56 protein-coding genes, 2 tRNA genes, 1 other RNA gene and 1 pseudogene (2 of these 60 cut by a window edge) are annotated in these 57,671 nt (G+C 34.5%); 17 read left to right on the top strand and 43 right to left on the bottom strand.

Annotated elements, in window-relative coordinates; all coding sequences use genetic code 11:
- From atpA to BM203_RS04885, 10 genes are all read right to left on the bottom strand, one after another.
- On the bottom strand, positions 1–1,237 hold the 5' portion of the coding sequence (atpA, locus tag BM203_RS04930) for a F0F1 ATP synthase subunit alpha (protein ID WP_090093224.1). The gene continues 275 nt to the left of window position 1, outside the view; 1,237 of the gene's 1,512 nt are visible here — the first part of the coding sequence; its start codon is at positions 1,235–1,237; its stop codon lies beyond the left edge, outside the window.
- Between the two features lie 15 nt (positions 1,238–1,252).
- Positions 1,253–1,801, bottom strand: a complete 549-nt coding sequence (atpH, locus tag BM203_RS04925) for an ATP synthase F1 subunit delta (RefSeq protein WP_090093222.1) — start codon at positions 1,799–1,801, stop codon at positions 1,253–1,255.
- The gene (atpF, locus tag BM203_RS04920) at positions 1,801–2,313 is read right to left on the bottom strand and encodes a F0F1 ATP synthase subunit B (protein WP_090093220.1); all 513 of its coding nucleotides are present in this window, start codon (positions 2,311–2,313) and stop codon (positions 1,801–1,803) included. Before atpF ends, atpH begins: the two co-directional genes overlap by 1 nt.
- 47 nt (positions 2,314–2,360) lie before the next feature.
- Positions 2,361–2,585 (bottom strand): F0F1 ATP synthase subunit C, encoded by a 225-nt coding sequence (gene atpE / locus BM203_RS04915; RefSeq protein WP_090093219.1) that lies wholly within the window; start codon positions 2,583–2,585, stop codon positions 2,361–2,363.
- An 18-nt stretch (positions 2,586–2,603) separates the two neighbouring features.
- Positions 2,604–3,317, bottom strand: coding sequence for a F0F1 ATP synthase subunit A (atpB, locus tag BM203_RS04910; RefSeq protein ID WP_090093218.1), 714 nt, complete (start codon positions 3,315–3,317; stop codon positions 2,604–2,606).
- Positions 3,318–3,432: 115 nt separating this feature from the next.
- Positions 3,433–4,062, bottom strand: coding sequence for a uracil phosphoribosyltransferase (upp, locus tag BM203_RS04905; RefSeq protein ID WP_090093217.1), 630 nt, complete (start codon positions 4,060–4,062; stop codon positions 3,433–3,435).
- An 86-nt stretch (positions 4,063–4,148) separates the two neighbouring features.
- On the bottom strand, positions 4,149–5,153 hold the full coding sequence (locus BM203_RS04900; RefSeq protein WP_090093215.1) for an L-threonylcarbamoyladenylate synthase: 1,005 nt from the start codon (positions 5,151–5,153) through the stop codon (positions 4,149–4,151).
- Complete coding sequence (gene prmC / locus BM203_RS04895; RefSeq protein ID WP_090093212.1) at positions 5,153–6,001, bottom strand: peptide chain release factor N(5)-glutamine methyltransferase; 849 nt, start codon at positions 5,999–6,001, stop codon at positions 5,153–5,155. The genes BM203_RS04900 and prmC overlap by 1 nt, the downstream gene beginning before the upstream one ends.
- Entirely contained in the window at positions 5,994–7,082 is a 1,089-nt protein-coding gene (gene prfA, locus BM203_RS04890; protein WP_090093210.1) for a peptide chain release factor 1, read from the bottom strand. Before prfA ends, prmC begins: the two co-directional genes overlap by 8 nt.
- Positions 7,083–7,088: 6 nt before the next feature.
- Positions 7,089–7,697 (bottom strand): thymidine kinase, encoded by a 609-nt coding sequence (locus BM203_RS04885; RefSeq protein ID WP_090093208.1) that lies wholly within the window; start codon positions 7,695–7,697, stop codon positions 7,089–7,091.
- Positions 7,698–7,843: 146 nt separating this feature from the next.
- Here BM203_RS04885 and BM203_RS04880 point away from each other — a divergent pair, with 146 nt between their 5' ends.
- The 3 genes from BM203_RS04880 to BM203_RS04870 all read left to right on the top strand — a co-directional run bounded on the left by BM203_RS04880 (position 7,844) and on the right by BM203_RS04870 (position 10,221).
- On the top strand, positions 7,844–9,196 hold the full coding sequence (locus BM203_RS04880) for a Mur ligase family protein (RefSeq protein WP_090093206.1): 1,353 nt from the start codon (positions 7,844–7,846) through the stop codon (positions 9,194–9,196).
- 484 nt (positions 9,197–9,680) lie between these two features.
- Positions 9,681–9,959 carry a type II toxin-antitoxin system RelB/DinJ family antitoxin gene (locus tag BM203_RS04875; RefSeq protein WP_158593118.1) on the top strand — a complete coding sequence of 93 codons (279 nt, stop codon included), beginning with the start codon at positions 9,681–9,683 and terminating at the stop codon, positions 9,957–9,959.
- A complete protein-coding gene (locus BM203_RS04870) occupies positions 9,946–10,221 on the top strand; it encodes a type II toxin-antitoxin system RelE/ParE family toxin (protein ID WP_090093203.1) in 276 nt (91 codons plus the stop codon). The genes BM203_RS04875 and BM203_RS04870 overlap by 14 nt, the downstream gene beginning before the upstream one ends.
- 509 nt (positions 10,222–10,730) lie before the next feature.
- Here the strand turns inward: BM203_RS04870 and BM203_RS04865 are convergent.
- Positions 10,731–10,802 (bottom strand) — tRNA-Gln (locus tag BM203_RS04865).
- An 8-nt stretch (positions 10,803–10,810) separates the two neighbouring features.
- Positions 10,811–10,882, bottom strand: a tRNA-Glu gene (locus BM203_RS04860).
- Between the two features lie 208 nt (positions 10,883–11,090).
- Here BM203_RS04860 and BM203_RS04855 point away from each other — a divergent pair.
- The 3 genes from BM203_RS04855 (at position 11,091) to BM203_RS04845 (ending at position 13,081) form a co-directional block, all read left to right on the top strand.
- Positions 11,091–11,534, top strand: a complete 444-nt coding sequence (locus tag BM203_RS04855; protein WP_090093201.1) for a LytTR family DNA-binding domain-containing protein — start codon at positions 11,091–11,093, stop codon at positions 11,532–11,534.
- Positions 11,531–11,989 (top strand): DUF3021 domain-containing protein, encoded by a 459-nt coding sequence (locus tag BM203_RS04850; protein WP_090093200.1) that lies wholly within the window; start codon positions 11,531–11,533, stop codon positions 11,987–11,989. Before BM203_RS04855 ends, BM203_RS04850 begins: the two co-directional genes overlap by 4 nt.
- Positions 11,990–12,070: 81 nt before the next feature.
- On the top strand, positions 12,071–13,081 hold the full coding sequence (locus BM203_RS04845) for a serine hydrolase domain-containing protein (RefSeq protein ID WP_090093198.1): 1,011 nt from the start codon (positions 12,071–12,073) through the stop codon (positions 13,079–13,081).
- 31 nt (positions 13,082–13,112) lie between these two features.
- On the opposite strand, the gene BM203_RS08505 is transcribed toward BM203_RS04845, so the two are convergent.
- From BM203_RS08505 to BM203_RS04820, 6 genes and pseudogenes are all read right to left on the bottom strand, one after another.
- Positions 13,113–13,289, bottom strand: a complete 177-nt coding sequence (locus BM203_RS08505; protein WP_165777851.1) for a hypothetical protein — start codon at positions 13,287–13,289, stop codon at positions 13,113–13,115.
- Positions 13,290–13,556: 267 nt separating this feature from the next.
- A complete protein-coding gene (locus BM203_RS04840) occupies positions 13,557–14,090 on the bottom strand; it encodes a GH39 family glycosyl hydrolase (protein WP_090093197.1) in 534 nt (177 codons plus the stop codon).
- Positions 14,091–14,169: 79 nt separating this feature from the next.
- Positions 14,170–14,352: pseudogene (locus BM203_RS04835) on the bottom strand (PTS sugar transporter subunit IIB); the annotation flags it as partial.
- Positions 14,353–14,406: 54 nt separating this feature from the next.
- Complete coding sequence (locus BM203_RS04830) at positions 14,407–15,840, bottom strand: glycoside hydrolase family 1 protein (protein ID WP_090093193.1); 1,434 nt, start codon at positions 15,838–15,840, stop codon at positions 14,407–14,409.
- Positions 15,833–17,116, bottom strand: coding sequence for a PTS sugar transporter subunit IIC (locus BM203_RS04825; protein ID WP_090093191.1), 1,284 nt, complete (start codon positions 17,114–17,116; stop codon positions 15,833–15,835). The genes BM203_RS04830 and BM203_RS04825 overlap by 8 nt, the downstream gene beginning before the upstream one ends.
- A gap of 164 nt (positions 17,117–17,280) precedes the next feature.
- Complete coding sequence (locus BM203_RS04820; protein WP_090093190.1) at positions 17,281–18,291, bottom strand: AraC family transcriptional regulator; 1,011 nt, start codon at positions 18,289–18,291, stop codon at positions 17,281–17,283.
- 178 nt (positions 18,292–18,469) lie between these two features.
- Between BM203_RS04820 and BM203_RS04815 the strand changes: the two genes are divergently transcribed.
- From BM203_RS04815 to pgmB, 3 genes are read left to right on the top strand one after another with little or no spacing between them, the layout of a single operon-like run.
- Entirely contained in the window at positions 18,470–20,173 is a 1,704-nt protein-coding gene (locus BM203_RS04815) for a glycoside hydrolase family 3 protein (protein WP_090093189.1), read from the top strand.
- A gap of 18 nt (positions 20,174–20,191) precedes the next feature.
- The gene (locus tag BM203_RS04810; protein WP_090093256.1) at positions 20,192–23,008 is read left to right on the top strand and encodes an alpha-L-rhamnosidase; all 2,817 of its coding nucleotides are present in this window, start codon (positions 20,192–20,194) and stop codon (positions 23,006–23,008) included.
- Positions 22,989–23,660 (top strand): beta-phosphoglucomutase, encoded by a 672-nt coding sequence (gene pgmB, locus BM203_RS04805; RefSeq protein ID WP_090093187.1) that lies wholly within the window; start codon positions 22,989–22,991, stop codon positions 23,658–23,660. The genes BM203_RS04810 and pgmB overlap by 20 nt, the downstream gene beginning before the upstream one ends.
- A 125-nt stretch (positions 23,661–23,785) precedes the next feature.
- Here pgmB and BM203_RS04800 read toward each other — a convergent pair whose 3' ends face one another.
- The 3 genes from BM203_RS04800 to BM203_RS04790 all read right to left on the bottom strand — a co-directional run bounded on the left by BM203_RS04800 (position 23,786) and on the right by BM203_RS04790 (position 27,170).
- A complete protein-coding gene (locus BM203_RS04800) occupies positions 23,786–24,865 on the bottom strand; it encodes a PTS sugar transporter subunit IIC (RefSeq protein ID WP_090093254.1) in 1,080 nt (359 codons plus the stop codon).
- A 250-nt stretch (positions 24,866–25,115) separates the two neighbouring features.
- Positions 25,116–26,465 carry a glucose-6-phosphate isomerase gene (locus BM203_RS04795; protein ID WP_090093185.1) on the bottom strand — a complete coding sequence of 450 codons (1,350 nt, stop codon included), beginning with the start codon at positions 26,463–26,465 and terminating at the stop codon, positions 25,116–25,118.
- Between the two features lie 108 nt (positions 26,466–26,573).
- Positions 26,574–27,170, bottom strand: a complete 597-nt coding sequence (locus BM203_RS04790) for a VanZ family protein (protein WP_090093184.1) — start codon at positions 27,168–27,170, stop codon at positions 26,574–26,576.
- A gap of 143 nt (positions 27,171–27,313) precedes the next feature.
- Here BM203_RS04790 and BM203_RS04785 point away from each other — a divergent pair, with 143 nt between their 5' ends.
- Complete coding sequence (locus BM203_RS04785) at positions 27,314–29,497, top strand: LTA synthase family protein (protein ID WP_090093182.1); 2,184 nt, start codon at positions 27,314–27,316, stop codon at positions 29,495–29,497.
- A 157-nt stretch (positions 29,498–29,654) separates the two neighbouring features.
- On the opposite strand, the gene BM203_RS04780 is transcribed toward BM203_RS04785, so the two are convergent.
- The 18 genes from BM203_RS04780 to BM203_RS04695 all read right to left on the bottom strand — a co-directional run bounded on the left by BM203_RS04780 (position 29,655) and on the right by BM203_RS04695 (position 45,537).
- A complete protein-coding gene (locus BM203_RS04780; RefSeq protein ID WP_090093180.1) occupies positions 29,655–31,109 on the bottom strand; it encodes a sensor histidine kinase in 1,455 nt (484 codons plus the stop codon).
- 2 nt (positions 31,110–31,111) lie between these two features.
- On the bottom strand, positions 31,112–31,837 hold the full coding sequence (locus BM203_RS04775) for a response regulator transcription factor (RefSeq protein WP_165777852.1): 726 nt from the start codon (positions 31,835–31,837) through the stop codon (positions 31,112–31,114).
- 1 nt (position 31,838) lies between these two features.
- Positions 31,839–32,228 (bottom strand): SdpI family protein, encoded by a 390-nt coding sequence (locus tag BM203_RS04770; protein WP_090093179.1) that lies wholly within the window; start codon positions 32,226–32,228, stop codon positions 31,839–31,841.
- A gap of 26 nt (positions 32,229–32,254) precedes the next feature.
- Complete coding sequence (locus BM203_RS04765; protein ID WP_090093177.1) at positions 32,255–33,223, bottom strand: type I phosphomannose isomerase catalytic subunit; 969 nt, start codon at positions 33,221–33,223, stop codon at positions 32,255–32,257.
- A 207-nt stretch (positions 33,224–33,430) separates the two neighbouring features.
- The gene (locus tag BM203_RS04760; RefSeq protein ID WP_090093175.1) at positions 33,431–34,141 is read right to left on the bottom strand and encodes a hypothetical protein; all 711 of its coding nucleotides are present in this window, start codon (positions 34,139–34,141) and stop codon (positions 33,431–33,433) included.
- A gap of 530 nt (positions 34,142–34,671) precedes the next feature.
- Positions 34,672–35,037, bottom strand: a transfer-messenger RNA (tmRNA) gene (gene ssrA / locus BM203_RS04755).
- 54 nt (positions 35,038–35,091) lie between these two features.
- On the bottom strand, positions 35,092–35,904 hold the full coding sequence (locus tag BM203_RS04750) for a Cof-type HAD-IIB family hydrolase (protein WP_090093174.1): 813 nt from the start codon (positions 35,902–35,904) through the stop codon (positions 35,092–35,094).
- 231 nt (positions 35,905–36,135) lie between these two features.
- Entirely contained in the window at positions 36,136–37,320 is a 1,185-nt protein-coding gene (locus tag BM203_RS04745) for an acetate/propionate family kinase (RefSeq protein WP_090093172.1), read from the bottom strand.
- 46 nt (positions 37,321–37,366) lie between these two features.
- Positions 37,367–38,368, bottom strand: coding sequence for a class I SAM-dependent methyltransferase (locus BM203_RS04740; protein ID WP_090093170.1), 1,002 nt, complete (start codon positions 38,366–38,368; stop codon positions 37,367–37,369).
- Between the two features lie 169 nt (positions 38,369–38,537).
- The gene (locus tag BM203_RS04735) at positions 38,538–39,047 is read right to left on the bottom strand and encodes a ComGF family competence protein (RefSeq protein ID WP_159428289.1); all 510 of its coding nucleotides are present in this window, start codon (positions 39,045–39,047) and stop codon (positions 38,538–38,540) included.
- The gene (locus BM203_RS04730) at positions 39,034–39,309 is read right to left on the bottom strand and encodes a hypothetical protein (RefSeq protein WP_090093167.1); all 276 of its coding nucleotides are present in this window, start codon (positions 39,307–39,309) and stop codon (positions 39,034–39,036) included. Before BM203_RS04730 ends, BM203_RS04735 begins: the two co-directional genes overlap by 14 nt.
- A complete protein-coding gene (locus BM203_RS04725) occupies positions 39,299–39,739 on the bottom strand; it encodes a hypothetical protein (protein WP_090093165.1) in 441 nt (146 codons plus the stop codon). The genes BM203_RS04730 and BM203_RS04725 overlap by 11 nt, the downstream gene beginning before the upstream one ends.
- Positions 39,711–40,061, bottom strand: coding sequence for a competence type IV pilus major pilin ComGC (comGC, locus tag BM203_RS04720; protein ID WP_090093163.1), 351 nt, complete (start codon positions 40,059–40,061; stop codon positions 39,711–39,713). The genes BM203_RS04725 and comGC overlap by 29 nt, the downstream gene beginning before the upstream one ends.
- Positions 40,062–40,072: 11 nt before the next feature.
- Positions 40,073–41,065 carry a type II secretion system F family protein gene (locus BM203_RS04715; RefSeq protein WP_425283616.1) on the bottom strand — a complete coding sequence of 331 codons (993 nt, stop codon included), beginning with the start codon at positions 41,063–41,065 and terminating at the stop codon, positions 40,073–40,075.
- Positions 41,043–42,017, bottom strand: a complete 975-nt coding sequence (comGA, locus tag BM203_RS04710) for a competence type IV pilus ATPase ComGA (protein WP_090093160.1) — start codon at positions 42,015–42,017, stop codon at positions 41,043–41,045. Before comGA ends, BM203_RS04715 begins: the two co-directional genes overlap by 23 nt.
- Positions 42,018–42,203: 186 nt before the next feature.
- Positions 42,204–43,610: a C4-dicarboxylate transporter DcuC gene (gene dcuC, locus BM203_RS04705; RefSeq protein WP_090093159.1), complete on the bottom strand. Its 1,407-nt coding sequence runs from the start codon at positions 43,608–43,610 to the stop codon at positions 42,204–42,206.
- Positions 43,611–43,621: 11 nt separating this feature from the next.
- Entirely contained in the window at positions 43,622–44,542 is a 921-nt protein-coding gene (locus BM203_RS04700; protein WP_090093157.1) for a nucleoside hydrolase, read from the bottom strand.
- A 269-nt stretch (positions 44,543–44,811) separates the two neighbouring features.
- Entirely contained in the window at positions 44,812–45,537 is a 726-nt protein-coding gene (locus BM203_RS04695; protein ID WP_090093156.1) for a YebC/PmpR family DNA-binding transcriptional regulator, read from the bottom strand.
- A 254-nt stretch (positions 45,538–45,791) separates the two neighbouring features.
- On the opposite strand from BM203_RS04695, the gene BM203_RS04690 reads away from it, so the two are divergent.
- The 4 genes from BM203_RS04690 to BM203_RS04675 all read left to right on the top strand — a co-directional run bounded on the left by BM203_RS04690 (position 45,792) and on the right by BM203_RS04675 (position 51,848).
- Positions 45,792–47,393, top strand: a complete 1,602-nt coding sequence (locus BM203_RS04690) for an APC family permease (protein WP_407656037.1) — start codon at positions 45,792–45,794, stop codon at positions 47,391–47,393.
- 107 nt (positions 47,394–47,500) lie between these two features.
- Positions 47,501–48,313, top strand: coding sequence for a Cof-type HAD-IIB family hydrolase (locus BM203_RS04685; RefSeq protein ID WP_090093153.1), 813 nt, complete (start codon positions 47,501–47,503; stop codon positions 48,311–48,313).
- 49 nt (positions 48,314–48,362) lie between these two features.
- Entirely contained in the window at positions 48,363–49,064 is a 702-nt protein-coding gene (locus tag BM203_RS04680; RefSeq protein WP_090093151.1) for an ABC transporter ATP-binding protein, read from the top strand.
- Between the two features lie 12 nt (positions 49,065–49,076).
- Positions 49,077–51,848 carry an ABC transporter permease gene (locus BM203_RS04675; RefSeq protein ID WP_090093149.1) on the top strand — a complete coding sequence of 924 codons (2,772 nt, stop codon included), beginning with the start codon at positions 49,077–49,079 and terminating at the stop codon, positions 51,846–51,848.
- Between the two features lie 201 nt (positions 51,849–52,049).
- Here the strand turns inward: BM203_RS04675 and BM203_RS04670 are convergent, their stop codons facing one another.
- Positions 52,050–52,436, bottom strand: a complete 387-nt coding sequence (locus BM203_RS04670; RefSeq protein WP_090093148.1) for a GrpB family protein — start codon at positions 52,434–52,436, stop codon at positions 52,050–52,052.
- Positions 52,437–52,682: 246 nt separating this feature from the next.
- Here BM203_RS04670 and BM203_RS04665 point away from each other — a divergent pair, with 246 nt between their 5' ends.
- Genes BM203_RS04665 through BM203_RS04655 form a run of 3 tightly spaced genes read left to right on the top strand, consistent with a single transcriptional unit; the run spans position 52,683 to position 54,905 of the window.
- A complete protein-coding gene (locus tag BM203_RS04665; protein ID WP_090093146.1) occupies positions 52,683–53,447 on the top strand; it encodes an ABC transporter ATP-binding protein in 765 nt (254 codons plus the stop codon).
- 1 nt (position 53,448) lies between these two features.
- Entirely contained in the window at positions 53,449–54,183 is a 735-nt protein-coding gene (locus tag BM203_RS04660) for an ABC transporter permease (protein ID WP_090093145.1), read from the top strand.
- Positions 54,183–54,905, top strand: coding sequence for an antibiotic transporter permease (locus BM203_RS04655; protein ID WP_090093143.1), 723 nt, complete (start codon positions 54,183–54,185; stop codon positions 54,903–54,905). The genes BM203_RS04660 and BM203_RS04655 overlap by 1 nt, the downstream gene beginning before the upstream one ends.
- A 94-nt stretch (positions 54,906–54,999) precedes the next feature.
- On the opposite strand, the gene BM203_RS04650 is transcribed toward BM203_RS04655, so the two are convergent.
- The 3 genes from BM203_RS04650 to add form a co-directional block, all read right to left on the bottom strand.
- Positions 55,000–56,907 carry a copper-translocating P-type ATPase gene (locus BM203_RS04650; RefSeq protein ID WP_090093142.1) on the bottom strand — a complete coding sequence of 636 codons (1,908 nt, stop codon included), beginning with the start codon at positions 56,905–56,907 and terminating at the stop codon, positions 55,000–55,002.
- 18 nt (positions 56,908–56,925) lie between these two features.
- Positions 56,926–57,297 (bottom strand): cupredoxin domain-containing protein, encoded by a 372-nt coding sequence (locus tag BM203_RS04645; protein ID WP_090093140.1) that lies wholly within the window; start codon positions 57,295–57,297, stop codon positions 56,926–56,928.
- Positions 57,298–57,427: 130 nt separating this feature from the next.
- Positions 57,428–57,671: the end of an adenosine deaminase gene (add, locus tag BM203_RS04640; protein WP_090093139.1), read on the bottom strand. 782 nt of this gene lie beyond the right edge of the window; 244 of the gene's 1,026 nt are visible here — the last part of the coding sequence; its start codon lies beyond the right edge, outside the window; it ends in the stop codon at positions 57,428–57,430.

Below are 57,671 nucleotides of genomic sequence, written 5' to 3'. Positions count from 1 at the left end.
CACGATTAAGTTTAGCTTGCGTTGCTTGATCTAAGTCACTACCAAATTGAGCAAAACTTTCTAATTCATGAAAAGCAGCTAGATCTGTTCGCAAAGTACCTGCAACTTTTTTCATGGCTTTAATCTGTGCACTACCACCAACACGGGAAACAGAATTACCCGCATCAATCGCTGGTCTAGTTCCTGCAAAGAACAAATCACTTTGTAAGAAAATTTGTCCATCAGTAATTGAAATTACATTAGTTGGAATATATGCTGAAATGTCTCCAGCTTCCGTTTGAATAAATGGTAACGCAGTCATTGAACCGCCACCAAGTTTATCACTCAATTTAGCACTACGCTCTAATAAACGTGAATGAAGATAGAAAACATCACCAGGATATGCTTCACGACCAGGCGGACGACGAAGTAATAAAGAAAGTTCACGGTAAGCCACAGCCTGCTTAGATAAGTCATCAAATACTACCAAAACATCCTTACCATTATACATAAACTCTTCACCCATCGCAGTACCAGCATAAGGTGCAATATAAAGCATTGGTGCTGGTTCACTTGGTCCCGCTTCAACCACAATTGTATAATCCATTGCGCCAAAACGTTTTAATGTTTCAACCTGAGTTCTAACTGTTGATTCTTTTTGACCTATAAAGACATAAATACAAATTACATCTTGACCTTTTTGATTCAAAATTGCATCAACAGCCAAACTAGTTTTACCAGTTTTACGGTCACCAATAATCAACTCACGCTGACCACGACCGATTGGCACCAAGGCGTCAATCGCTTTGATTCCAGTCTGTAACGGCTGATTAACAGACTGGCGCTCCATAACACCTGGTGCTGAATCCTCGATTGGTCGAGTCTTAGTCGTTTTAATATCGCCTAGCCCATCAACTGGTTGACCCAAAGGGTTAACTACGCGACCAATTAATTCATCGCCAACTGGTACACGCATAATTTGCCCAGTTCGCTTAACTTGGTCGCCTTCACGAATATCATCAAAATTACCCAAAATAATGATACCAACATCATTTGATTCAAGGTTTTGAGCAATACCATATGAACCATTATCAAATTCTAACAGTTCATTCGCTAAAACATTGTTTAATCCGTGAGCACGGGCGATACCATCACCTATGTATGTTACAACACCGACTTCATTAACGTCGAGTTTGTCATCATAGTGTTCAAGCTGTTGCTTGATCAAAGAGCTAATCTCTTCTGCTTTAATGCTCAATGGTTTCACCTCTTTTTAATCTTTGTTAATTAACTGCGCACGAATCTTTTTAAGCTTATTTTTAACTGAACCATCAATCACATAATCGCCAACTTTTAAAATTACGCCGCCAATAATGCTTTCATCAACTTGATTTTCAAGTTCAACATTACTAAAACCATATTTTTGGGCATAACTATCACCCAACTGCTTAAGTTGTTGCCTAGTCAATTTGACTGCAGTAATTGCAAGTCCCCTAGTCACCTGCTTATCCTTATTGTACAAATCATTATAGTACATGATAATATCAGGCAACTCTAAAAAATGGTTATATTCCAACAATAATTTCAAAAAAGTACGCACCTCTTGAGATAAGCCTTTGGTAATTATCGCAAGAGAAGCTCTTTTTTCATCACTATTAAAAATTGGATCACTAAAAACTTTTAAGATTTGCGGATAAGTAGAAATAGCTTTTAGCAGTTCTACTAAATCCTCGTGAACAGTATCCTCAGCATGCATGTCCTGCGCATAATCAAACAGTGCAGTACCATATCGTGCAGCAATCTCTTCTTTACTTAAGGCCATTATTTATTCAGCCCCTTAATAAACTGATCGACTAGATCTTTTTGATCAGTCGCTGATAAATTTTTGGCAATTACTTTTTCTGCAATTGCAACTGAAAGATCAGCAACTTGTGAACGCGCTTCATCTAAAGCATCAGCTTTTGCTTGAGCAGCATCAGCTTTTGCCTTTTCATGAATTGAAGTGGCATTTTTGTTAGCATCAGCTACAATCTGGCTACTCGTTTTCTGAGCACTTACTTTTGCTTCAGAAATAATTTGTGTTGCCTCTTGTCTTGAATTTTTCAAGGCAGCTTCGCGCTCATTAGCCAATACTTCAGCCTTTTTACGATTGTCAGCAGCCACATCCAAATCATTGATCACTTTTTGCCGTCTTTTTTCCATCATGTCGGAAACTGGTCCCCAAGCATAATGTTTTACCAAAAGAAGCAAAATTACGAATACAATTAAATACCATAGCGTATTGCCGATATATATATGATTCGCTGAGGCTGCAAATAAAGTTTGAAATGTCATTTACTGCCCTTCTTATCTTTTTAGCCTAAATTCTTTCAAATAAAAAATTAAAGGAAAAGAATTAAAAAGGCAACAACAATCGCTAAAATAGGAACGGCTTCGATCAAACCAACACCAATAAACATCGTTGATCTCAAATTGCCAGCACTTTCAGGTTGACGAGCCATACTTTCAATTGTTTTAGTAATAACCTTACCGTTACCCCAAGAAGCAGCTAAAGCAGCAAGACCAGCTGCAAGTGCTGCAGAAATATATTTAAAAGCTTGTGACATATTTAAACCTCCAAAAAATTATTCTTTTGTAACCTTTTTACCAACGTAAACCATCGATAGCGTTACAAAAACATATGCCTGAATAGAGCCAATGAAGACAGAGAAACCTTGCCAAATCATGGCGAGTGGAGCTGCTAAAACCATCGTAGTAATCCCGAAGCTCGGTGCTAGACGATTACCAATCAATGTTAATAAAACTTCACCTGCATAAATATTACCATACAAACGTAATGATAGCGTTAGGAAGTTAGTTACTTCTTCAATCATATTGATTGGAAATAAGAAACTAACTGGTTCGGCGTAATTACGCCAGTAACCACCGGTACCAAATTTTTGTATGCCAAATGTAAATGATAAAAGCAAGGTCATCATCGCAAATGACATTGTCGTTACAGGATCTGCGGTTGGTGATTTCACAAACATAAAATCACCAACTTTTATTTCCATAAACAAACCCAATTGATTCATAAACCAGATAAAGAGAAACAAAACAAAAGCGTAAAGCGATAAATGCTTTTGGGCATCAGGATCGCTAACGTTATCCTTGACAATGTTATCAGTAAAGTCAAGTAAATATTCAAGAACATTCTGCTTTTTATTTGGTTTCATTTCAACCTTGCGTGAAAGCCAGATACAAACAAATAGGATTACAGCTGCCATCAGTGTTGAACCAATCATTCCCGCAAGATCAAAGTTTAAACCCAAGAAGTTAAATACAAATGGTTGCTCCATTACTTCGTGACCTCCCTTCTGGTGTCCAGTTTATCGAACACTCATACAATATTAACACTTTCAATAAATTTGTGTAACTATGTAAGCGAATTCTATAAATATTTGTTTAAAACTTCTACTTAGTGCCAAATAACCGATCGCCCGCATCCCCTAAACCAGGAAAAATGTAGCCATTGTCCAATAAATCATCATCTTCGGCGGCGGCATAAATGTCGACATCTGGATGTTCAGCTTGAATAGCTTTGACACCATCAGGTGCAGCAACTAACACCGCTAGTTTAATATCCTTAACGCCGCGTTTTTTCAAGGCTGCAATTGCCATATTGGCAGAGCCACCAGTTGCTAGCATAGGATCCACTACTAAGCACTCGCGTTCTGCAACATCATTAGGCATTTTGCAAAAGTATTCATGGGGTTCTAAGGTTTCTTCATCGCGAAACATCCCAATGACACCTACTTTAGCTGACGGAATCATATCTAAGACACCGTTAAGCATCCCAATTCCAGCACGCAAAATTGGTACGATAGTTAATTTTTTCCCGGCGATTTCCTTTTGCGTTGTCTTACCCATTGGGGTTTCAATTTCGACATCTTTCAAAGGTAAGTCGCGGGTGATTTCATAGGTCATAAGGCCACCGATTTCACCAACAATGCGTCTAAATTCGTTTGAACTTGTTTCCTTACGCCTGATAATCGTCAACTTGTGTTGAATTAACGGATGATCTAAAACTGTAAACTTGCCCATATATTCCTCCTATACGTAATTACTCTAAATCCATTGCTATTTTAATCAAAAAAACAAACGCTTTAAAGCTTTTTTCTAAATATTTTTTATTTTACCCGATAATGATGACCAGCAGCAGCTTTTTCTAATCTATTCATGTAAGCCATGGTCGCTTGACTACCATTAAAACCTTGAACATAAATCTGTTTGATTTTTGGTTGATCATCAAAATAACGCAAGCCAGCAAACAAATTATGATCAGCATCACTTAGATTATCACCCAAATTAAACTTATTTACTTGCGGTAAATCAATTTTAGCTAAAACCGGATTTAACGCCATTACTGCTGTTTGATTATCATAAGTAATTGCTTTAAAATCAGCTAAATTATCAACAATAATTACTGGCGCACTAGGAGCATAATGGCGATACTTCATGCCAGGAGCTTTAGGGACATCTTTTTCACTAACTTTGCCACTATTAATTAAAACCTTTTCCTGTAAGACGGACCCCAATTCCTCAGGCGTAATTGCACCTGGGCGCAAAACTATAGGAGTTGCCACAGATAAGTCAATAATAGTTGACTCAAGCCCTACCTTGGTGGGACCACCATCGATAATACCAGCAATTTTTCCGTTAAGATCGTGAAAAACATGCTGCGCGGTAGTTGGACTAGGTTTAGTAGAAGTATTGGCCGATGGGCCGACAATTGGATAACCTAGCTTAGTGATTAACGCATGCGTCAATTTATTATCAGGGCAACGAAATGCTACTGTCTTTAATCCACCAGTTACCGCTTCTGGTAAAGAACCAGGTTTAACTTCTAATAAAATAGTAAGCGGACCTGGCCAAAACTTTTTAAGTAATTTTTTAGCTCGCTTAGGAACAGCCTTGGCATACTTACTCATCATCGTTTCATCGGCTACGGTTACAATCAAGGGATTATCACTTGGACGACCTTTAGCCGCATATACATTTTTAACAGCCTTTTCATCAGTTGCTAAAGCGCCTAACCCATAGACCGTTTCCGTAGGAAACGCAACTAATTCACCAGCTAAAAGTAATTTGGCTGCAGCATCAATTTCTTCGGGTAAGAATATTTTGGTCTCCATTAGTTATTCCACTTTCCCTTCACCATGCGTGGCTTATTTGCTAAATCATTTTTAAATTCAATTGTAAAGTCTGGTAGTTCTTGCGCAAATAGATCTTGTAGTTGCTCTTTTTGATTATAGCCATACTCTAGGAAAAATTCACCGCCATTATTCAAATGTTCACGTACTTGCTGGACAAATTTACGATAAAAGTTAAGACCATCTACACCGCCAAATAGGGCTTCTTCGGGCTCATTTTGTAAAACATTTTGATCCATTTCTGCGCGCTCGGTATCTTTTATGTAGGGCGGATTAGAAATAATTTTGTCAAATTTTTCTAAGCCAATTAAAACATTAGCCTTACGAACTATTGCATCTACCTGATAGGTTAAGAAATTTTCTTCAGAAGTCCTTAAAGCTACATCTGAAACATCAGATGCGTATAAATTAAGATCAGTAAAACCCTTTTTGGCTGCTTCTTTAGCCAGAGCAACCGTAATACAACCAGAACCTGTACCTAAGTCAAGGATCTTATCGTTTGCTTGCAAACTCTGCAAAGCCCATTCCACTAATTCTTCAGTTTCAAAACGCGGAATCAATACTCCACGCTGAACCATAATTTTATAACCTAAAAACCAAGAATAGCCCAAGATATATTGCGGTGAAATCCCTCTGGCTAATTTTTTGATATCTTTTTGAGCTTGTTGGACTTGGTCTAATGAAAGTTCTAGCTCCTGCTTAAGTTGGAATTCACTTGGACTTAAGCCTAATCTTTCTGCCAATAAAAAGGCAATATCTTCTGGCCGCTGATCGGCAGCTGCTTGGGTTGCCCAGGTATTTAAATCATTTAAAGTATTAATTTTAGCCATTTTGGTCGGCCAACTCCTCTAATTGTTTTGTCTGATTATATAAAATCAAAGCATCAATAATTTCATCCATTTCGCCATTCATTACGCGATCCAATTTATTAATTGTCAACCCAATCCGATGATCAGTTACCCGGTTTTGCGGGTAATTATAGGTTCTAATTCGCTCAGAACGGTCACCAGTTCCAACAGCATCTTTTCGTTTAGCATCATATTGATCACGATTTTGGCTTTCATAATAATCATAAACACGTGAAGTCAAAATCTGCAAAGCCTTTTCCCGGTTCTGTTGCTGACTACGCTGATCCTGCATTGCAACAGCAATGCCAGTCGGTAAGTGGGTCATCCGCACGGCACTAGAAGTTTTATTGATGTGCTGACCACCGGCACCACTTGACCGATAAACATCAACTCGTAAATCTTTAGGATCAATTTCAAAGTCAACTTGTTCATATTCCGGCATTACAGCAACGGTAGCCGTAGAAGTGTGCACTCTTCCTTGAGATTCAGTTACTGGAATTCGTTGAACGCGGTGGGCACCATTTTCATATTTAAGCTTAGAATAAACCTTATTACCATTGATCATAATGGCAATGCGTTTATAACCACCAACCTCAGTGGGCTCACTATCAACTACTGAAACTTGCCAATTTTGTTGTTCAGCATATTTTTCGTACATTCTAAGCAAATCTGCTGCAAAAAGTGACGCTTCGTCTCCTCCAGCTGCTCCACGAATTTCCATGATAATGTCCTTATCATCATTGGGATCTTTAGGTAGCATTAACAGCTTAATCTGATCTTCTAAGGCAACGATTTCTTGTTCCAGCTCAGTATTTTCTGCCTTGGCCATTTCGATTAAGTCAGGGTCGCTTTCACTAGCCATCATTTCCTTATTATCAGCTATTTCTTGCTTATCTGCTTTAAACTTTTTATATTTTTCGACTACTTCACGCAAATCAGCTTCTTCTTTTGAAATTTCCATATAGCGCTTAGTATCATTAATAACTTCAGGATCGGCCATCATCTCTTGTAACTCTTCATAATGAGCAATCAGACCTTCAAGCTGTGCCATAATTTTATCCATATTGTTTTAATCCCTCTCTATTCTTGCTTTGGGGTGAAAATAATGAAAACGACAAACTGGGTGATAACTTTCGTCCCCGCCAATTTGGACTTGTTCGCCCTCATAAACAGGCTTTCCATTATGAATACGCAAGTTCATTATAGCTTTATGGCCACAGTAGTGGCAAATTGTTTTAATTTCCTTAATTTTATCTGCAAAAAGTAAAAGATTTTTAGTTCCCTCAAATAAATTATTTTGAAAATCATTTTTTAAACCAAAAGTCATCACCGGAATATTAAGCTCATCAACAATTCGGGCACATTCAATAACGTGATGTCGTTCTAAAAATTGAGCTTCATCAATAAAGACACACGCAATTGGTCCATCCCCTTGGGCTTCGTCTTGAGCATTTAATTCTTGAATATAAGTAAAAAGATTCATCTCGTGACTAATTGGTATAGCATCACGCTGAAGACCAATTCTTGAAACAATTTTACCAACACCATTACGAGTATCAAGAGCGCTTGTTAAAAGTGCAATTTTACGACCTTGCACCTCATAATTATGCGCATCTTTGAGAATTTCAATGGTTTTACCGCTATTCATTGCGCCGTATTGAAAAAATAACTGTGCCATTTTTGCTCCTTTGTTCAAATCAAATTCACCTAACTTATCTAGTATAGATGAAAATCAAAATCTGTGCAGTTAAATTATAACCAAAAACTCGTTTTAGTTTGTCGCCTATGCTATAGTTGATATTGATTTTAAAGCGAGGGATAAACATGAAATTAAAATCTAGAATTGCTAAATTTACCGGAAAATTAAGTTACTGGTTTTTACATAATATCCTTAAAGGTGGGACTAGTTTTCCAGGTAAAATTGCTATGAAAATTGATCCTAAAATTTTAAATACTTTAGCCAATGATTATGAAACTGTAATTGTAACGGGCACGAATGGGAAAACAATGACAACGGCGTTAATTGTTGAATCTTTACGCGAAAAATATGGTGATGTTTTAACTAATCCGTCTGGTTCAAACATGCAGCAAGGAATTGTAACTGCCTTTTTAGCACATAGAGACCAGGCAGCTTCCCGCAAAATTGCCGTGTTAGAGGTTGATGAAGCCAACGTGAAGCTGGTGACTGAATTATTGCATCCAAGTTGCTTTGTTCTGACCAATATTTTTCGTGATCAGATGGATCGTTATGGCGAAATTTATACAACTTATGAAAAGATTCTAGACGGCATCAAACTTGAACCAAAAGCAACCGTAATTGCCAATGGCGATGCCAGTATCTTTTCTTCTGTTGATTTACCTAATCCGAAGATTTTTTATGGATTTAACTTACCTAGCGATCAAGCAGAAAATAATCTCATTGCACCAGTTAACACAGATGGTGTCCTTTGCCCGCAATGCAACCATATCTTGCACTTTCACGATCGAATCTACGCAAATCTTGGCGACTTTTTCTGTCCTAATTGCGACTATCAGCGTCCGCAGTTAACCTATTCAGTTAACCAAATTATTAAGCAAAGCCCCAACCACCTTAAGTTTCAAATGGGAACTAAAGAGTACAGTATCAATATCGGCGGTACCTATAATATTTACAATGCCCTAGCCGCCTACGCCGTTGCCCGTTATTTTGGTCTTAGTGATGACGAAGTCGCCAGTGCCTTTGCCAAAAACAAGCGTGTCTTTGGGCGGCAAGAATTGATTAACTATGCCGATAAAGAAATTGATTTGATCTTAGTTAAAAACCCAGTAGGTCTAGATGAAGTACTCCACTTATTAAATACAGAAAAAGAAGACTATTCATTAGTCACGCTACTGAATGCTAATCACGCTGACGGAATTGATACTTCATGGATTTGGGATGGACAATTTGAAGAATTACACCAGTCCCAAATTAAAAAGGTCATCGTCGGCGGTCAGCGCTGGCATGATATGAGCTTTCGTTTGGAAGTTGCTGGCTTTAATCCAGCTCAGATGACTACCTGCAAAACTGATAATGATGTCATTGCGCAATTAGCCAAATTACCAACTAAGAAAGTTTATATTTTATCAACCTACACGGCCCTACTTTCATTGCGTAAGTCAATGGCCGATAAGAATATTATTCAAGCTGGGATGTAAAAAACGGTAAGCACTGATTGCTTACCGTTTTTGCTTGGGTTCTTGCTATTGGGACTAAGGGCGATGTAATAATTATTACTTAAATTTATTTCTATGATTTAAGCTACTTTAATTGCATGAGCTGGAGCAGATTATCCCTTTGCCATCATCAATACTTTTAAAATTATTGTTATTACTGAACCTATTAATATTATTGTCCAAGCCATACGTTTACTCATTGCTTTATCCTCCATGTATGCTCGCTATTCTCAAAGTTACTAAACCATAATTTCTAAATATTGTAGCAAGATTATTACCATAATGATTATTAATACTACTACCGACAATATTAATATAACACCCATTAATTACGGATTCATCTCCGAATCTGCACCGATTTTTAAAAATCATACCAATCATTTATCCATTTTTATTTATTATGCTTTATTAAAGAATGAAACAAGGATATAATATCCCTAGAATAAAAGAAAGAGGGGAAATGTCAATGTCAATTAAAACGAGTAAAAAAACTAACTTGAATGTTAAAATTGATACCGATCTAAAAAATGAAGCGGATTTAGTTTTTAAAGATATGGGCTTAACTTTAAGCTCTGCAATTACAATGTTCTTAAAGCGTTCCGTTGATGATCGCCAATTACCCTTTCAGCCACGTGTGACTAGCGAATTAGACCAAGCTTTGGATGAAATCAAATCAGGTAATATTGAATCGTTTGATTCTGTTAAAGATTGGGAAGAAGATTTGCGTAAATATGTACAAGATTAAGCAATCACGTAAATTCAAAAAATCCGCCAAGCAAGCAGTCAAACAGGGGAAAGATCTTAACAAACTATTTGCTGCTGTAGAAGCTATCATTACAAACAACATTGGTCCCAAGTATCATGACCACGAACTTAAAGGCAAATGGCAAGGAATTCGTGAGTTACATATCGAACCGGATTGGTTATTAACTTATCAAATCAAAAATAACGAACTAATCCTTTATTTAGTCGATACAGGCTCACATAGACAATTATTTGATAAATAAAAAAGCTTAAGTAACTTTTTATGGCTACCTAAGCTTTTTTATATTTGTAAATATTTAATTCAGGTCTATCTACATCATATTTAATCTTCCAAGTTTCAATAAAATCAGCAAATTGGCATAAGGCATATCGTTTCAAAGCGCTATAGCAAGGGGCACTATATTTAACTTTGTTAGCAACTTGCCAGTCTTTAAGTTCATCTATATACAGTATTTAAAATCGTCCTAAATAGCTGGCTTTAACTATCTGAGCAATAATCTATTGCTTGATAAATAGCCTTGTATTTGTTTTGCATATCTAAAATTTTCTATTACCACGAACTGCTAAAATCAGTGCGATGAAAGCCAGCCTTAGACGTCTATGCCTACTATATTGATGAGGATAAGAGAAAAAGCGATAAAGAGATTAAAAAAGCTAGATGATTTATTTCATCTAGCTTTTTTAGTTCAAATAATATGATGGACAAAGCAGTTTTAAGACCTTCTTAAAGCCTGCTGTTAAGCCATTTATATTGGGATATCCGGGCTCGAACCGAAACATGCAGGAACCAGAAACCTGTGCCTTACCATTTGGCTATATCCCAGTGTTAAATCACCCGTACGAGAATCGAACTCGTAACTCCACCTTGAGAGGGTGGCGTCTTAACCATTTGACCAACGGGCAAAATCAACAGTAATTATTATGCTTGAAGCCAGGGGTAAAGTCAAGTGCTTTTTATCGCAAAAAAGTATTTTTTTAATTAATTTGGCAGGTAATTGCTTTTTTTATAGTCGATCTACCATTTATCCTAAAAAAATGACCATTCATCTTTAAATTGTTGTTTAACATATTTACTTTTGCTATCTTAAAAAAACAGAAAGGAGATGCATTTATGCTTGTTAATCAAAAAATTGACCCTCAGGCAGTTGATCTATCAGTGACTGTTAATACACCTCAAATTGATAATAACAGTACTACTTTACAAGATAATTTGTCTTATTTTGTCAATGAACAAAATCTGATTGGTTATCAAAATGGACGCCAAAAGGTAATCGCCCTATATGATGTAATTTCTATTCATACACAAGATAAGAAAGTTATTTGTGAGACTAATCAAGGAAATTATCGCTTAAAAAAGCGACTATATGAAATCAAGTCAATTCTACCTCAACGAGTCTTCATTCAAGTTTCAAGTTCTGAAATCGTAAATTTTAGTTGTATTCAAGAATTTGCCCTTACGCGAAATGGCATTTATCAAATTATTTTTAAAAATGGCCATACAACCTATAGTTCACGCCGTTACATGCAAAAAATTAAAAAGGAGTTTTTATCATGAACCTTTGCAAAAAAATTTTAAAATTAGCTCTTTGGTCCGCTCCAATTGGAGTCAATATTGGCATATTCTCATACCTTATTTTTAGTCCCTCTTTCAATCCCTTCTCATCACTATCAAACTTCGAACGCTTTTTTCAGCATTCTGTTTCGGTAAATTTGGTAGACTTAGTTATTTGGGCACTAATTGGAATTATTTTTGGTTGTAGCAGTCTTATTTATCGGATTGAAACTTGGAGTATTACTAAGCAAACCTTGGTCCATTTCTGTATTACTTATTTTTTGCTTATCATCCTGAGTATTTTAGTTAATGAACACGAGTGGAACTGGTACTACCTACTTGATTTTACGATTAATTTTTGTATTATTTATTTAATTGTTTGGTCCGTAAGTCTAATTAGAGCAAAGATGTTTGTTAAATCGTTAAATCGAAAATTGCACCAAAAAAATCAAAATTAAACCGTAGAATAATTTTGGCTATTGAGATACAAAATTGGATATAATAGACTGAGTATGCAAATTTAATTAAGGACAAATTTTATGATTGATTATTCAGCTACCCAAAATTTAATTGAATCAATGGTTTCAGACCGTGTAGTCCCTGGCGTTAATTACGCTTTTATTAACAATGAGCAAATTTTTACATCAACAATTGGTTTTGCAAGCATTTATCCCACCGTAACGCAACTCAGTCCATTTGCAGAATATGATTTAGCAAGTTTAACTAAAGTATTAATTACAGAAAATATCTTATTAAAACTTTATCAAAAAAATGAACTAAATTTTTCCGAACCACTGCACCAATTTATTCCTGAATTTACCGATGAGCGGGTGCGACTTTTTCACTTAATGACACATACAAGTGGCATTCGGGGATGGATAAAAAACCGCGATGAACTTAGCCATGATGAACTTTTAGACGCAATTATTCACCTTCCGATAACCAATGAATTTGAACATAAAATGCGTTATGCTGATACTAATTTTATTCTTCTAGGCCTAGTCATTAAAAAAATTTACAATCTTCCTGTACAAAAAGTTGGTCAGCAAGAAATTATAAATTCAATGGGGCTAAAAGAAACAGGCTTTAAGCCTGATAAAAACTTGTGTGTTCCTACTGCTTTAGTCAAAGATAAAATTCTTCAAGGCATCCCCCATGATCCTAAAGCTCGTCAACTTGGGCAAGATTGTGGCTCCGCTGGGCTGTTTTCAACTTTAAACGACTTAGTGAAAATTTGTAAAGGCTACCTTGGAATCGATCGTGATATCCTCCCCTTTAGTCAAGATACTGTTAGTTTACTATTTGATAATAAGAACCCCAGCGGTGTTGCGCCACGTTCATGGGGATGGGATTTACGCTTTGACCCGCAAGATAATTATCCAATTATTTTACATACTGGTTATACTGGAACCTTAATTGTTCTTGATCGTATTAAAAAATCTGGCTTAATTCTTTTAACTAACCGAATTCATCCCACAGGACATAATCAAATTTTTTTAGCAATGCGAGAAAAAATTATTCAAAATTTTTTAATTGAAAATGATCATTAAAAAAGCAACTTCAAAATGAAGTTGCTTTTAATTAACATTTTTTATTCTTTGTCCAAAAATGGTAAACCAAATCAACAACAGCCTGGGCAAACATTCCCCCAGCCATCCAGTACATCGCCATCATCATTTTATCAGTAAAAGTAAAGTAAGCAGTAATGCCATAGACAATTACCCATAAAATTTTAAAAAATAAATTTTCACACATCATTTGAATAATGCTCCCTTCAATTTACCTTAATTATACCGTTTTTATTAATAAATCGGGGGGCATTTTTAGTTATTTATTCAAAATTTTACGCTACTATAATTTTTTATTACTTAGAATGTTATTATTTCAAAATGTTTACATACGTAAGCATAATTAAACTTTTTTATCAAAACATAAAACAATTTATCAGAATTATTATAATTTACCTGTTATGTAATTTAATTAACCATTTTAACAATATATTAAAATTATTTTGGAGTGATCTTTCTACGAAAAATAATTAGGAATTGTTATAAATATACACGAATTAGGGAGTAAATTTAATATAATTTGCCCATTTTCAACTAAAATCTTTTCTTTTTGTAATTTAGAATTTTCCCTCAAGAAATCTATTTCTGGTTGTTTAAGGTAGTCTGGTTTACCCATTTCAATCCATTTTTTCATTGGGTTAGCATGGCTATCATCGATTTTTTCTAAAATTCCAGCAAAATTTTTTTTGCTTTCAAGTCCTATCTGCACTTTTTCTGTTTTAATTTCTTCACTTGGAACATTGTGATTATATGCAAGTAATTGCAAATCTACATCATTTCGTACAGCTAAAAGCTCTGCAGTTCCCTGATCATTGCCTTGCACACCCAATCGCTTAAAACCTAGCTTATGTAAAATTTCAAAAATACGATAAACAGGCTTTTCAACTCCATCAACAGTTTGCAAACCATAACCACCATGGAATTGACCCAATTTTTGCGATTGCTCTTCAAAAATATCAGTAAAGGTAAAAAATGAATAACCTTCTACCATGCTATCATTATGCTTAAATCACAGTTTTTCGAAATAAAAAAGACAGCCTAATAGACATGACTTTTTTAATACTTAACTATTATTCACCTATTATTTGGTATGCTTGCGCAAGAACTTTATATCCATCCATTAAGCCATACGCTTGCATATCAATCACAGCTAAACCAATATTTTTTCCTTTTACTTTTTGCTTAAATTCATTTTCCATATAACGAACTTGCGGTCCAAGCAAAATGCAATTAATATTGCCTTGCGCAATTTTGTTATCTACTTCAGCTGCTGGAACAGCACAGCATAATGGCTTTTTTAGCCATTTTTAAATCTCTTCTTTATCTTCATCAATGTTTAACTTCACAACATTTTGGGCATTAGTTGCAATTACCTTTTGGTAAAAATAATAGCTATCTTTCGGGTAACGTGCCAAATCATTTTCAGTATAATTATCGCGGTCAACGAAAACTAAACCGTAGCGCTTATCCATGCCATCATTCACACTTAATAAATCTAAAAATGACCACGGATTAAAGGAAATAACGTTGACGCCATCTTTAATTGCTTCGCGTAATTCATAAATATGACCATTTAAATATTTAATTCGCTTGGTATCGTGAACCTTACCCTCTTCTAATTCTTCCCGTTCTGGCCAACCACATTCAGTAATAATAATTGGAATATTAGGATAACGGTCGTTAACTTTTTGCAGAGCAAAACGTAATCCAACTGGATCATACGAAAAGTCCCATTCAGAATTCATCAGGCGATCATCTTTTACTTTTTCAACATTCGAAATGACCCCATCAAGCATTTTAGGACTTTGTTCTTGGCTTAGCTTAAAGACTGAAGTTGAATACCAATTCAATCCTAAAAAGTTAGCCTTACCATTTTGTAAAATCTGCTCATCGCCAACCTGCACGTCAAGCTCAATATTACTATCCATCAAATAGCGTTTGTAATATGATGGCAACTCGCCCCGTAGTGCTACATCCATATCAATAAAAGAAATCATATCTTCCATGGATTTACTTTTTAATGCGTTGGTAGACGTATGATCATAAGGAAAATTAGTCATATAAGAAACCGCAGGACCAATTTTGCTTTCAGGATATAATTTATGACATAACGCATAAACTCTAGCTTGAGCCAAAAACATGTAATAATTGGAATTTTCTCCTTTTTGCCGAAGCTGATGCTTATCTGAATCCGTTATGCCATTCATAGCTGGCACATTAGCAATAAGAGATTGCTCATTAATTGTAAGCCAGTACTTAACACGGTCACCAAATAATTCTAGAACTGTTTTGGCATAACAATAATAATCAAAAATTGCCCGTCTATTTGACCAACCCCCATATTCCTTAATTATGCCAACTGGACAATCAAAATGAAATAAAGTCACTATCGGTTCAATATTATTTTCAACTAAAAGGTTAATTAATTTATTATAAAAAGCAATTCCCTTTTGATTAGGCTCTTGATCATTGCCATTGGGAAAAATCCGTGCCCATGAAATGGAAAACCGATAGCTCTTAAGACCGAGTTTTGCCATTAATGCCACATCTTCTTCAACGTGATGATAATGATCCACACCGGGTGAAGTATTCAAATACCTGCTTTTTTGTGAACGAAGATCGGCAACTGTTAGTCCCTTGCCATCCTCATTAGCAGCTCCTTCTACTTGAAAGGCAGATGTGCTAGCACCCCACAAAAAATCTTGTGGAAAATCTTCTTTTAAATGAAACTGATTAGTCATTCTTGCTATTTTCCTCCTCTAAAGCCTGCTTGTCGGCTACTCTAAAGAATGGGAGATAAATGACAAACATTAAGGCAAAATTGATTAGCCAAACGACAGCACCTTGCCAGCCCATAATCATTGCGTCCGCAATTAACTTAGGCATTGTCCAAGGCATTCCCATTCCAAGACTAGGATTATAGTTTGTAATAAAGCCTATTTTAACAGCTAATAACGCTACTCCACTAGAAACAAAGCTTGATAAAATAAATGGAATAAACATTAATGGGTTTAAAACAATTGGCATTCCAAAAATGATTGGTTCGTTAATATTAAAGATGTTTGGTAAAGCTGAAACTTTGAAAAACTCTTTATACCGCTTAGATTTACCAAAGATTAAGGCAATTAATACTAAACTTAAAGTAGCGCCAGCTGCATCATTATTTGAAAAGGCAAACACAACTAAGTTACTCAAAAATGGAATTGTCTTTCCTACTTGATAAGCGGGGGTGCTACTAACCATCATTGAGATCACAATCGGAATAATGACAGATTGAATAGCTGCTGGATGAATACCAAAAGTAAACAGTACATTTGATAAAACCATAATTAAAATTAGAGTAATTGGCGAACCGCCGACATGCATTAAAGGTGCCGTGATTAATTTATTAATAAAATCAAAAACGTTTCCAAAAGATGAATAATCAAAAATTGCTCTAATAATAAATACAATAGTAAATATAATAATTCCAATAATTAATGGTTCAATTGACGAACTAACCATACTTGGGACTGAATCAGGTAATTTTATAGTTAGTTTTTTATTTCTATACAGCTTAACGTATAACACGCCAATAAATATTGATAATAAAATTGCTACAATAATTCCTTGGCTACCCAAGTAAGTAATTTGAAAAGCATTGATTGGTTTCTTCCCCGGCAATGTTTGTGGCATTAAGATAAAGAAACTTGCTAAACTAAATAACCCTCCAACTGTACCATTTGCTTCACATTTTTGTGCATAGCTATATGCTATAGTAAAAGCAATAAACATTGCCAGAATATTCATAGTACCATTAACAATTGATGTCATTGACGGTGTAATACCTACTTTAGCAAACCAGTCTGCCACTGACTTAATAGGAAAACTAGCAAAAATTGAAAAAACAGATGCTCCAATTGTTACTGGTAAAGTCATGATCATACCCGAAGAAATACTTTGTAAGACTTTATTCTGTCCTAATTTATTTGAAAATGGAACTAGATATTTTTCTAGCCATGCTTGAAAAGTTTTCATTCCTATACTCCTTATTCATTAATATCTTTCATTTTTAATTAAAGTATATTAGTCGAAATATAGAAATGCCATATTCAAAAAACAGAGAAACTATATCCATTTCCCAGTTTTTAATGAATAACAAAAAATAAAAATGACCGGTAGTCACATTACTAGTCATATTTTTAACTATTTTTTTGACGGTATTCAGCTGGTGAAATTCCAAAATACTTTTTGAAAATTTTATAAAAATACGAAGGATTTTCGTAACCTACCCTAGTAGCAATCCTTTCAATTGGCGCTGTCGTATAAGTTAGATATTCAGCTGCAACATTTATTCGTTGTAAATGCACTAATTGGATAAAGGTCTTACCAGTATGCTTTTTTAGATAGTCAGATAAATAATTGGGATTAAAGCCAAAGTGGGTGGCCATCTTTTGCAATGTAATGTTATTGTAGTGTTTTTCAATATATAAAAGAAGTGATAGTAAGTTATTGTTTTTCTTGCGAAAATCCTTCACCTTAATTTCAGCGTTAGCTGCCTGCCTAATTAATAGCGAAAATAACATTAACATTTCCAACCGAATCAACTGATCGGACTGGATATCAGGGTGATAGTATTCTGAAATAATATCATAGATTAAATTAGTAATTTTAACATCATGGCTAACTTCAAACAGACTATAACGACCCTCACCATATTCCTCATTGGATAAAAGTGAAAATAAGATATTAGAAATGTTAGAGCCATTTTCGCGATGATTTAAATAGTCAAGTTCGTTTAAAGAAAAAGCTGAACTTCGTAATGCAATATTAACAACCACTCCTCTTTTGCTAATTGGCTTAACTTTATGAATAGTTCTGTTTCCCATAAAAATCAAGTTATTTTGTTTAACTTTAATTTCGGAATGCCCTAAAACCACCACACAGTCTTCAATTAGTGGAATCATTATTTCCACATAATCATGAATATGATATGGAATAAAAGAATTAGTCGGTTGTACTGCAATCGAAATAGAACTGCTGTTAAGTGTTAAATCATCCGAATAGGTATCAAAGAAACGGTAGATTGGTTCGTTCTCGATTTGTCCAACTTTTTTTGTCAGATTACCGTTTTTTTCAACCGTAGAAAGAACATCTGACCAATTTCGGGATGAATTATTTTTTCGTAATAGGCGCAATACTTCTTCTTTCAAAATGCTTACTCTTTCTTTCGTTGGTAGTGTACAGTTTATTTAAACTTTAATCTCTGTTTCAAAATAAAATCTGTGAAATCAACACAATATTTATGATTTTTGGCAATAGCAGAACTGCTAACACTAGATTAGAATAAATCTTAAATCAATTTATATTTATAGCACATGGAGGAAAAAGATGATAGACCTATCTAAAAAGCCCTATAACTTGTCTGCTACACAAATTAACTTTGTTAAGCAAAAAGTGGCAAGTATGTCAACCGAAGCCAAAATCGGTCAACTTTTCTTTGTCATTGGTGAAGATGAAGACAACACAGACTTAGCTGCATTTGTAAAAAAATATCAACCTGGCGGAATTATGTACCGTCCTGATGATGCTAAAAAATTACAGCATGAAATAGCAACTTCACAAAAAGCAAGTGACATTCCACTTTTAATTGCAGCTAATCTTGAAGCCGGCGGTAATGGACTTGTAAATGGTGGTACATGGTTTGGCCGCCCATTGCAGATTGCGGCAACCGATGATACTAAAAACGCTTATAACTTAGGCGAAGTTTCTGGTTACGAAGCAAAGCAGGTTGGGGGCAACATGTCATTTGCTCCAATTGTTGATCTTGACCAAAACTTCCGTAATCCAATTATGAACGTTCGCACATATGGTAGTAATAAAGAACGAGTAATTAGAATGTCAGATGCTCAAATTGCCGGACTAAATGCTAACCACGTTATTCCTGTTGCTAAACACTTCCCTGGTGATGGTGTCGATGAACGTGACCAGCACTTGTTAAGTTCGATTAATTCACTTTCCGCTGACGATTGGATGCAGTCTTACGGAGAAATTTATCACCACTTAATTGATAATGGTTTACCAAGTATCATGATTGCTCATATTATGCAACCAGCTTGGGAACGCCGACTTGAGCCAGGAATTGAAGATAAAGACTTAAGACCAGCATCAACTTCTAAGCTTTTAATTAACGGCTTACTTCGGAAAGTTTTGAACTTCAACGGCTTAACGATTACTGATGCAACGCCAATGATTGGTTATAATGCAATAATGAAACGTTCAGAAGCTTTACCAGCAACAATCAATGCTGGTATTGACATGATTCTCTTTAACAAAGACATTGACGAAGATTATCAATTTATTACCGCTGCCGTTACTGATGGCACTATTCCGATGGCCCGCATTGATGAAGCAGTAACAAGAATAATTGCAACTAAGGTTGCCCAAGGCGTAATGAATACTGCGGGCGAGCTTTGTGAACCTGCAACAAGTAATTTCGACTTAAAATTAGCAGAACATGAAAAGCTCGCGGCTAAGGTTGCTAAAGAATCAATCACTCTGGTTAAGGACCGTGACCAATTATTGCCACTAACGCCAAAGAAATACCCCCGAGTTCGTCTTGTCGTTTTAGGTGATACTGATGATGGTGGCTTTAAAGAAGGCGGTAAAGTAACTACTAAATTTAAAGAAAAACTTGAAGAAAAAGGATTCCAAGTCACTGTTTTTGATCGAAAACGCCTAGATTTCCAAGAAGTTTTTGAAGGTGGCGTTCAATTTGAAAAAGATCGCTTTGACCTTGCCTTTTATGTAGCTAACATTGAAACGGCAAGTAACCAGACTACCACTAGACTAGATTGGATTCACTTGATGGCTGCTGATGCACCATGGTTCATGAAGGATATCCCAACTGTCTTTGTTTCTACTTGCAACCCATACCACCTCTTTGATATTCCGATGGTTTCAACTTACATTAATACTTATACAGGCAATGAAGTTACGATTGATGCCTTACTGAAAAAAATGATGGGTCAAGAAGAATTTCTTGGTAAAAATCCAGTAGATCCTTTCTGTGGTCGCTTCGATACCCGTCTATAGAAAGAGAGCAGAATAATGATTGAAATTAATCAGATTACAATTAATCATATGACTGAGCCCATTGGCTATGACTTAGATAATCATTTACGGGTTGCCTTTAATCTTACAAATTCCGCCGCTATACAGGACACAAAAAAAAGAATCGTAGTTAAAGCAGATAAAGAAATTTACGATTCAAACTGGCAAGTTTACAAAAATAACTTTTTTGATTTTGCGCTTAACTTGCAGCCGAGAACCCGTTACGAATTAACCATTTATGTTAAAAACGCTACCGATGAAAGTAGTAAGAGTAGTTTTTTTGAAACCGGTAAAATGGCTGAGCCGTTTACCGCTAGTTGGATTGGCAATAATGATAAAGATATTCAAAACACCTTGCTTGCCAAAAAATTCACACTGATAAAGCCGGTAAAAAGCGCTCGTCTCTACATGACCGGTTTGGGCGTATATGAAGCCTATTTAAATAATGAAAAGGTCGGCAATGAATTACTAGCCCCGGGCACTACCGCATACGATCAATTAATCCAAGTTCAAACTTATGACGTAACTAAACCACTTCAAAAGTCAGCTAATCAAGAATTACTAATTTCACTTGGTGATGGTTGGTATAAAGGTAACTTTGGTTTTGACGGCGGACAAGACAATATCTATGGTAATCGCCAAATGGCGATTGCCGAACTACATGTTCAATACACTGATAATTCAACGGAAATTATTTTAAGTGATGCTTCCTGGAAAACTACTTCAGGTAAAATCACTAAGTCGGCTATCTATTACGGTGAAGATTATGATGATACTCATGTAATAACTAACTGGCAGCCAGTAACCGTGCTCGATCACTCTAAGAAAATTCTACACGATCGTTTAAGTTTGCCTCTTACAATCAATGAGTATCTTCCCGTGAAAGAAATAATTAAGACACCAGCTGGTGAAACGGTCTTAGATTTCGGCCAAAATCATGCCGGATGGCCAGAATTCTTTAACCGTGAAAATACTGGTACTACCCTTAAATTGGAAGTTGGTGAAATTCTGCAAAATGGTAATTTTTACCGTGATAATTTAAGGGAAGCCCGAGCAGCATTCTATTATACTTCCAATGGTGAACAAAAATGGGTGCGTCCCCACTTCACTTATTATGGCTACCGCTATGTCAAAGTTACTGGCAATACTAAACCACTAACTAAGGCAGATTTTAGATCAGCAGTAATCTATTCAAATATGAAAACTACCGGTGCCATTAAGACAGATAATCCAAAAGTTAACCGCCTGTTAGCTAACGTAATGTGGAGTCAAAAAAGTAATTTCTTTGACGTGCCAACAGATTGTCCGCAACGTGATGAACGTCTTGGGTGGTCTGGTGATGCAGACATTTTTTCAAGTACAGCCGTTTTAAATATGGATACTTATGCCTTTTTCAAAAAATATGCTAAAGACATGTTAATTGAACAAAAACAGCACACTGGAATGCTTACCATGTATGCCCCAGCAATGGGTAATGACAGTGGCGGGGCCGCTATTTGGGGTGATGCTGCGACTGTCATTCCATGGACAGTTTATGAGGCATACGGTGATCCCGCAATCTTAAGGCAAAATTATCCTAGTATGAAGGCTTGGGTTGACTGGATTAGCCAATCTACCTCAACCCCAAATCTTTGGACAGGTTGCTTCCAATTTGGTGATTGGCTATCACTTGATGGTGAAAATCCAGCAATGCCTACTGGTAAAACTGATGAAGACTTCATTGCCTCCATTTACTATTACTACTCAAGCTCAATCGTTGCTGCCAGCGCAAAAGTCTTAGGTCAGCAAGAAGATGCTCACCAATATGCTGAACAAGCTAAAGCTATTAAACAAGCTATTAGAGCTGAATATATCACGCAAAATGGCCGCCTAGCAATTGACACCCAAACGGCTTATGCATTGGCACTACGCTTTGGGCTAATTCCCGAAGAGCAGAAAAAGCGTGTCGTAAAAGATTTAGTAACGCGCCTTGGTAAAGATAATAATCATCTAAAGACTGGTTTTGTTGGTACCCCGTTGATTTGTCAAGTATTGTCAGAAAACGGTGAGCATAAACTAGCCATGCAAATTTTTCTAAACGAAGATTTCCCAAGTTGGCTTTATGCCGTTAACCTTGGCGCTACTACCATCTGGGAACGTTGGAACTCCGTTTTGCCTGATGGTTCAATGAATCCTGAAGGAATGAATTCATTAAATCATTACTCAATCGGCGCAATCATGCAGTGGGTTTATCAACAAGTTCTTGGGCTCCATCAACAAGAAAATGGCTACCAAAAAGTTGAATTTGCACCACAATTTGATTATCGGCTTAAGCAGGTTCAAGGTCATTATGAAAGTTCATATGGTGATCTCCAAATTGAATATCAACTTGAAAAAGACGAAAAACATACAATTGAAATTAACTTGACTATTCCATTTGGACAAACAGTAACGGTGAAACTGCCTCGAACTAACGGACAAGTGCAAGTAAACGGTGTCAATAAAGAATTGCCACTAACTCTTAATGGCGGAAAATACACTATTAGCTACCAACCAGTAACTAGTTACATTGAATATTACAATTTGGCAATGCCAGTTAAGCAAATTATGACTGACCCAGAATTAGTGAAAAATTTAGCACCAATCAATAACGTATTTAATTTTTTGCAAGATTCTAAGAATCTGGAGACTTTTGGTGGTAGTTCTTTAACCGAGCTGAACGTAATGCTCCCATTTATCAATATTTCAGATAATGATTTTACAAAAATCAAAGAAATCATGGTACAAACACCATTAGCAAGTGAAAGGAAGTTCTTAAATGAAAGGCATACTGTTTGATCTTGACGGCGTAATTGCCGATACAGCCGTTTATCACTTTCAGGCATGGCGCAAATTAATTAAAAATCACTTTAACCGCGAATTGCCTGCTGCCTTGGAAAAGCAAACCAAAGGAGTTAGTCGCAATGATTCTTTAACCGCGATTTTAAACTATCTGGATATTAAAGTTAGTGCTGCGGATTTTCAAGAAATGACTAACGAAAAAAATAAAATCTTTCGCGAATTACTTGCCAGCTTAACACCGCAAAATATTCTGCCAGGGATATCTGATTTAATCACCCAATTTAAAGAACATGATGTCAAGCTTTCATTAGCCTCAGCCAGTCTTAATGGGCCTTATATTTTAGAAAAACTGCAATTAAATTCCGCTTTTGATGCAATTGCGGATCCCAGCAAAGTAATGGCAGGAAAACCGGCCCCAGATATTTTCCTAGCTGCTGCATCTGCTATCAATGTCGAGCTCCAAGATTGTGTGGGAATTGAAGACTCAATTGCTGGTATTAAAGCAATAAATAGTGCAAGTGCATTTTCTGTTGGCGTTGGTGCCAAAAATGAGCTGGGAGAAGCAAAACTGCTATTTCCAAATACTTCTTATTTAAATTATCAGCAAATCGTTCAAGCTTGGCAAAACTTTAACCAAAATTCAAACTGAACCTACAACTTTTAACTTAAAACTTGAATTTTTCAATTACTTTATAATTAAATAACAAAAATACTCCTAAGTTACAAGTATAGTAACTTAAGAGTATTTTTTGTATAGGTTTGTATTTATTAATTCTATTCACCCAAATAGGCAAATACGACTTTTTCATCATAAAGATGAAATACTTTTTCAAAAACGAACCGACAAATAATCGCTACAAGTGCCGGTATAATAAGCCAACAAATCATTACCATGACTGCATTTATACTGGCTTTACCCGCATTCATTGAGGCAAGCGGACCGACCAGACCAACCAAGCCAAAACCCGCTGATGCTGGAGTACCATTAATTTGAAATAGAGCAACGGGAATAGCAGAAATAATTGCAGTAATTAACGTTGGTACTAAAATAATTGGGTGTCTAAATAAATTGGGCATCATCATCTTCATTGCTCCTAGCGCAACCGCTATAGTAATACCTGACTTATTAGTACGCCAAGAATGAACTACTAAAACGATAGTTGTTGCAGCTACCCCCATAGCAGCAGCTCCTGCCGACATCCCATTGAGCTGAATTGCCATTCCAATTGCTACAGTTGAAATAGGAGAAATAATTAAAACTGAAAACATACAAGCAATCAAAATGCACATTAAAAGTGGTTGTAAATTTGTAAAGGAATTAATGACCGAACCAAGCCAAGTGGTGATTTTACTGACATAAGGCAAGATTAATAAGCCAAGCCAGCTTACACCACCGCCAATCAAAATTGGGGCAGCAACAATTTTTACAGAACCCATTCGCTCACCCACAAGTAACAGCAGGGCTACCGCTAGGCTAGCAGTAATCATTGTATTAATTAAATCACCTGTGCCAGCAGTAATTAGAGCTCCTGAAGCTTTGGTAGCAGGATTAACAATTTGCGGTACAAATTTAGTTACACCAGAACCAACATAGGCTGCTCCAGCAACAATAGCAACATCTAAAGGAGCCAGTTTAAACTGAATCGCAATTAAAGCACCAATTAAAAGTGGTGTTGCACATTGAAAAATCAACAATGCCTGATTAATTCCTATCGTAATTGTATTTTGCCCAAATAATTTTAAAATAGCGTTAACCACTGCATTAGGAATTAAACCAACAATAATTCCAGTTGCCGTTCCAGCTAAGACATTATTAAAAAAAGTTTTAGCAGATAAATTATTATTTTTGCTCATACTATTCATCTGAGTACTCCTTCGCATATAAATTATCTATCAAATTCACATCAACTGACAAACAAAGTTACTTTTAATTTTTCTCATTTTATTACTCCTTTAAAATTATTATTTAGTATTTTATCATGATAAATTAAAAAGTCTATAATATTATTAAAAAATATTTAATTAAATTTATAATAATATCATATAAATACCCTCCAAGTTTTCAACTTGGAGGGTATCACTTTATATAAAATATTTGATTAAATTACTTTTCTGCGTTAAAACGTACAGTTAAATCATCATGTAATTCTTCATAACCTGGCTTGTTTAATAAGCCAAACATGTTTCGCTTGTATGCTTCAACCCCAGGTTGACTGAATGGATTAATACCATTTAAATAACCTGAAATTGCAATCGCTAATTCAAAGAAGTAAATAAGGTAGCCTAATGTGTGTTCAGTTTGATCAGTAATATTAACCGTCATAACCGGTACACCACCATCAGTATGAGCCAAGACCACACCTTCATATGCTCGTTCATTAACATAATTCAAACTCTTACCAGCTAAAAAGTTTAATTGATCTAAATTATTCTCGTCTGAAGGAATCGCAACGTCATTAGTCGGATTTTCGACCCTAATTACCGTTTCAAATAAATTGCGCAATCCTTCTTGAATGTATTGGCCAAGTGAATGCAAATCAGTAGTAAAGTTGGCACTTGCTGGCCAAATTCCTTTATTATCTTTACCTTCCGATTCACCCATTAATTGCTTACACCACTCGCTAAACATTCTTAAACTGGGTTCATAATTCTCAACAATTTCTGTGGTATAACCTTTACGATATAAAATATTACGTAAAGCCGCATATTGGTAAGGACTATCCTTAGTCAAATCGGTATCTTGATAAGCACTTTTTGCATCAGCTGCGCCTTGCATTAATTGATCAATATCAGCACCTGAAACTGCAATTGGCAATAATCCAACAGCTGATAAAACACTAAAACGACCACCAATGTCATCTGGAACAACAAATTCCTCATAGCCTTCAGCATCAGCTTCTGTTTTTAATGCCCCTTTAGCACGATCAGTTGTAGCAAAAATTCGTTTAGTTGCTTCTTCTTTACCATACTTAGCAATTAACTTTTCTTTAAAAATTCTAAAGGCAACTGCAGGTTCAGTAGTAGTACCTGACTTAGAGATTACATTAATACTAAAGTCTTTGTCACCAAGCCAAGCAATTAAATCGTGTAAATATGAGCCTGAAAGTGAATTACCACAAAAAACCACAGTTGGGTATTTTTCTTTACCCTTACCATAAAAAGCGCTATTTAAAAATTCAATCGCTGCTTGAGCGCCAAGGTATGAGCCACCAATACCTATACAAATTAAAACTTCAGAGTTGTTTTGAATTCTTTGCGCCGCTTGCTTAATTCGATCAAATTCATCTTTATCGTAGTCAACTGGTAAATTAACCCAACCTAAAAAGTCGCTTCCTGCACCAGTGCCTTCTTGTAATTGCTTGTTAGCTGCATCGACCATCGCCTGCATTTCATTTAGTTCGTTGTCATGAACAAAAGGTGTTAACTTTGTACTGTCAAATTTAACTATACTCATATTAAATACGCTTCCCTTACTGATTTAAATATCTATTTCACAAGAATATTTTAGCAATCTTATTTTATAAATACCAGTTCTTTTTAATAGTTTTATAGTTTTGATTAATTAGATAAATAACCAGTAAATCAAATACCCAATTGCTGCACCACAACTATTGAAAAATACGTCATCAATATCACTAATACCTGTTCCAAGCAAAAATTGTAAGCTTTCGATAGCAATTGATAGAGTAATTCCTAATAAAAAAATTTGCCTAAAAGTTTGTTTTTTTCTAAATATAATCGGCGCTAAAAATCCAAATGGAATAAAACAAAATATATTTCCCAAAAAATTATAAATAAAATCAATATGACTTTTGGCATATATCAATTTCCATGTTTCGCGTAAAAAGATCAGATTAATATCACTTAGTGGCCGCCTAAGGTTGAATTTTATTTCCCAGGGAAAATAAGTCTTCCGAAATGTTGTTAACATTAATAATAAGATAATATAAAAGGCAAATAACCATATAGCAACTTCAACTTTTATTGATCTCAGATTGCCAAACAACTTGAGCCATAATAAGCGGATGATAACAAAGAGCAAAAAATAAAAAATAGTCTTATCAAGTGCTACCATGGTAAGCTTAATCAGTGCAAAATGATTTATTTTCATTGCAAAATAATGAACTAATGTGCTGTATAACGGTCCTAAAAAAATCATGTCTCAGTCAATTCCTAAAATTATATTTAATTAAATTATACTCAAATTAGAACAAATAATTCTTAAAAAAGAACTTAACAATGCAGAAAAGATTGTCTAAAAGGGGAGAAACTTTTAAAATAACTAATTAAGGAGAATTAAATTTGAAAAAAAAGTATTTAATCAATTTTATCCAAAAGCGTACTGGCTTTTTTTGCTTACTAATAATTTTATATACCCTAAAATATATCTTTGCCATTTATCATGACTTTAATTTGGGGCTTGCTGACCCTTATCAACACGTCATCATGTGGCTCAGTCCTATTGGTACTGCAATTATTTTAATTAATATTGGTTTTTACTTTTCTAAACCGATTATGTCTTATTGCATGATGCTTCTAATGGATTTTGCTAATACTGGCTTGCTTTTTGCCAATATTTTAAATTATCGCCAGTTTTCAGATTTTATTACCGTCAAAACTATCATTAATTCTGGAAAAGTTGCCCCAGGTTTAGGAAAAAGTGCAGTAGCACTACTGGAACCAACAGATTTACTACTCTGGTTAGACTTAATTATAGTTATTCTTTTACTAGTAATGCGTAAAATTAAAATTGACCAAAAGTCTTACGACTTGCTCACACCTTTTACCATTACTAGTTTAGGCGCGTTAATCTTAGTCCTAAATATCTTCTTAGCAGAATCATCACGTCCTCGTCTTCTAAGAACCACTTTTGATCGTTCTTACATTGTTAAATATTTAGGAATTGATACTTTCACCGTTTATGATGGTATTAAAAATGAGCAAACCGAACAAGTTAATCGTAATGCAAATACTTCTGACTTAAATAAAATAATTTCTTTTACTAAGAAAAATCAATTGCCTAAAAGCAATCTATATTTTGGCAAAGAAAAAAATAAAAATGTGATTGTAATTCACCTAGAAAGTTTTCAACAATTCTTAATTGATTTAAAAATTAATGGCAAAGAAGTCACGCCCTTTCTTAATTCAATTTATCATAATCGGCATACACTTAGTTTTAATAATTTTTATCATCAGGTTGGAATTGGTCGAACTAGTGATGCAGAAAACATGTTGGAAACAAGCACTTATGGTATTTCTGATGGTTCTCTATTCACAGCATTAGGCAGTTCAAATACATTCCAAGCTGCACCCCAAATTTTACGGCAAAATGGCCAATATACTTCTGCCGTTTTTCACGGTAATGTTGGCTCATTTTGGAACCGTGATGATGTATACAAAAACATGGGCTACAACTACTTTTTTGATCAAAATTATTTTAGTCATGAAAAAAATGACCATATTGGTTATGGTATTAAAGATAAAGTCATGTTTGCTGAAAGCATAAAGTATCTTGAGCGGATGCAACAGCCCTTTTATACAAAATTCATTACCGTAACCAACCACACGCCTTTTGAAATGGATGATGAAGATTTAGATCCTACTTTCAAAACTGTTCAAACTAGTGATAAATCAATTAATAATTATTTTGAAACTGCCCATTATCTGGACCAAGCTGTACGTGAATTTTTTAATTATCTTAAAAAATCAGGTTTAATCGATAAAACAATGGTGGTAATCTACGGCGATCACTATGGTCTTACCAATTCTGAAAATGAAATTCTTGCCCCGATAATTGGTGAAAGTTCTGATACTTGGAATAACTATAATAACGTGCAAATGCAACGAGTACCGTTTATGATTCATGCAACAAATTTAAAAGGAGGCATACATAACAAAGTGGCTGGTGAAATTGATGTACTACCTACTTTGCTTCATTTATTAGGTATTTCGAATCATGATTACCTTCAATTTGGTAGCGACCTCCTAGCACCAGGTTATAAGCCATGGATTGTATTTCGCAACGGTACAATTATTAGCCAAAAATATATTATTTTAGGTGGTAAAGGAATTAAAGGATCTGTTTATGAGCGAGCAACTGGAAAGCAAATAATTAATTTTACTAATCAAGAAAAATCAGAAATTGCGCTACTAACTAAAAAAAGTAAAAATTCATTGAAATACTCTGATTTACTAAACAACCATAACCTATTGCGCTTTTATACTCCTAATGGGTTTAAGCCAGTTGAAGTTAATAATTTTAACTACCTAACTAATTTTCAACAAATGGAAGGACTACTTGAAATACTAGGAACTAAATCTACTGCCTTAATTACTAAAAAGCATAAAACTACTACTAATTTATATGAAACAGATGCCCCTGAACTTAAAGAGCGACAAGCAGAAATTTCACAGGTGCCAGAATCTGTAAGTGGCAATCATCTAACCGAGAAAAATAGTAAATCAAATAAATACTATAAAAAGTAATTATTACTTAGTACCACTTAAACAAGTTAATCGCACCAAAATAAAAAACTGTTAATTACGTTTTAATATCTTCTGAAACTAAATAGATTCAGAACTTAGGCTTATTTAAACGTCAATTAACAGTTTTTTTCTTCAATTTTTTAAATAATTTTTGCAATCACTTAATTGTAATATATTGTTCATATCCTTTATCAAAAATAGTGACTGTAAAGCATGTCCCCTCGTGCGGCTTAGACTTAACACTTATTTTCCCACCGTGTTGTTTAATCAATGATAAAACAATCGACAAACCAAGTCCTGATTCACCAATTCCTAGACGAGCACGGGAAGGATCAGCTTTAAAGAAACGCTCAAAAATGTACTTCATCTGCTCATCGTTCATTCCAATACCATTATCTTTAACAATTATCTGCGTTGCATGCTGGATACGGTACCCTTTAATCAAAATTTTGCCCTGATGGGTAAATTGAATTGCATTTTGGACTAAATTCATCATTATCTGTCGAAATCTATCTTGATCAGCAAAAATTGGCAAATCCGTAGGGACAATAATTTTGATTTCATCTTTTTCTTTTTTAACATTTTGTTTTAATTCATCAGCAACTTCTTGCAAAAGTGGCTGTACATTAAAGTTTACTTTGGCTAAACTAATTTGATTATTTCTAATTTTTTCAAAATCTAAATTCTCATTAACTAGACGTATCAAGCGTTCAGTTTCACGACGCATGAGCGCAATTGATTTAGAGCGTGATTGTTCAGGAATCGCATTATACTGTAAACCCTCTAAAATACCATTAATCGTCGTAAGCGGTGTTCGCATTTCGTGTGCTGCATCCGCCATAAATTGATCACGCCGTTTTTCTTGACTTTTAATTTCTTCGTTAGACTTCCTAAGCGTTCTAACCATTTGATTAAAATTAGCAGCTAATTGATCAATCTCATCGTTACCATAATAATTAATCTGAACATCAAAATTTCCAGACGCTACTTTTTTGGTTGCTGTCGATAATCGCTTAATCTTACTGGTTGAATAATAAGAAAATACTAGACTTAATAGCAGACCCACACACAGTGCAATGACAAGTGCATTAATTAAATTATGTTTAGCCATCACAATTGGCTGTTCCACACTCTTTATTTTACTTCCAATCCAAATTGCACCAATCATTTTCCCCTTATTCATCCAGGGTTTAAGAATACCAGTATATGCGTTCTTAGTATTACCAACATAAGTATGAGAATCGTTATTATTTTTGATATAAATTTCTTGGCCTTGATTAAGGATGGCACAAACATCTTCTGCCAGATGCAAGTTTTTCTTTTTTTCTGGATATATCTGCTCTCCACGCGCATTAAAAACACGCAAATTGAGATCATCATTATGTAAAACAAACTGTAACTGATCCAAAAATCCAGAATTAAGTATTAGTGTACCATCTGTTTTATCAGTTACAGCTAATGAGCCCAACGATGACGCATAATCTTCCATTCGCTGATAATTTTGAACATAGGATTGATTAGATACGTAATTTATTTCAGAATAACCAATAATGGAAACTATAGTCAAAATAATCAACAAAAAACTAAGCATGTGTTGATATAACAACTTCATATCTAAACCTGTGAATCATCAAATTTGTAGCCAACACCCCAGACAGTCTGAATGACATTAGCTCCAACTTTTTCTAATTTTTGGCGCAATTTTTTAATATGAGCATCAACTGTCCGCTCCTCACCAAAATAATCATAACCCCAAACCAATTCCAGCAACTGCCCACGTGCAAAAACTTGCTTAGGCTTTTGTGCCATTGTAAAAAGTAACGAGAATTCTTTAGGCGTAATATTAGCTACAGCTTGACCATCAAATAAAACCTCACGTCTACTTTTTGAAATTTTCATGTGTGTTGTCTCAATATCAAAAGCCTGATAAAGCTGAGTCGGTTTATTGAGTTTAGGATTATCTTCAATCTTTATCCTACGCAACAATGCCTTTATTCGTGCAATCAAAGCCAACGGACTAAAGGGCTTTGATACATAATCATCTGCACCAACGCCAAGACCTAAAATTTGATCTTCTTCACTATTTCTTGCAGTCAACATAATAATTGGTATACGTGTTGAAATCGCACGAATTTCTTTGGCAACTTGAATACCGTCTTTCTTTGGCAAATTTAAATCCAAAGTAATTAAATCATATTTATTTGGATCTTGCTTAAACTGGTTAACGGCTTGCTCACCATCAAAGGCAACATCAACTTTCCAACCTTCTTTTTCAAAAAACATGCACATCATTTCTGAAAGCGACTTATCGTCTTCAACCATTAAAATTTTCAGTTTCATTCTATTTTTTGAATCCTTTAGTTTTCTTACTTTTTACTTGATCAGGATCTATATAATCTGAAGGTAATTCATGACGCTTAAGTAAAAAGTTTTTTACACTCTTCTCCGTTAAAATAATGGAAAACAATGGAAAAAAATAAAAGGTAAGTAACCAAACAAAAAAATACCTATCCAAATTTAAAAAATGTATTCCCAGACCAAATATGGTTTGTGCTACACCAAATATAATAAAAAACATACTGGCTTTTTTTTGAGCAAAACGAAAACTAGCTTTATTGACTTGTGACAAGTATGAAAAATAACCGTAAAAAGGGTTAGGTCGTTTTGCTGGAGAAATTAACCAAAGTATACCTATAACTAGTGTAATTGAGCCGCATGCGACATAAATCATACTTTTTGTCCTTTCTTTGTTAAGAATTAAATTTCTTTTCCAGGAGCAGAAAGCACCATTTTCATTTTACCTGCAAAAGTAAATGAAGCTGTTTTATTGGGAATAATTAAATTACTACCCATAGATAAATCATACTTTTTATCATCTAGTACAAGCTGTCCTGTTCCCGCGATAACTGTTACTAATAAATAAGGATGGCCTTTAAGATTACTTGTCCAACTTCCATTTAAATTTATTTGCCATAAATAAAAATATGGTGAAACTGGTGGTGCAACTAAAGTTTTAATTTCTGCATCTTGATCATTAGCGACTTTAATATCAAGTTTAGGATTAATATGAGGTACTGTTGTAACATCAATTGACTTTTGTGTATGTAGTTCCCGCTTTTTACCTGATTTTTGGTCAACACGATCATAATCATATAAGCGATAAGTCACATCGCTTGATTGTTGTGTTTCAATTACCATAATTCCTTTGGTTAAGGCATGAATCGTTCCCGAAGGTACATAGAAAAAATCGCCCGCTTTAACTGGAACTTTGCACAGCAGCTGGTCCCAATTTTCATTGTGAATCATATCCGCAAGCTCTGCACGTGTCTTAGCAGTATGACCATAAATCAAATAAGCACCTGGATCAGCTTGCAGAACATACCAACTTTCTGTTTTACCACTATCCCCTTCAACTTGCCTAGCATAGTCATTATTAGGGTGGACTTGTACAGATAAATTATCATTTGCATCTAAAAATTTAACCAAAAGGGGAAATTCCTTATTCTGTGGATTTCCAAAAAGGTCAGGATGCTCATGATATACAGCACGTAAACTTTGCCCCTTAAACTTACCATTAATCACAGTCGAAGCGTTATTTTTATAACCTGATATAACCCAAGCTTCACCAACTTTTCCGTTAGGAATGTCATAATCAAAAATTGTCTCTAATTTGCGTCCACCCCAAATTTTGGGTCTAAAATATGGATTTAAAAAAATTGCTTCCATCTATAATCACCTCATACTTTAAGTGTAAACTTTTATTTCAAAAATTTAAAACTATTATTTATAATTTAAAGATTAAAAATAAATAACATTTTACATGTATACAGTTTATAACCATTAATAGTTGACAAAAAGATATTTTAGTAAAAACTTTAAAAGATTATTTTTAAAAAATCTACTTTAAAACTTGCAATCCACTTTATTTACTTATTAATCCTTATTTATCAGCGTTTCTTGTTTATATACTTTTCTTATTTCTTTATCTAAAATATCATAGTCTGAATCTAATTTATTAATATGTTGGCTGATTTTTTTTAGATGTTGCCTATTTTTAACATCAAGTTTTTCTGTTGCTTTTTTTGGTATTTTAGATTCAATAAATTCAATCAATAATAAATCATTTACTTTAAAATTTAGTAAGTCTTTATTAATATCTTTTAAATCAATGTTATTTTCAAAATCTGTTATATAAAAAATGTTATTTGCCTTTTGCACAAAAAAATCTAAATCTGTCACTATTTTTTTAATTTTATCAAACTCTAATTTAGCATAACTTGTTCTTTTGGTATTTATCACTGCTTGAATTTTTGCGCTTTTGAATTCTTGATTTACTATATCGGAATAATCAATTAAAGAAAATAATCTTTTCATCCGATCAAGTTTAATGGCATTGTCTAAGTCATTTTGTTTACTTTGCTCTAACTGTAATTTTAGATTTTCAGATTGCTCTTTACTACTGACTTGTGTGTTAATGTACGCAAAAGCAATTGTAATTATACTGCCAAGATATGAACCCCAAAAGCTGAGCCAATCTGTTCTCTGCTTTAAATTACCAATAATTAAAAATAAAATACCTGGGATTGTTATAAAAGTACATAAAGCTAATATTAACCATTTGTTTTTTTGATAAAATTTTTTCACTTTATTCACCTCAAAGCAATCATACAAAAAACTGATTCTGATGACCAGCTTGGCAGTTGTAAATAAAAAACAAATTTTTATTTACCTACGTGCAAAATGATAGTATCGTAATAACCTACACATATTTATTAAAACATATAAAATCGCATTTTGACTTATGATACTAGAATTTTTTTATACAATTGGACTGTGCAAGAAGCTACATTGGTCTAAGATAGGTAAAGCAAAAAAAGTCAGTTGATATTCCTGTAGCAATTTGCAAGTAAAAAGGTTCAGCCGCGAAGGCTTAGCCTAATGAAGTAAGAATATAATTTAAGACAAAGACCCTTTAAGAATCTATTATTAAACCAGTTGCTTAAAAGCTTTGTATATTACATACAGAAGACCTATTCCTTGGCCTTAATGTTAATACGCTCAAACAAAAACCAGACAAATTGTTAGCAGTCGTGATAAAATTTAAAAAGTCAATGAACATTGGACGAATTTGCACACAGAAAAAGCTTGTAACATAAATGGTTACAAGCTTTTTAAAATGGAGGTGAGGAGAATTGAACTCCTGTCCAAACGCATCCTGTCACTAACATCTACGATTATAGTTATATTATTTGAACTTCACTAGTCCAAAACGCCATATAACAGGGCTAGAATGGGCTAGCTAATCTGCAATGACTCTTCTTAACTATTCAGATGAGGTAGTTAAACGTAACTCACTGAGTTGATACTTGATACCAGACGTGAGTAATCCGATAAAAAGCAACACATGTGCCTAAATTAGGCAGCTAATGCGTATGAATTTTCTTTATTTGCAGTTATAAAACTGTGACGTTTTTACGTAGACGTGACCTACGAACCGCAGTTAATGCAAATCTACGCCTGTCGAATCCCAAAACACCCCCGCTTTAGGATACTATTATTATAGCATACATCTTATTAACTGCTAATAGTTAGATTTATTTAGATAAAACAAATTTATTGAATGCTTGCTCAATGCCGTTTTCATCGTTTGATTCTGTCACATAGTCTGCATATTCTTTAGCTGCTGCTGATCCATTAGCCATTACTACCGAAATACCTGCAAAATTAAACATTGGTATATCATTACGTTCATCACCAATTGCCATAATTTCATTTGCCGAAATATTTAATTTCTTTGATAAAATTTTCAAAGCATTACCTTTATTAACATCTTGATGCATTACTTCTAAAAAATTATCAGCAGCCCGAACAACATAATTTTTTTGCCCAAATTTTTTGATTATTTCTTTTTCTACTTGGTCTAATTTGTCTTTTTCATCAGCAAACACTGCTTTAATAACCTGAGCAGTTTCACCTAATTCCGTCGGTGTCCTAATTAAAAGCCCAGCTCGATTTTCCCAAGCTTGAACAACTGTAACCCAACTAACATTGTGATTACTCGTAATAATTTGACTATCAGCATCAACAATATTATATGCAATATCGTGTTTATTAGAATATCGATCAATTTCTTTATAGGTTGAAAATTCTAATCCAGATTCGGCTAATTTTCTCCCAGTAACTGATTCGATTACAGCCCCGTTAAAGGTAATAACATATTGATTATCTGTAGTAATTCCTAATTCAGCCAAAAAGTGCTTAACACCAGCTAATGGTCTACCTGAACAAAGAACAACTTTAACTTGTTGACTAATTGCGCGTTTAATAACTGTTTTAGTTGATTCAAGTAGTACTCCATGGCTATTCAACAATGTATCGTCAACGTCAATTGCTACTAGTCTTATCATTTTTCCCTATACTTTCTTCATTAAATAGTTCTTGACTGCTTTTCTTAATCAGCCTTATTCTTTTGATTATGATAATACTTATATTAAATTATTATTGTTAATTACCATACCGACATAATTATATCATTCATAAACTAATCGGTTTTTATAAATATATTATTATCTATGTATATATCAAAATAAAAAGCCATTAAAAATTATTAACGACTTTTATTATATATTAAATTGTACCTAATTCAAATGGGCTAAACGAACAACATCACGTTCAATCATTAATTCTTCATCAGTTGGAATAATTAGCGCTTTTATCTTTGAATCAGGTTTTGAAATAAACTTCTCACCATTTGATTTGTTTGCTTCATAATCAGGATCTAAACCCATAAATTCAAATGACTGCATTATTTTCTCTCTAACGCCAGCATCGTGTTCACCTACTCCAGCGGTAAAGATAATTGCGTCAACACCTTCCATTTCAGTAATATATGAACCAACATATTGTCTAACTCTATTAACAAAAATATCACGAGCTAACTTTGCTTTATCATCTGAATTATTTTCTAGGTCACGCATGTCAGAAGAAATTTCAGAAATTCCTAATAACCCCGATTTATCATTTAAAATATCAATCATCTGATTAATATCAAGATTTTCCTTATTCATTATGTATTGTAAAACTGATGCATCAACATCACCTGAACGTGTCCCCATAGTAACTCCTGCAAGCGGGGTAAAGCCCATTGAAGTATCATATGACTTGCCATTTTTCACAGCAGTCACAGAGGCTCCTGACCCTAAATGACAAACAATTAATTTTAAATCTGCACGATCTTTATTTAACATCTCTGCAGCACGACCAACAATATATCTTACTGACGTACCATGAGCACCATATTTACGTACGCCATATTTTTCATAATACTTATAAGGAAGTGAATACATATAATGAACTGAATCTAATGTTTGATGGAACGATGTATCAAATACGCCAACTTCTGGGACATTAGGAAGCAATTTCATGAAGGCTTCTATTCCTTTTCCTTCAGCAACATTGTGCAAGGGAGCATATTCTTTTAAATCATAGATTTTCTGTAATTTTTCTTGATCAATTATGGCTGAATCAGGAAAATCTTCCCCACCTGCAACAATTCGATGCCCTACACCGACAATCTCGTCTAGATCAGTAACAACTTGATACTTCTTTAATGCTACCAGTAACAAGTTAACTGCAGCCTCTTGATCCGGAATAGAGACTTCATCAGTATGCTTTTCGCCATTTGGTAATTTAATTTCAAAAGAAGAGCCCTCAATGCCAACTCTATCAGCAATTCCTTCCGCCAATACTTGTTCTTCGGGAAGGGCAAATAACTTATACTTGAATGAAGAACTACCTGAGTTAATTGCTAAAACTTTTTTCATAAATGAGATTCCTCCACTACACACATACTTTTGACTTTTTCACAAATTAATGAATATTTTTAGTATACCACTCATTTAGGTTAACATTAAGCTTTATTAAGTCTTCTTCCTTTTTTAATGAGTCCAATTTTGTGAGTAAAACTTCACTATTTTGAACATTATTACCATGATTTTGAAACACTAAAATCGATTTTTGATTTGTCTTATTTTGGAATACATTATCTGGCAACTCAATAATTGCTCTTAAAAAGACCTTATCTGATAGCCATGGCATAAAGTCACTGCCACCTTTGCCAGTAAGGATTGCTTTAGGAACCACGAGGAAAGCATAGCCACCAGCTTTTAAATTTTTAATAATTTGTTCAATAAATAAAAGATGAGCAAACGAATGACCCTTTTCCGCTTTAGTAGCAAAATTATTAGCATTATCGTCAATTGGATAATACCCTATTGGCAAATCCGCTACAACAACATCTGGATTGGTAAATAACCATGGCGTTAAAGCATCTTGACAGTATAATTCGATGTCAAGCCCATTTAAATGGGCACCAATATCAGCAAAGCTAAGCATTTCTTCATCATTATCGATTCCCAGCAAGTGATAGTTCATCTTAGAATGATTTGCATGCTTTAACTGGTTAATTACCGAAAACAATAAATTTCCTGTCCCAATTGCTGGATCAGCAATTGTTATTTTTTTGTCAGGCAGCAATTTTTGCATAAACATTGCTACTATCGTTGCAACTATTGGTGGTGTTGGCATTTGATTAATATCTAAAGCATCTTCATTTACTGCCTTGAGTATTAAATAAATATATACTTGTACCTTTAATTGCTGTGACAACTTATCATAATTTAACTTTTTATACTTTTGGCTTAATTTTTCAACAGTCGCTTTATCCGGAGCGCCAAGTTCAACCTTAATTTGATTATTTTCAAGATTATCAAAGGTTTCAGTCAAAGCTTCACCAAAAGATACATTTAATGCTTTTTGTAAGTATTCTACACAATTTAAGAAATTTTCAAATAACTCTTCAATATTATTCATCACTTATTCCCCTTATCTTTTATCCATTTTAATAGAATGAAGGCAACAAGCGCAAGTAAATCAGTTATTTACCAAGTATTCAATTAATAATAAATCATTTTGCATGCTATCATGATATATATCCTGATAAAAGCGAATAAAAAGTAAACAAGTTGCTAAGACAAAAACACTACTGAGCAAGGTACTGGCTTTTACTTTCAATTTTTTTGTCTCCTCTTTCTTTTATTTTTGATTTAGCATCTAATTTAAAATATATTTCTGTACTACGATTATCTTTTTCTGTAATGCTTATTTTAATGTGATTATTCGTGGTAACAAAATTAGCTTTTTTAACTTCAAGTAAAAGTGGCATATGACCACCATCTGGAGTAGTGACACGTACCATATTTTTATAAAAATTCAATTTATATATCTTTGATTTATTATCATGATCAACCTTTACTATCCCAGCTTGCCTAGAAGTCGATATTTCTGGAAAAGGATAGGCTAGTTTCGTATCATCATCATGTAAAAAACGATTAAATTGAACATAAGCAAAAACCACATTATCAGTTTTATGGTCAGCCTTATCAGAAAGCATGATAGTTTTTAATAAATTTTGTAAAACCAAGACTATTAAAAGTGTGATTATAACAGCAAACATGGCCTCAGCTAATACAAAGCCTTTATTTTTTGACAAGATAAGTTTCTTGGCTTGTCTTATCATATACACTACTAGCACCTCGCAATTCATAAACTCGATCATGAACTTTAACTTCCTTTAGATCGAGTTTTTTTAAAATATGCCAGGCATAGGCTCGATCAGTTTTTAACTCCATCCTTTGTTCTATGCTTCGACCTTCCCCTATAACTAGCGCCATTAATGATACACCAGCAATGGCAATAGCTAAGGCGGTTATACCTTCAGCCATTAAAAAACCTTTTAGCTTATTAAGTATCATCGATTGGCCGCCCCCAAGTCATTTGTAACTTAATTCTTCTAGTATTTTTATGGTTTGTAATCGTTATTGTGTGAGCTGGTAGCGAGCCATTGGGTGATATTTGCAATAAAGCCAGATTATATATTTCTATATCATTAGCAACCTTTAGTTCTCGGTAATATTTTTTGCCAATTAAAATGAGACTTTTGGATACTGGATAATATCTAATAATAATGGCTTGATGCCGAATAGTCGAAATTCGTGCCGCTTGTTCAATCGAGCTTTTAACTTCCTTAGTTGTATTATCTAAAATCAATCTTTGATTATAGGCTTTGAGCTGAACTACTCCTAATAAAGTTAAGGTAAGAGTTATAGTCAAAGTAATAATTATTTCAACAATAGTAAAAGCAGGTAAGCTATTTCTAATTCGAATTCTTTTCAACCACACCATTAGATACCACATAATTTTTAGCTTTATCAAGTTGCTTCTTGGTCAAATAGCCATCATCAAACATATTTTTAAAATTTATTTCTTTACCATTACGATCTTTATCATCTTCATAAAGATTAACTTGTGTTTGTAAAGTAGTTTTAAAAGCATCATCAGTTCTTTCACTGGCACTTTCTTTTTGCTTAGTCAAATTAGGAGCAATTATAATTAATAGCATCACAATAATTGCAATAACTACTACCATTTCAATTAAAGTAAAGCCCTGAGGCTTTTCAGCTTTAGTAATAATATCTAAAAGATGTTTTTTAATTCTGTTTTTCATTACAATTCACCTCAAATATTTTGCATCATTGCATACATTGGCAACAATAGTTTTAAATACATCCCAATAATACATAACCCAATTAGAATAAAGCAGAATGGCTGGACATTAACAATCAATTTTTCAATATCACTTGTCAAATCTGAAAATAAAGTACGTCCCAATAAAAGGCAACGTTGGCTCAAATCTGCTTTTTTTGATCCTACCTGCAATAACAATAATAATTCATCGGGTAAGAAATATTCCTGGACAATTATGTCAGCTAGTTTTTTACCAGAATTGAGCTGACTAGCTATTTTCTCACCTATAAACTGCTGAAGCGAGCCTTGCTCTTGATTTTCAGCATACTCACATATTTTTTGTAAAGAAAAACCACTTGCTAACAGAAGTCCCACATCATAAATTAACAAATATTTTACATAGAGTTTAACTAACGAACCAATGACTGGGTAATGAGCTAATTTATACAAAGAATGGTAATCCTGCTTTTTTAATAACATTAAGACTCGTATCAGATAATATACAAAGCCCAAACTTAAGAATAATAGCCCCAACAGCATGAGATCACCTGTGTGTTCATCAGAATTGGCAAACTGGTTTGAAACGAAAGTTTGCATAAAAAATAACAATAAAATCATCATTACTACTAATACAAAAGGATAAGACAATTCCGTCTTCAATTTCTTTTCTTGTTCACATTTTAAGCGATTTAGTGTAGCTAACTGCGACAAGCATTCTACTAAACTGCCTTGTTCTAAAGCAAGATCAATTTGCGTCACTACTGTTTTTGAAAAACCAAGTTTAAGCATTAAATTACTCAATTTATTTCCTGCTTGAACTTTCTGATATAACTTATCAATTAAATTCTTACGACTTGGCCATAATATTGGCATTAACTCTAAGCTAGCATTTAATGAAAAACCGTTAGCTAAACTATGATGTAAGTAATCAAGAAAATTTAATCGTTGCTCTTGTGTCAACTTATCCTTTCTTAAATTGTTCAAATACTTGCGCACTAATTTCACCCTTTTCTTTTAATTCACTTAGATTTTCATACCAGCTAATATATTCTTTACGCTTTTTACAAGTAAGCTGTTCTTGTAAGAATTCCCCACTAGCAATATCCATTAAACAAGATAAGTGATCCTTAGTCGGTAAAAGGCGCTGATAACAAACTGCTGTTATGCAATTATAAAGTTCATTAATATTGACATGTAGACTTTCAAGTCGCAGAATCGTTTGCAAAGTACTTTTAGCATGCACAGTTGCAAATACCAAATGCCCACTTAAAGCAGCATCAATCGCCAAGCGAGCAGTTTTTTCATTCCTTATCTCCCCAATAATTAAAATATCTGGGCGATGTCTTAACGCGGCTTCTAATAAACTTGAATATGTGATTTCAGCATTTAAATTAACCTGTGTTTGCAAAAAACTAGCTTCATGAATTTCGACAGGATCCTCTATTGTCATTACCATTTGCTTTTGCCCTACATATTTAGCCAATTTATACATTGTCGTAGTCTTACCTGAACCTGTGGGACCACTTGTAACTATTAAGCCACGTTGATGTGTTAGCATTTTTAAATGTTCAATTTGATTTGGAAAAAAATAATTACTATGGTCAATTTGATAAATAATTCTAATAACCAAAGATTCATAATCGTTAAAATCACCGATGCTTGATAAGCGCAAAAAATAATTTTTTCCTTGATAAGGATATTCGAATGCTCCTACCTGTGGTCGCCGATGTTCTGCAATATCCATTTGAGCTATAAATTTTAAATAATTTATAATCTCCATCCCTTCGTTAACCGTAAAATCAGCTTGGCTAGTAATTCCATCAGTAGTACGCAAGTTGACAACTAACTTTGTCCTTCGCACCAAAAAAAATAGATCACTGGCATGAGCTATAATTGCTGCTTCAATTAATGAGTTAACCACTTGCTTGATTTGCATAAAAACCTCCTTTTTTGTGTCAATATTAAATACGCAAAAAAGAAAAAATTGTTTGCCGAGATTATAATTTTTTAGTAGTGTATAAAATTGTTTAACCAAACTCAAAAAATAATAAAAACGCAAATCACAGTAAACTATGCTTTGCGTTCTTATTAAGATTTAATTTTTAAATTTCATTTACTTTATTTATAGTAGGCAAAATGATAAAACCAGCATAATCAAGACACCACTAATCATTGGTACAGCTGTACGGCGGATAATTTGACCTGGTTCTAAATGTGTTGCTCCAGACACAATTAAAATTACCGCAGCTACTGGTGAAACTGCCCGCAACAAATTACCAGCCAACTGTAGTGGTACTGCTAATTGCTGGGGCTCAATTCCGGCTGACTTGGCTAATGGAACAATCAGCGGAATAAGGGCAAAGATAAGAGCTAGCCCACTACCACTTAATAGGACAATTATTGCGGTCAAGATTACCATTATTAATGGCAATAAAATGCCAGCACCATGAATATTAGTCATTAACTTTTGAATTATGGTCATAATTCCCACAGCATTTAACCCCTGTACATAAGTTTGAGCTGCAATTAACAAAACAACAATCCCCATGGCATTACCCATTCCCTTAATAAAGGTATTGGTATCGTTTAAAACTTGCTTGGTATCTTTTTTATTAATTAACTCAATTATAATCGCCACAATCCAACTAATAATAGTCACTGATTGCACATTCATCGTTAAATTTCGACCTTGAGTAACATTAAAAATAAAATCTATTATTAAAATAATAATTGGCAATAAAGGCAGTAGCCCGTAAATAAAGCGAACAAACTTACTGCCAACCACTTGGGTTTGTTGTTTATCATCATCTTTTAACCCATATTGAGCCAATTCTGCTTGATAACTGAGACCTTGACCATCTTTTTTATCCTCATGTTTTTGCCAAAAATAATGAACAATTGCCATTAACAACAAGGTTGGAATTGAAATTAAAGCATGATAACTAAATACGTATTGCGTTACTGACATTTTTAAAGCTGCAGCAATTGCGACATTATCAGAACCAAGTGGAGTGGGAATAATCGTTGCAGTAGTAGCAATTACAGCTGCGGCAGTTAAGCGACTCATTCCCGCTGTCCGCAAAACAGGATATAGTGTTGCCAATAAGATAATTGCCAAGTTAGCAGCACTGGGAACTACCAAAGAAAGGATATTTCCCATTAGAAAAACAATTGGCACTAATAAGTATACTGATTTAATTCCTTTCATTGTCGAAGTTAAACCACCAATGGTTACATTATTAGCTCCAATACAAGTCATATACGAACTATATCCAGCCAGTAGCAAAATAACAAATCCTGCTTGCGACAAAGTCGTTGTAAATTGATCAATAATCACTTGAATTGGCTGTAACAATTGATTGGCAACTGGCTGTAATAGGCTAATCTTATTCCCCATAAAGACGCCGCAGTACAATAAAACTAACCCAAGTGCAAATAATACAATTTTAATATCCATTTTTTTAGATAACATGTAAACTAAAACTATTACTGACAATAGCGTCAAAATAACTGCAATAAGCTGATTCATTTTATCTCTCCTTAGCAAGCCTTTTTTAGAGCATTTATAAACCACTCAATAAATTGGTCAACATCTACCTTAGTACCAATCAAAGCATTATTAGATTGTTGTAACTTATTATTAAAGTCCATTAGAGACGCGCCATAAGTAAATCCTGCTTGCGTCACTATTTCAACGTGAGTTGCTACAAATTCAAACATATCTGGTTGTAGCAACATTGCAACTGCTAGAGCATCATAAATTTTTAATCCAGTCGCAAAACTACCTCCACGATAACGTTTAAATAAGCTATAAAACATTGCACCAACTTTACCCAAATTTTTGATTTTTTCACTAATTTCTGGTTTAATTTTTGCTTGCATCCCCAATTCTAACGGTGCCACACGAATTTTTAATCCACTTTCAAAAACAATTTTAGCTGCTTCTGGATCGCTGGCAATATTAAATTCTGAAAAAATACCATAATTACCTCTGCCAATACTACCTCCCATAATTATTATTTCTTCAATTTGGCTAAAGTCTTCAGGATAAAGACGGAGATATAAAGCAATATCAGTTAAAGGAGCTATTCCTACAAGTGTTACTTTATTTTTCGTTGCAGTCACAACTTCGTGAAATGCTACTGGGGCTATTTTATTTTCAAGAATAAGATCCTGATTAGGCTCAGGAAAGTCATAACCATCCATACCAGATTTTCCATGAACTGCTACTGCATCGATTGGGTGCTTAATTAGTGCACGACTACAGCCTGGTACAACTGGAATTTCTTTTTTAAATAATGTTTCAAGCTTCAAAACATTATTTAAAGTTTGATCAATTCCAACATTTCCTGCAGCTGCAGCAATCAATTTAACATCCAATTGTTTGCTAAACAATAAAATTGCAATTGCCACAGCATCATCAATACCAGGATCTGTACTCAAAATTATAGGTTTCTTCATTCAATAGCCTCCTTAGCCTTATAACTCATATTGTGAGCTTTTTATTAAGAAAATATAAATTTTCAACAATTGATATTTACGAATTATACCATGTATATTACGAATTATATTATAAAAATTTAAATAATTTACTTTTTTTCAAGCAAAAGGCGAACTATTATGTATATAAATGTAAAAATAAATCGTTTATACTACAAATTAAGGTAATTTAAACAAAAAGACCTTGAGCAAATAATTGCTCAAGGTCTTTCTAACTTACTTAATTAATCCTATTCTTCACTAGCTGCTGTATAAACGTTCTGCACGTCATCATCATCTTCTAAAGCTTCAACCAGATTATCAAATTGTTCCTTCTTATCTTCTGGTACAGGAGTTGTATTTTCTGGAATCATAGTTAATTCAGCATCAGCCAGTTTATAACCTGCCTTTTCCAGGGCATCCCTAACTTGGGCAAACTGCTTAGCATCAGTATAAATTTCATAAGCTTCAGCACTAGTTTGTAAATCTTCACCACCAGCATCCATCACATCAAGTAACATCTGATCTTCATCAGCATCAGTAGTTGTGCGATCAATTACAATATAACCCTTACGGTTAAACATGTAGGCAACTGAACCTGTTGCACCAAGTGAACCACCATTACGCGTGAAAGCCACTCTCACACTAGAAGCTGTCCTATTTTTGTTATCAGTTAAAGCTTCAACAAAAACAGCAACACCACCTGGAGCATAGCCTTCATAAGTAATCTCATCATAGTGCTCATCTGAATTACCTTCAGCCTTTTTAAGTGCGCGGTCAATATTGGTCTTAGGCATATTATTTGCATGTGCCTTATCCATTACCATCCGCAAATTAGGATTTCCGGAAGGGTCAGGACCACCATTCTTTGCAGCCATATATATTTCACGAGATAATTTTTGGAAAATCTTACCTCTTTTTGCGTCTTGCGCATTCTTGCGGCCTTGAATATTGTGCCATTTTGAATGTCCTGACATGAGAATCCTTCTTTCTTTTTCATCATATTTAACGATATAATCTTACCGCATAGACTAATAAAATTCAATACCAGCAATTGATTAAGCACATTTTTTTATATTTTTGCCTTATTAGCTAAGAAATTATAATTTTATCTAGTCAATATTCTTTTTAATTAGTAAAATGAGAACATTGATTATTATAAAAGGAGATAGTTTAAGTGGAGGAAATAAATTCAAACCAAAAATATATATCTTGGCCAATATTGACATTAATGGCATTTTGCACGGTCATTGGTCTTGATGATATCATGTACAATTTTCAAAACCAAGGAATGCCAGTAGTCACATCATGGATTATTATGTGTCTTTTTTATGTTATTCCCTATTCATTAATGGTTGGGCAACTTGGATCAGTTTTTGACCATGAAGGTGGTGGGCTTTCTTCATGGGTACGCGGAACTAATGGCGAATTTCTCGGTTATTTTACTGCCTGGACTTACTGGGCAGCATCAATTCCCTATGCTGTCGATTCAGCTAACGAAATAATTGTAGATATTGGTTGGGCAATAACTGGCTCAGAAAAATTCCAAAGCCAAATTTCAAATACAAAATTTGCTTTGATGACCTTTGCGATGTTTATTATTTTTATTGTAATTGAACACTATTTTTCAAGATCGATGGAAGTTTTATCCACTATTGGTGGTGGACTTATGTTGATTATGACATTAATGTTTGTCTTTTTAGCCTTTACTGGACTAGTAAGATCTGGTGGACATATGGCAACTCAACCTTTTACCTGGCGAACATTAATTCCTAAGTTTGACATGCATTATTGGACAACAATCGCTATGCTTATTTATGCGTTAAATGGTTGCGAATTAGTTGCTCCATATGTTACGCAAATGAAGAAGCCAAAATCAGATTTTCCCAAGGCAATGATTGCTTTGGCCTTAATGACCATCTTTTTAACTGTTTTTGGCTCCTTTGCTCTCGGAATTTACTTTAACAGTTATCATATTCCTAATGATTTAAAAATGAATGGTGCATACTATGTTTTTGATATGGTGGGGCACCAATATGGTTGGGGCAAAACGCTACTTTATGTTTGGGCATGGACTTCTGTCTTTTATAATGCAGCACTGCTAGCTGTTTTACTCGATGCAATGACTAGAATGTTGATTTCAGATACAGGCGATAAATATATGCCTCATTTCTTGCAAAAGAAAGACAAAAATGGTTTGCCAATTAATGGTTACATTTTAACTGTTGCCTTATCAGCTTTTATCATGCTTTTAGGAATTTTTTTGCCAGATATGAATGATATTTTTAACTGGTTACTCAACTTAAATGGCATTATTTCTCCTGGAGTGACATGTTGGATTTTCTTCTCCTTTATGCAGATTAGAAAAAATTCGCAAAAATTCCCATCAGATTATGTTTTCTTAAAAAATGACAAACTTGCCTACTTAGCCGGATTATTCCTCCTAATAGTAACTGCTGTTGCAACAATTTTAGGAATTGCTCCTCAAGACATCAAAGAATTTAGCGGTTATTGGTGGTACGAACTAATTATTAATATTATTGCCGTCGTTGTTTTAATTGGATTAGGGGTCATTTTGCCAAGCATTAGGCGCAGAGAAGAAGAATACGGCATTGCCTTTAGTCGAAACCAATGGATTACTATTTTCACTTTAGTTATTGGCTCAATTATTTTTGATTTATACTTAGGTGACAAAAATAAACTTTTTGGCATTAACTCAATTGCTATTGGGCAAATAAAACTGGGGATTAATATTGTCTTGATTATTAGCGAAACTATATTGGCTGTTTTGCTATGCTGGCTTATAGGTCGTAGAAAGCCTACTGTAAAATAAAATTTAATTAGTAAATTCAAAAAATAGCTTCATTATGTTAAATGAAGCTATTTTTGCTTTAAAATATAGATTAGGACATTATTAACTATAAAATAAGGAGTTTAAACATGACACTTTTACCTTTTAAAGCTGTTGCAGTCGACATGGATGGGACTTTTGAAAATGATGACAAACAATTTGACCAGCAGCGTTTTGAAAAAATATTAACCAAATTACGCAAACAGCATGTTCACTTTATTGTATCAAGTGGACGGCCCCTCTCTCGATTACAACGAGATTTCTACGACTTTTTAGATCGAATTGATTTTGTCGCTGACAATGGCTCAATTTTAACCCAGGATAATAAAATTATTTCACGACATGTTTTTACTTACCGCACTGGAATCAAGTTGATTAATTTTATTGAGACAAATTATCCAGAAATTAATATTGCAGCCAGTGGCTTAGAACGAGCATATGTTAACAAAAAAGCGCCAATTCAATTTAAAAATTTAATGCATTTCTTTTATCCCAATGCCATTGATATTGGAGATCTAAGGGATATTCCTACCAGTGATAGTTTAACTAAACTCACATTGAAATGCTCCTCAGAATTGGCTAATGACTTGGAACGAAAATTTAATCAAAGCAATCCCGAAAGAATTCACTGTACAACTAGCGGATTTGATAATATCGATGTCATGCCCGCAAATGTCAACAAAGGGCAAGGTTTGAAATATTTTTTACGCTATTTCAATATCAAACCAGCAGAACTAATCGCTTTTGGTGATGGCATGAATGATAAAGAAATGATAGAACTGGCCGGCTTAAGCTATGCTATGCGTAACGGGGATGAGCGTCTTAAAAAGATTGCTAAATATGAAGCACCGAGTAACAATGAGATGGGCGTTTTACAAGTACTTGAAAAATATTTAGCTTAAATATAGTTAGTAAAATAAAAAATATTTTTTAACACGAAGGATAAATCTTATGAGTTACATTGAAGTTCAACATAATATTAAACGCTATCAAGCAGGTGACACCGAAATTTTAGCAAATAATGATGTTAGCTTTTCGATTGAAAAAGGTGAGCTAGCAATTATTTTAGGGGCATCTGGTGCTGGCAAGTCAACTATGCTTAATATTTTAGGGGGAATGGATACTAATAGCTCTGGAAATATAATTATTGATGGAGAAAATATTGCCAATTATAATCAGCTTCAGCTAACCAACTACCGCCGCAATGATATTGGTTTTGTTTTTCAATTTTATAACTTAATTCAAAATTTAACTGCTAAAGAAAACGTGGAGCTTGCTGCTGAAATTGTTGCAGATGCACTTGATCCTGTTCAAACTCTAATTGACGTGGGATTAAAAGCACGCGTTAATAATTTCCCAGCAGAATTATCTGGCGGTGAGCAACAAAGAGTAGCAATTGCTCGTGCCATTGCTAAAAATCCCAAAATTCTACTTTGTGATGAGCCAACTGGAGCGCTTGACTATCAAACTGGGAAAAACGTTTTACAAATAATTGCTAATATGAGTCGCAACCATGGCACCACTGTAATTATTGTGACACACAATAGCGCCCTTGCCCCAATTGCCAATCGTGTAATTCATTTTCATGACGGGCAAGTAACAAAAGTTACCCAAACTAAGCATCCTGAAAATATAGCTAATATTAAATGGTAGAAAAGATTAACAATGAAAAAAATAATTTGGAAAGATTTTTGGCAATCTATTAGACAGACTAAAGGGCAGTTTTTGTCAATCATGGCTCTAATGCTCATCGGTTCCTTTGCTCTTGTGGGACTGTTTGTCACTGGACCTAATATGCGAGCAACCGGAAATCATTATGCCCAAAAATTAAACACACCTGATTTAACCATTGTTTCTAATTATGGGCTTGATAAACAAGATGCGCAAAAAATACGTAAGCTTAAGGGACTTAAAAATGCAGAATTTGGTTATATGACTGATGCTGTATTAAAAAATAGTCATGATAGCTTTCGCATCTTTTCTAAACCCCAAAAAGTTGGACTTTATCAAGTCATCAAAGGTCACCTTCCTCAAAAGTCAGATGAAATTGCCATTACTGATTACTACCGCTTAAAATATAAACTGGGCGCAACAATTAGCTTTCATGAAAAAAAGAATATTTTAGGAACTACTTTTTTAAAAAATAAAAATTTTAAAATCGTTGGCTTTGTTCGCTCAAGTCAAATTCTCTCGAACGTTAATCTTGGTCAAAGTAGTAGCGGCACTGGAGAGCTTAAAGGCTATGCGGTAGCCATGCCTCAAGCTTTTAATCAGACTGTCTACACAGTAGCCAACCTGACTTATCAGGATTTAAGGGGGCTTGACTCATATGGCAAAATATATGCTAAACGCCTAGGTCAACATAAGAAAGTTGCACAACAAGTTCTAAAAGAAGAAACACCTCAACGCGAAAAACGCATTAAAAAAATGGGCTTACAGCTGCTAAAGGCAAGAGCACAAACTTTGGCATTGGCCCACAATAAGTTAACCACTGCTAAGCAACAACTGATAGTTGCCCAAAATAAGTTAAGCTCACAAGAAAGCAAACTCAAACAGCAAGCTAGCCAAGCAACTTCACCACAAATGCAGGCAAATTTGCAACAAGCACAAATTAAATTAAACACTCAAACGCAAGAGTTACAAAAGCAAAGCTATGCTTTAAAACAAAAAGCAGCAACTGCTCAGAAAAAAATTAATGCTGGTATTCAAAAAATCACCAAAGCAAAAATGCAAATTAAGACGCTAGTTTTAAATTATAGTGTTTACAACCGCCGCGAATTACCAGGTGGTGAAGGAACTGTCGTTTATACTACAGTGGCTCAAGTAGTGGAAGACTTAGCTAAAGTTTTTCCCATTTTCTTGTATTTTGTTGCTGCCTTAGTTACTTTTACCACCATGAATCGCTTTATTGATGAAGAAAGAATAAATTCTGGCACACTAAAAGCTCTTGGATACAGCAATACGGTAGTCATTAGTAAGTTTATTTTTTATGGCTTCTTATCAGGGACAATCGGCACAATCATTGGTGTCTATCTAGGCCATACATTATTACCGCAAATTGTTTACCACGCTTATTATCAGTCAATTACCCTTCCAGCAATTGAAGAACATTTTTATTGGCAAATTAGCCTGATTGCTCTCTTATTATCGTGGATTAGTTCCGTTTTACCTGCATATTTAACGGCCAAAAATGAGTTTAAAGAAAAGCCAGCAGCTTTACTTTTACCTAAGCCACCAGCCGCTGGCTCTAAAATTTTACTTGAACGTTGCCCTTTAATTTGGAACAAGTTGAGTTTCACTCATAAAGTTACTGCTCGTAATATTTTTCGTTACAAAAAACGAATGTTGATGACAATTTTTGGTGTTTGTGGAGCAGCTACTCTTTTATTTGCGGGCTTTGCCGTAAAAAATTCAATTAGTAACATGAATGAGCGCCAATTTTCTGAATTAATCCACTATAACCTGATTGTGGCTGAAAAAGCACCCGTCACCGCTAAACAAAAAAAAGTAATTAAAACCAAATTGCATGCTACTAACATCGCTGCTGAAATGCCTATTTATTATGAATCAATGACCAAAGTTGCCGGAAAAAATGGTGATACCCAAGAAATAACCTTAATTGCACCCAAGTTTAGTCAGCAACTAAAAAAATATGTTCAGTTAAATAATCGCCGCAGTCACCAATCCCTTACTTTAGACAATAACGGTGTCATCATTTCTGAACGCTTAGCCAACTTATTGCAAATTAAAGAAGGTGACCAGATTACTTTGACTGACAAGAATAATCAGCAACGTACGATGAAAGTTGCAGGAATAAGTGAGATGTACATGGGACATTTTATCTTTATGAATCAAAGACAGTACGAACATATTTTTACTAAAAAATATACTTCCAATGCTTACTTGGTTAACTTAAAAAATAGTCAGCCAGCTAATACCAGAAAAATTGCTGCTAAATTTATGAATTTAGCTGGCGTTGGTAATGTTGTTCAAAATACTGCTATCAGTCAAGAACTAGATGTAATTGTCCAATCTTTGAACATGATTATGATTGTCTTAATTGTAGTCGCTGGATTTTTAGCAATTGTTATTTTATACAACTTGACCAATATTAATATTGCAGAACGTATTCGCGAATTATCAACGATTAAAGTACTAGGTTTTTATAATAATGAAGTTACCCTCTATATCTATCGTGAAACTATTTTATTAACAATTATCGGTATTCTAATCGGATACTTTATCGGCGATTTACTCTATCGTTATATTCTTTATGTCGTACCACCAGCTAATGTCATGTTTAATCCAGCACTTTCTGCTTCAAGTTTTTTGTGGCCACTAGGAGTAATTGGCATCGTTACGCTAATTCTTGGGTTTATTGTTAACAATAAGTTGAAAAATTCAGATATGCTCGAAGCCTTAAAATCGGTTGATTAGGCTTAAAAGAAGTTAATATTAAAAGCCAAATCCAATATAATTTCGGATCTGGCTTTTAATATTTCTGTATTTTAATCATCATTTATATCATTCAATCTTTCTTACAATTATTAATTGCTCGTTGCTTAATTTTATATATCAATGGTCCCTTTGCATCAGCATAATCCTGCACCGTTGGCCAGCACCGGGTTGCTAGTTTTTTTAAAACTCTTGATATTTTAACCGATCGGTATCATTTTTTCTTAACCAATCACGAAAGAGGATTAAGTCTTTAGCTTCTTGACTACCCGGACCATATACATGAAGATGTACAGCAGGATCAATGCCAAGAAACATTCGATGCTCTTGAAATTCCGGCTCCCGAATTCGTAAAATATAACCAGCTTGTTGCAATTGCAGAGCGTAACTTGCTTCAGCACTAGGATGAGGAACAACCAATAAAATATCAATAATGGGCTTAGACATAAGTCCCGTAACGGCAGTAGAACCAATATGCTCAATTTTTAAAGCCGTCGAACCTAAAGCTTGTTGAATTTTTTCCTTTTCAGTTTGAAAAATACTGGGCCAGTTATTGTTATATTTAACCAACTTAACCGACTGATTTTGTTTAACTTGACCAACTGTTACTTGTTATAAATATTTTAGAGATGTCATTTTCTACCCTTAAAATAAAAAACTAATTAATTTAAATAGTCAAATAATATTTTTATGTTATAATGTTAACAAAGCTTTAATGTAAATCAACAAAAGATCTCCAACTTAACCTGTAAAATCATGATGTCACCCTTCCTTAATAGTGACACTTAAATTTACACTAATTTTGGAGAATTTATTTTGAAAAATATCTTAGAAGTAAAACATTTAAAAAAGATTTATCATAACAAGCAGGAAGAATTTCATGCTCTAGAAGATATCTCTTTTAACATTAAAAAAGGACAAATCATTTCATTACTTGGTCCTAATGGTGCTGGTAAAACAACGATTGTTTCAATTATTGGCGGCTATTTACTGCCAACCCAGGGACAAGTATTGCTTAATGGGCAAAATATTATTGGCACAACCCATCACCCGCATATAGGTGTCTCTTTTGGCGGTGAGCTCGGTTTTTACCATCGAGCAACTGCCGCCCAAAATCTGGCTTTTTTTGCCGATTTGGCGCGAGTGCCATACCGCCAGCAAAAAATTGAAATCACTCGCGTACTAGAAATTGTTAATTTAAGCAATGTGGCAAAGAAAAAAGTCGGGCAATTTTCTAAAGGTATGACGCAGCGGCTGCATATTGCGCGCGCACTCTTAGGTAACCCACAACTGCTTCTGCTCGATGAACCAACTAGCGGACTCGATGTCGAAATTGCTAAAAGCATTCGCGATACAATTAAAAATCTGGCAGATCTGGGAATCAGTATTTTACTAACCAGCCATACCATGTCTGAAGTAGAAGCTTTAGCTGACCAAATTATCTTAATTGGTGCTGGGCGCATTTTTTCTACTGGAACAGTTGAAGACATTGTTAAAGAGTCACAGGTGAGCCATATCGACCGCCCTGCGACCTTAGAAGAATCATACTTAGCCTTAGCACCAGAATTGCGGAGGAAATAAAATGAGATTTGTCCGCCTGTTTTGGTTCCATTTTAAAGAATATTTGTCAGATCAATATTTTGTCACTTTGACTTTGACGAGTACCCTGTCCATCTTTTTGGTGCAATATACGCTCGCCTATGCCAATCATCAATTAACCAACACTAGTGTATGGTTACAAAGTGCAATCTTTGGCATGTGGTCTTCTTGTACCACTGCTGCTGGCAGTATCGGCTTTGAAAGATACAAGGGAACTTTACCTTATTTAATTAATAACGCTTACGATGAACGCTTGTCTTTAATTGCTTTATTATTACCAGCTTCAACCTATGGCTTAGCAGCTTTTCCGCTAGCATGGTTGCTTGCCCAACTTTTAGGGGTTACAACTGACGCAATTACTTTCAAGTTTAGTTTAACTGTTATTTTATTATGGCTAGCCATGGCAACTATGGGAATTTTTATTGCCTCTTTCTTTACCCTCACTCCCAATGCCATTACTTATGAAAGTTTGATTGGTATACCACTTGTTCTACTTTCGGGTCTCTTTGGCAATCCTAATTTTTTGCGGCCATTTATAAAAATCGCCCAGTGGTTTATTCCCATGACAACTCCAATAGCCACTTTAACTGGCACTAGTTCAACCTTTAATTGGTCGGCTTATTTTTCTAGTTTAATAATTTGGTTTTTTTTAATAATTTTAATGGTTAAAAAAATTAACCAGTTAGCACGTAAGAAAGGAGAATTAAATTTAATCTAATGCTTAAAACACAATTTTCATCATTATCATTTTTGGCAAATTGGCGCACTATCCTAGTTTACTTTTTTATCACACCTTTTGTTGACATGATCCTTTTAGTTTTAATTGATATGCAATATACCGGTCACTTTAACTGGTCCATCGCTTTAGCATCAATTGCCATTGATGCCACTAATCTTTCAATGACGACCATGACCCAATCACTAATTACCGATGCCAACTTAGGAATTGACTACGAAATGATTGCCCAACGGCCTTTTAGCTTACGTTACTGGACAAATAAAGTTTTCGTAGCCTTGATAGCTGGCTTTATTCTAGCAACATCTAACTTAACCCTGGCCCTAATTTTTGGTGCCCCACTGGTAATTATTAATCGCACTATCCTAGTCTTACCCTTACTATGTTTATTTGGCATAATTTTAGGCTTTACTGCCTGGGCCATTAGTTGGGAAATGAATGACCCATATTTTCTGTCAAATCTGATCAGTTCGGTAATGAGTTTAGTTGCCGGAATTTTAGTAGTTATTTCGGCCTATCCCAAATGGCTAGAAAAAATTGCGCTACTCTTCCCTTTTTATGGTCCTATTAATTTAATTAAGTTTAAATATGCCGATTTAAGCAGTAGTCTTTTAGTTACCCTAATTTGGTTAACAATTGGAATTATAACTTATATCATACAAAGCAAACATGTGTTAAAGACCAGACATCATAAATATAATTAAGCAAATTATTACTTTTTCTAACTTAAGCTAAAAAATGGCTCAAATAAAAAGCGGCTACTTTAACAGTATCCGCTTTTTATTATCACTTAAGTATTTATATTTTACTTTTACCTAATAAAACCGAGCTAATAACAACTGATAATGAACTAAAGGCCATTGCCAAACCAGCAATTTCTGGACTTAAAATCAAACCAACTCCAGCAAAAACGCCAGCGGCAATTGGAATACCTATAATATTATAAATAAAGGCCCAAAACAGGTTAAGCTTAATTCGCTGAAAAGTCTTCCGGCTCAGTTTTAATGCACGTACCACTGCTGTCAAATCATTATTCATTAAAACAATACCACCAGCATCTATTGCCACATCTGTACCGGATCCCATTGCAATTCCAACATTTGCTTGTGTTAATGCGGGCGCATCATTAATCCCATCACCCACAAAAGCCACATAATGTTTTTCTTGTAATTTTTTAATAACATCTGACTTATCGGTGGGTAAGACACCAGCGATTACCCGCTTTATGCCGACTTGCTCGGCAATTGACTGTGCTACTTTTTGATTATCACCAGTTAACATTACGGTTTGCAAACCCATTTGTTTAAGCTCGCTAATCGCTTCTTTTGCGTTCTTTTTTGGCGCATCTTGAATTGCAATTAAGCCAATGACTTCATTTTGAACTGAAACAGCAACAACCGTTTTAGCTGCTGTCTCTAATCTCTCTGCCTCATTGGCCAAACTTACAGAAATTTTCAAATTAGCAGCAGATACTAATTTGCCAATGTAGACAGATTCAGTCCCAATTTTCCCACAAACGCCGCGTCCCTCTAGAACCTGAAAGTCACTAACAACTGCAGGTACTATCTTTTCTTTGTTGGCATAGGTAATAATTGCAGCCGCCAGTGGGTGTTCCGATAACTTTTCTAATCCAGCAGCAATTGGCACTACCTGTTGCTTGTTACCAATTAGATCAGTTACTTCAGGTTTGCCTTCGGTTAACGTGCCAGTTTTATCAAAAACCATTGTTCCAATATGATTAACAGCTTCAAGAATTTCACCATTTTTGATCAAAATTCCCATCTTGGTTCCTCGGCCAGTTCCAACCATTAAAGCAGTTGGCGTAGCTAAGCCTAGGGCACAGGGACAGGCAATTACCATTACACTAACGGCATAATTAAGTGCAGTTGGAATGGCTTGTCCTAAGAAGACATTCCAAACAACAAAAGTAGCAATAGCAATAATTAATACAGTTGGTACAAAAATATTGGCAACTTTATCTGTCAATTTTTGTATTGGAGCATGACTACTTTGTGCCTTTTTGACGATTGCAATAATTTGAGCAAGCATTGTATCATTACCAACTTTTTCAGCTGTAAAAACAAACGAGCCTGTTTGGTTGATTGTTGCTCCGATTACCTGGTCACCAACTGTCTTTGTCACAGGCATGCTTTCACCTGTTATCATTGACTCATCAATATTTGATGAACCTGAAATTATCTTTCCATCAACCGGAATTTTTTCACCAGGCTTTACCTGGATTAAATCATTTTTAACGACTTGACTAACGGGAATTTGAATAAAATCTTGCCCACGCTTAACAAGAGCATTTTTTGCATTTAAGTTAATTAGTTTACTTATAGCGCTAGAAGCATTGCTACGCATTTTTTCTTCTAACACTTGACCTAGTAAAACGAATGTAATAACAAAAGCGGCCGTTTCAAAGAAAACCGGTCGCTTCGTCAACATTGCATAAACACTATAAATGTAAGTCGTTAATGTCCCAAGCGCAACCAATGTATCCATGTTGGCATGATGCTTTAAAAAAGCAGCCCAAGCACTTGTAATAAATTGACCAGCAGCAAGAAACATAATAATGCTTGTAAGCACAAACATTGTCCAATTACCACCTGGGAGCATCCAACCCGTGAAGGGATGAATGATCATTTCTAACAACATTGGTATTGATAGGATTAACGATGTCCAAAATCGTGTTGTAATTTTCATATTAAATCTCCCGCAAATTTACTTTACAATAACTTTGCCATGAAACATATTCATACTGCATTGCCAATTGTACTCACCAGATTTGGTTGTATCTATCTTAACTGATTCAACTTTTCCTTCAGGCAATTCTTGATTAATTCCCAAATCGGAGAAGATTACATGATCAAGACAACTAGCAGAATCAAGTCGCTTAAAGTTTAATGTTGCAGGTATCCCACGCTTCAAAATCACTTTTTCGGGAAAGTATCCGCCCTTGACAGCAATATCAACACTTTGCTTATTCTTAAATACTTTAGCCATTTTTGTTTGCACTGTATGCTTTCCAAAAAACCACCATGCAATAAAAGCGATTCCTGCTAGACCAGTTATTAAAATAATAATTTTAGCCATGATATACTCTCCTTAGTAAAAGTCGTATTTACATTTGTAAACTAAGTTAAATATACCGGATATGATGACAAATGTAAACAAAATTGCTTATAAAAAAGGCTATTCTTAGTTAGAATAACCTTTTTTAGCTTTAACCTAAGTTTTGTAAATAAGCATCAATCTGTTGCAAATAGCTAGTTTTAGCTTCAGGACTAATCCACGCACTCTGGAAAGAATTCCGAGCTATTTGTACAATCTCATCTTCACCCCAACCACATTTTTGACCAAACTTGTAATAAACGTCATTAATATAATTGCCGCCCTTATATGAAGGATCATCAGAATTAAGACTGATTACAGCACCTTTAGCAAACAATTCCATAATAGCCTTTTGC

It is taken from the genome of Lactobacillus bombicola (assembly GCF_900112665.1).
GTDB lineage: Bacteria > Bacillota > Bacilli > Lactobacillales > Lactobacillaceae > Lactobacillus > Lactobacillus bombicola.
Note: the sequence above shows the minus strand (reverse complement) of the source record. Positions and strands in the feature narration are given on the sequence as shown.

Coding starts and splice junctions, on each gene's coding strand:
- atpB (WP_090093218.1), bottom strand. CDS start 3,317: ATGGAGCAACCATTTGTATTTAACTTCTTGGGTTTAAACTTTGATCTT.
- BM203_RS04880 (WP_090093206.1), top strand. CDS start 7,844: ATGAAATTAAAATCTAGAATTGCTAAATTTACCGGAAAATTAAGTTAC.
- BM203_RS04740 (WP_090093170.1), bottom strand. CDS start 38,368: ATGAATAATATTGAAGAGTTATTTGAAAATTTCTTAAATTGTGTAGAA.
- BM203_RS04745 (WP_090093172.1), bottom strand. CDS start 37,320: ATGAAAAAAGTTTTAGCAATTAACTCAGGTAGTTCTTCATTCAAGTAT.
- BM203_RS04775 (WP_165777852.1), bottom strand. CDS start 31,837: ATGAAACTGAAAATTTTAATGGTTGAAGACGATAAGTCGCTTTCAGAA.
- BM203_RS04770 (WP_090093179.1), bottom strand. CDS start 32,228: ATGATTTATGTCGCATGCGGCTCAATTACACTAGTTATAGGTATACTT.
- BM203_RS04750 (WP_090093174.1), bottom strand. CDS start 35,904: ATGATAAGACTAGTAGCAATTGACGTTGACGATACATTGTTGAATAGC.
- atpH (WP_090093222.1), bottom strand. CDS start 1,801: ATGGCCTTAAGTAAAGAAGAGATTGCTGCACGATATGGTACTGCACTG.
- BM203_RS04830 (WP_090093193.1), bottom strand. CDS start 15,840: ATGACTAATCAGTTTCATTTAAAAGAAGATTTTCCACAAGATTTTTTG.
- BM203_RS08505 (WP_165777851.1), bottom strand. CDS start 13,289: ATGATGTGTGAAAATTTATTTTTTAAAATTTTATGGGTAATTGTCTAT.
- pgmB (WP_090093187.1), top strand. CDS start 22,989: ATGAAAGGCATACTGTTTGATCTTGACGGCGTAATTGCCGATACAGCC.
- BM203_RS04655 (WP_090093143.1), top strand. CDS start 54,183: ATGCTTAAAACACAATTTTCATCATTATCATTTTTGGCAAATTGGCGC.
- BM203_RS04780 (WP_090093180.1), bottom strand. CDS start 31,109: ATGAAGTTGTTATATCAACACATGCTTAGTTTTTTGTTGATTATTTTG.
- BM203_RS04875 (WP_158593118.1), top strand. CDS start 9,681: ATGTCAATTAAAACGAGTAAAAAAACTAACTTGAATGTTAAAATTGAT.
- dcuC (WP_090093159.1), bottom strand. CDS start 43,610: ATGAATCAGCTTATTGCAGTTATTTTGACGCTATTGTCAGTAATAGTT.
- BM203_RS04730 (WP_090093167.1), bottom strand. CDS start 39,309: ATGATACTTAATAAGCTAAAAGGTTTTTTAATGGCTGAAGGTATAACC.
- atpE (WP_090093219.1), bottom strand. CDS start 2,585: ATGTCACAAGCTTTTAAATATATTTCTGCAGCACTTGCAGCTGGTCTT.
- BM203_RS04695 (WP_090093156.1), bottom strand. CDS start 45,537: ATGTCAGGACATTCAAAATGGCACAATATTCAAGGCCGCAAGAATGCG.
- BM203_RS04645 (WP_090093140.1), bottom strand. CDS start 57,297: ATGGCTAAAATTATTATTTTAATAACTGGTCTAGCAGGAATCGCTTTT.
- comGC (WP_090093163.1), bottom strand. CDS start 40,061: ATGAAAAACAGAATTAAAAAACATCTTTTAGATATTATTACTAAAGCT.
- BM203_RS04700 (WP_090093157.1), bottom strand. CDS start 44,542: ATGAAGAAACCTATAATTTTGAGTACAGATCCTGGTATTGATGATGCT.
- BM203_RS04660 (WP_090093145.1), top strand. CDS start 53,449: ATGAGATTTGTCCGCCTGTTTTGGTTCCATTTTAAAGAATATTTGTCA.
- BM203_RS04790 (WP_090093184.1), bottom strand. CDS start 27,170: ATGATTTTTTTAGGACCGTTATACAGCACATTAGTTCATTATTTTGCA.
- BM203_RS04845 (WP_090093198.1), top strand. CDS start 12,071: ATGATTGATTATTCAGCTACCCAAAATTTAATTGAATCAATGGTTTCA.
- BM203_RS04900 (WP_090093215.1), bottom strand. CDS start 5,153: ATGGAGACCAAAATATTCTTACCCGAAGAAATTGATGCTGCAGCCAAA.
- BM203_RS04650 (WP_090093142.1), bottom strand. CDS start 56,907: ATGAAAATTACAACACGATTTTGGACATCGTTAATCCTATCAATACCA.
- BM203_RS04855 (WP_090093201.1), top strand. CDS start 11,091: ATGCTTGTTAATCAAAAAATTGACCCTCAGGCAGTTGATCTATCAGTG.
- BM203_RS04825 (WP_090093191.1), bottom strand. CDS start 17,116: ATGAAAACTTTTCAAGCATGGCTAGAAAAATATCTAGTTCCATTTTCA.
- prmC (WP_090093212.1), bottom strand. CDS start 6,001: ATGGCTAAAATTAATACTTTAAATGATTTAAATACCTGGGCAACCCAA.
- BM203_RS04725 (WP_090093165.1), bottom strand. CDS start 39,739: ATGGTGTGGTTGAAAAGAATTCGAATTAGAAATAGCTTACCTGCTTTT.
- comGA (WP_090093160.1), bottom strand. CDS start 42,017: ATGCAAATCAAGCAAGTGGTTAACTCATTAATTGAAGCAGCAATTATA.
- BM203_RS04795 (WP_090093185.1), bottom strand. CDS start 26,465: ATGAGTATAGTTAAATTTGACAGTACAAAGTTAACACCTTTTGTTCAT.
- BM203_RS04850 (WP_090093200.1), top strand. CDS start 11,531: ATGAACCTTTGCAAAAAAATTTTAAAATTAGCTCTTTGGTCCGCTCCA.
- BM203_RS04885 (WP_090093208.1), bottom strand. CDS start 7,697: ATGGCACAGTTATTTTTTCAATACGGCGCAATGAATAGCGGTAAAACC.
- BM203_RS04870 (WP_090093203.1), top strand. CDS start 9,946: ATGTACAAGATTAAGCAATCACGTAAATTCAAAAAATCCGCCAAGCAA.
- prfA (WP_090093210.1), bottom strand. CDS start 7,082: ATGGATAAAATTATGGCACAGCTTGAAGGTCTGATTGCTCATTATGAA.
- BM203_RS04815 (WP_090093189.1), top strand. CDS start 18,470: ATGATAGACCTATCTAAAAAGCCCTATAACTTGTCTGCTACACAAATT.
- BM203_RS04690 (WP_407656037.1), top strand. CDS start 45,792: ATGGCATTTTGCACGGTCATTGGTCTTGATGATATCATGTACAATTTT.
- BM203_RS04685 (WP_090093153.1), top strand. CDS start 47,501: ATGACACTTTTACCTTTTAAAGCTGTTGCAGTCGACATGGATGGGACT.
- BM203_RS04765 (WP_090093177.1), bottom strand. CDS start 33,223: ATGGAAGCAATTTTTTTAAATCCATATTTTAGACCCAAAATTTGGGGT.
- atpF (WP_090093220.1), bottom strand. CDS start 2,313: ATGACATTTCAAACTTTATTTGCAGCCTCAGCGAATCATATATATATC.
- BM203_RS04800 (WP_090093254.1), bottom strand. CDS start 24,865: ATGAGCAAAAATAATAATTTATCTGCTAAAACTTTTTTTAATAATGTC.
- BM203_RS04675 (WP_090093149.1), top strand. CDS start 49,077: ATGAAAAAAATAATTTGGAAAGATTTTTGGCAATCTATTAGACAGACT.
- upp (WP_090093217.1), bottom strand. CDS start 4,062: ATGGGCAAGTTTACAGTTTTAGATCATCCGTTAATTCAACACAAGTTG.
- BM203_RS04680 (WP_090093151.1), top strand. CDS start 48,363: ATGAGTTACATTGAAGTTCAACATAATATTAAACGCTATCAAGCAGGT.
- BM203_RS04840 (WP_090093197.1), bottom strand. CDS start 14,090: ATGGTAGAAGGTTATTCATTTTTTACCTTTACTGATATTTTTGAAGAG.